This window comes from Pseudoalteromonas sp. MEBiC 03607, assembly GCF_004792295.1.
In the GTDB taxonomy this organism is placed as follows: Bacteria; Pseudomonadota; Gammaproteobacteria; order Enterobacterales; family Alteromonadaceae; genus Pseudoalteromonas; species Pseudoalteromonas lipolytica_C.
In genome coordinates this window covers 173015-225000 of record NZ_SRRY01000001.1, presented here as the reverse complement: position 1 = coordinate 225000, position 51986 = coordinate 173015, and the positions used below count along the sequence as shown (strand labels likewise).

Below are 51986 nucleotides of genomic sequence, written 5' to 3'. Positions count from 1 at the left end.
CAAGCATGGCGTTGGTTGTCCATGTGAAAGTGAGTAGGTTGGTGACTTAGGAAAATCCGGGTTGCTAAGACTGAGACACGAGACGAGCACCTAAGGGTGTGAAGTTGTTGATGCCATACTTCCAGGAAAAGCCTCTAAGCTTCAGATTATACCGAATCGTACCCCAAACCGACACAGGTGGTCAGGTAGAGAATACTAAGGCGCTTGAGAGAACTCGGGTGAAGGAACTAGGCAAAATCGTACCGTAACTTCGGGAGAAGGTACGCTCCTATCTGTGATGAGACTTGCTCTCTAAGCGGACGGGAGCCGCAGTGACCAGGTGGCTGGGACTGTTTATTAAAAACACAGCACTGTGCAAAATCGCAAGATGACGTATACGGTGTGACACCTGCCCGGTGCCGGAAGGTTAATTGATGGGGTTAGTTTTCGGACGAAGCTCTTGATCGAAGCCCCGGTAAACGGCGGCCGTAACTATAACGGTCCTAAGGTAGCGAAATTCCTTGTCGGGTAAGTTCCGACCTGCACGAATGGTGTAACCATGGCCACGCTGTCTCCACCCGAGACTCAGTGAAATTGAAATCGCAGTGAAGATGCTGTGTACCCGCGGCTAGACGGAAAGACCCCGTGAACCTTTACTACAGCTTGGCACTGAACATTGACCCTACATGTGTAGGATAGGTGGGAGGCTTTGAAGCAGAGACGCTAGTCTTTGTGGAGCCGTCCTTGAAATACCACCCTTGTAGTGTTGATGTTCTAACGTTGGTCCCTTATCGGGATTACGGACAGTGCCTGGTGGGTAGTTTGACTGGGGCGGTCTCCTCCCAAAGAGTAACGGAGGAGCACGAAGGTTGGCTAAGTACGGTCGGACATCGTACGGTTAGTGTAATGGTAGAAGCCAGCTTAACTGCGAGACAGACACGTCGAGCAGGTACGAAAGTAGGTCATAGTGATCCGGTGGTTCTGAATGGAAGGGCCATCGCTCAACGGATAAAAGGTACTCCGGGGATAACAGGCTGATACCGCCCAAGAGTTCATATCGACGGCGGTGTTTGGCACCTCGATGTCGGCTCATCACATCCTGGGGCTGAAGTCGGTCCCAAGGGTATGGCTGTTCGCCATTTAAAGTGGTACGCGAGCTGGGTTTAGAACGTCGTGAGACAGTTCGGTCCCTATCTGCCGTGGGCGTTTGAGAATTGAGAGGGGTTGCTCCTAGTACGAGAGGACCGGAGTGAACGAACCGCTGGTGTTCGGGTTGTCATGCCAATGGCACTGCCCGGTAGCTACGTTCGGAACTGATAAGCGCTGAAAGCATCTAAGCGCGAAGCAGGCCTCGAGATGAGTTCTCACTAGACTTTTAAAGTCTCTGAAGGGCCGTTGAAGACTACAACGTTGATAGGCAGGGTGTGGAAGTGGTGCGAGCCATTAAGCTAACCTGTACTAATTACCCGTGAGGCTTAACCATACAACGCCAAACGCGTTTTATGACAGCGTAACGAACAGAAGTTAAGAAACTAAAGTAGACATTTACTTGATATCAGAATTCCGAATTTTAGTTAATTGCAAAAGCGATTAACGCCCCAAATTTGCTTGGTGACAATAGCGTTTTGGACCCACCTGACCCCATGCCGAACTCAGTAGTGAAACGAAACAGCGCCGATGATAGTGTGGCATTTGCCATGTGAAAGTAGGACATCGCCAGGCTCCAAATTAAAGAAAGCCCGATTCGAAAGAGTCGGGCTTTTTTGCGTCTGGAGCTGTCAGCCGTCAGACGTCAGACGTCAGTTGAAATGTGGGGTTGTCCTGTACAGAGTCATCCTCAGCAACAAAACCCCGTAGGAGGCACTTCAGTGCCGAATTCAGACCTTAACAAACACATTCACGGCTAAAGCCATTCCTACAAGTACAATTTGCTAGAACCTAGAACCTAGAACCTAGAACCTAGAACCTAGAACCTAGAACCTAGAACCTAGAACCTAGAACCTAGAACCTAGAGCCTAATTGCATAGGAAGACGCAGCACCAAACACCCACACCGAGCGGCTGATCGCTGACGGCTGAAAGCTGATAGCTCTGTGATGTGTTGGGTTTCGCTTCGCTCTACCCAACCTACGGCAGACTTCAAACGTAACTCATGATCCAAAAACAAAAACGCCAGCATATAGCTGGCGTTTTTAAATCTGAAGGTAAGCTTGATATTAAGCTTTTGGACCTGCTGATTTGATTGCTTCTGAAACATCGTATTTAGCGAAGTTTTCAGTGAAGTCTGAAGCTAGTTTGTTTGCGTATTCTGCGTACTTCTCTTTATCTTCCCATGTGTTGATTGGGTTAAGAAGTTGGCTGTCTACACCAGGTACTGCCACTGGCACATCTAGGTTAAGTACGTCGATGTGTTGAGTTTCTACGTCAGCTAGTTTACCAGATACAATTGCATCAACTACAGCACGTGTCGTTGGGATATCGAAACGTTGACCAGTACCATACGGGCCGCCTGTCCAGCCTGTGTTAACTAGGTATACTTTAGCGCCGAATTCACGTACACGCTTCATTAGAAGCTCTGCGTAAATGCCTGCAGGGCGTGGGAAGAACGGAGCACCGAAACATGTTGAGAATGTCGACTCGATGTCGCTAGTTGAACCGATTTCAGTTGAACCAACTTTCGCAGTGTAACCGCTAAGGAAGTGGTACGCTGCAGCTTCTTCAGTTAGTACTGAAACTGGAGGTAACACACCGCTCACGTCACATGTTAAGAATACAACGGCTTTTGGCTCGCCAGCTCGGTTTTCTACTTTACGTTTTTCAACGTGCTCTAGAGGGTAAGCTGCACGGCTGTTCTGTGTAAGGCTGGTATCATGGAAATCTGGTACACGGTTTTCGTCAAGTACCACGTTTTCTAAGATTGTACCGAAGCGAATTGCATTCCAAATAACTGGTTCGTTCTTTTGTGATAGGTCGATACATTTCGCGTAACAACCACCTTCGATATTAAATACGCTACCAGGTGCCCAACCGTGCTCGTCATCACCAATAAGGAAACGAGTAGGATCCGCTGATAATGTTGTTTTACCTGTACCAGATAAACCGAAGAATAAGGCTGTGTCGCCTGCTTCACCTACGTTTGCAGAACAGTGCATTGGTAATACACCTTTTGCAGGAAGTAGGAAGTTTTGAACAGAGAACATTGATTTCTTCATTTCGCCTGCGTAGCGCATACCAGCCAGTAACACTTTACGTTGTGCGAAGTTGATGATTACAGTGCCATCACTGTTAGTGCCATCGCGCTCTGGGTCACATACAAATGAAGGTACGTTCATGACCTGCCACTCTGGGAAGTCAGCAGTATTGTATGTTTGTGGTTCGATAAACATGTTTTTGGCAAAAATGTGATGCCATGCAGTTTCTGTTGTTACTACAACTGGTAAATAATGCTCAGGATCAGCGCCAACTTCTAGGTGAGAGATGAAGTGGTCGTTGCTTTTCACGTGTTGTTCTACACGTGCCCATAACGCGTCAAACTTGTCTGCATCGAATGGGCGGTTTACGTTGCCCCATTGGATTTCGTTTTCAGTGCTTGGCTCTTGAACAATAAAACGATCTTTTGGAGAGCGGCCAGTGCGTTCACCGGTTTTTGCAACAAAAGCACCATTAGCGGCTAGAGTCCCTTCGCCACGACGAATAGCGTGTTCGACAAGTTCAGCTGCAGTAAGATCAACAAAACTAGTAGCGTTTGCAGTCATGTTTATACCTAAATTGTGAGAGATTGAACGGGATAGCTCTGGGGTTCTTAGTTTTCCCTTTTGCTAAAAGAATAGTAACAGAAGGATTAGGGATATTCGAGTGTCTGAAGGGCTTAAAAAGGCATATATTTGGCAAAAAACATGAATAATTTCAATGATACCGGTGTCATAAAATGTCACTTTTTCATGACACCGGTATCATTAGTTTTTAAACTTTTTTTAATAAAAAAGCCGCACTCAGTGCGGCTTTTAATATAATAATATTATAGTTGCAGTTTTAATTGAAAATAGACTTTATTTCTTGTTCATCGAAAATGTAGTCTTTTAAGCAATAGTGGCAGCTAATTTTCACTTCACCATTTGCTTCTACATCTGCAAGTAATTCGTCTTGGCCCACATTAACGAGTGCTGCAATAGTTTTGTCTCTGCTGCAACCACAACGGAAATTGATTGCTTGTGGCTCGAATAACTGCGGGTTGTCTTCATGATATAGACGAGTCAGTACTGTGTTTGCATCTAAGTGTAATAATTCATCATCTTTGATGGTATTACTGATAGCTTCAAGGTGCGTAAAGTCTTCAACTGACTTTTCTTTATTTACAGGCAATACTTGTAAAAATAAGCCAGCAGCTTTTGCTGATTCTGCTGTAACCTCAGTTGCAAACCAAAGGCGTGTTTTTAACTGCTCTGATTGTTCAAAGTAGTTTTCAAGACATTTATCTAAGCTATCGTGCTCTAGTGGCACAATACCTTGGTAACGTTCGCCTTTTGTAGGTGTAATAGTAATAACCATGTAGCCATTACCAATTAGTTCTTTAATAGTGCTGCCTGTTACTTCACCCTGCAGGCGAGCGACACCACGCATATTTTGTTTATCGTCACCATTAATTACAGCGTATTTTACAGGGCCATCACCTTGTAGTTGTACGGCGATTTCACCTTCAAACTTTAATGTGGCAGTTAATAAGCATGTCGCAACGAGCAATTCACCTAACAGTGTTTGCACTGCAACAGGGTAATTATGGTTCGCGATCATTTCTTGATAAGTTTTGTCAATTTGTACGAGTTCACCACGTACATCAAGCTGATCAAATATATAACGATGAAGTAAATCTTGTTGCATGAGTTGCATTACCTAACTTGATTTCAGTTTTAACAGTTCACGTCTTTGCTTTTTATCTGGTTTACGCTCAGGATGTGGAGCAAAGAAGCTGTTGTTCTTACGGGCGATAGCATTTGCTTCGCGTTTCTCAATACTTGCTTGAGTTTCTTGGTATAAGGTTTGTGCAATGGGGGCGCCTTGACGTTTTTCAAGGATCTTTTCTATTATCACAACCTTTTCGTCGACTCCTTGCAGCAGTTTTACGACTGCACCCACTTCGACGATTTTGCTGGGTTTTGTTCGTTGTCCATTATAATGTACTTTGCCACCTTGCACCATGTCTCGTGCGACTGAACGAGTTTTGTAAAAGCGGGCAGCCCATAACCACTTATCAAGGCGCACGCTTAACTCATCTTTAGTATCTTTCGACTGCTGAGTGTTACCTTTTGACACAATTGTGCTCTTTTAAAGCTGCTAATATATAGACAAAATCTACCATGAAACTTAATAACAAAGAAATAGTCATAGCTATTCCTTACCTGCTTTGTTCTGCAAAATAACCTCGTTTACAAAGTTTAATATCGGTGTGCTTGTTGAATGAAAAATGAAAAGGTACTATAGGCCAGCTATCAAGCTGTAAATTAAAAAAAGAAATAGAGTATATGGAACAACACTTACAACAAGTTAGACAGTTTTTAAACGGCTTACCACACGCCAAGCTAAGTGCACTTGTAGTGCTGTTAGTTGTTGTTTATATTGCATTTTTATCTTCAAAGTTGTTTTGGCTAGTTTGGCCGGAGCCTGATACCAAAGCATTGCCAATCAATAGCGCCTATACCACTTCAAAACGAGTTGAAACCGTAAACTCGAGACAAATCATTGAGCAAAATTTATTCGGTAAAGCAGTAGCCGAAAGTAAAAATGATACAAAAAAACAGAATAAAGTTATTAACAATGCCCCTGAAACTCGCCTCAGTATAAATCTGACTGGCATTGTTGCGGTAAGTCAAAATGATCAAGCTGGTCTTGCAATAATTGAATCACAGGGTAAACAAGAAACTTATGTGGTTGATGATGCTGTTCAAGGCACTCGCGCAAAGCTAGCTCAGGTATTACCTGACCGTGTCATTTTAGATGTTAATGGCCGTTTCGAGACTCTAATGCTAGATGGACTCGACTTCACTAAAACAGTATCTATGCCAGTATTGGCAGAGCGTGAAGAGCCAGCTTTAATGGATGGTCCTCAGCTTGATGAAATTGAACAAATTAACGCGACAGAAGATGAAGAGGTAAAAGACGCTCTTATCGAGACCCGCGAAGAAGTATTAGACGATCCAGGGAAATTATTTGACTACATTCGTGTTTCTCAAGCGATGGTAGACGGTGAATTGGTGGGCTACCGCTTAAGCCCAGGAAAAGACCCTGCGCTATTTAAGCAAATGGGATTAATGAATAATGATTTAGCTATTGCAATAAATGGCTATCAATTAAACGATTTAAAACAGGCAATGTCAGCAATTAACGAATTACGAAATAGTACTGACGCCAGCATCACTATCGAACGCGATGGTGAGCAAATTGATGTGCAATTTAGCCTGCAATAACTAGCTTTGGAGTTTTTATAGAATGGTTCACGCGCTACACCTCAGAAAAATTAAGAAAGGGTTAGCAAAATATGCAGCGCTTTTTTTATTAACAGGATTATCGCTTTCAGTTTCTGCTGTTGAATATGCAGCAAACTTTAAGGGAACAGATATTAATGAATTCATTAATATCGTGGGTAAAAACCTAAATAAAACGGTGATTATTGACCCTAGTGTGCGCGGTAAAGTGAATGTGCGCAGCTACGAATTAATGGATGAAAAACTCTATTATCAGTTCTTCTTAAATGTACTCGAAGTATACGGTTATTCAGTTGTAGAAATGGATAACGGTATTATCAAGATTGAGAAAAGCTCAGACGCAAAAAAATCAAACGTCCCTTTGATCACTGAAGATAATCAAGCCAGTGGCGATATGATGGTGACGCGTGTTGTTAGAGTGAAGAATGTTAGTGTACAAGAATTAGGCCCACTCATTCGTCAGTTTAATGACCAAAAAGATGGTGGCCATGTTGCTAACTTTAATGCTGCAAACGTGATGATGTTGACAGGCCATGCTGCATCGGTGAACCGCTTAGTGGAAATTATACGCTCAGTTGACCAAGCGGGTGATAAACGCGTTGATATCGTAAAACTTAAATTTGCTACCGCAGACGATGTAGTGTCTGTCGTTGATAATATTTACAAAGATGGTGGCAAAGGCAGCATTCCAGAGTTTTTGATCCCTAAAGTTGTTGCTGATGGACGTACTAACAGTGTGATTGTCAGTGGTGAAGCACAAGCACGAACTCGTGCTGTTGATCTTATCAGTCGCTTAGATGGAGAGCTTGAAAACCAAGGTAATACCAAGGTTATCTATTTAAACTACGCAAAAGCTGAAGATCTTGTAAAAGTATTACAGGGTGTGAGTAAAACGCTAGCAGAAGATGCGCAAGGTGGTGCAACTAAGACTCGTACGCGCAACCAAAACGAAACAAGTATTGAAGCGCACCCAGATTCTAACTCGCTGGTTATTACTGCCCAGCCAGATACCATGCGCTCACTTGAACAAGTAATAGACCGTCTTGATGTACGCCGAGCGCAGGTACTTGTCGAGGCTATTATCGTTGAAGTGTTAGAAGCTGATGGTATCAATTTAGGCTTGCAGTGGATTTCAGAGCAAGGCGGGATGATGCAGTTCAACAATGGCACAACAGTGCCTGTTGGTTCGTTAGCTGTTGCAGCAGAGCAAGCACGTGATAAAACGGTACAAAAAACGATTACAGGCAGTGAGACAGGTAATACAACGCCATATGAAGAAACTGTAGAAGGTGATTTAGGTCCTTTAGGGCAATTGCTTGGTGGTATTAACGGACTCGCAATGGGTATCGTGAAAAATGACTGGGGTGCAATTATTCAAGCAGTATCTACAGATACTAACTCAAACATTCTTGCCACACCGTCTGTTACGACCATGGATAACGAAGAAGCGTCGATGATTGTTGGTCAAGAAGTACCTATTATCACAGGTTCACAAACAGGCTCAAATAACGCAAATCCATTCCAAACAGTTGAACGTCAAGAAGTGGGTGTAAAACTTAAAGTAACACCGCAAATTAATGACGGCTCTGCAGTACAGCTAACAATTGAACAAGAAGTATCAAGTGTTAGTGGCGCTACAGCAGTTGATATTTCAGTTAATAAGCGTGCTATTAAAACCACGGTTATGGCTGACGATGGTGGCATGGTTGTGCTAGGTGGCTTGATTGATGAAGATGTGCAGGAAAGTGTATCTAAAGTGCCGTTATTAGGAGATATTCCTGTACTTGGTCATTTATTCCGTTCAACAAGTACAAATAAACGCAAGCGTAACTTGATTGTATTTATTCGTCCTACCATTGTGCGCGATGGCATTAGCATGAATAAACTGAGCCACTCGAAATATAACTTTATCCGTGGCGAACAACATAAACAAAAAGAAGATGGTATTGATTTAATGCCGTTGACGGATGCACCAATCCTTCCTGAATGGAATGACGCTTTGGTATTACCGCCAACTTACGAAGAGTACCTAAAACAACAAAACGCGAATGAGCGCAACGATGACTAATGCAATTACCGAGATTAATGACGAGTTAGTCCATGACACGACAACTACTCATGATGAGCTTTTAACAAGTGATGATCTTGTTAGCTTGCCAACGAAGCGGTTGCCGTTCTCGTATGCACGTCGCACAGGCGTATTGCTAAGCAAAAATCAAGATAACTGGACTGTGTTTTATCGCGGTGAGTTAAACCTAGATGCCCTGCTTGAAGTACGTCGTATTGCCGGTCATGGTTTTTCGTTAGAGCAATTACCAGATGATAAATTTGAGCTATTGCTAGAGGCTTCGTACCAGCGTGATAGTTCTGAAACACAACAGATGATGGAAGATATTGGTAACGAGGTTGATTTATTCTCGTTGGCCGATGAATTGCCGCAAACTGAAGATCTCCTTGCTGGTGATGATGATGCACCAATCATCAAGCTAATCAACGCGATGCTGAGCGAAGCAATTAAAGAAGGTGCCTCGGATATTCATATCGAAACATTCGAGCAAGAACTTGTTATTCGCTTTAGGGTTGATGGCGTTTTAAAAGAAGTATTAAAACCTAATCGTAAACTCGCTTCATTGTTAGTGTCGCGAATTAAGGTTATGGCAAAACTCGATATCGCAGAGAAACGTATCCCGCAGGATGGGCGTATTAGTTTACGTATTGCTGGTCGTGCTGTTGATGTGCGTGTATCAACGATGCCATCAAGCTTTGGTGAGCGTGTCGTGCTGCGTCTACTTGATAAAAATAATGCTCGCTTGAATCTTGAAGATTTAGGGATGACTGAGCGTAATCGAGAGCTATTTGCTGATTTAATTAGTAAGCCGCACGGTATTATCTTAGTAACCGGTCCAACGGGTTCTGGTAAAAGTACCACCTTGTATGCGGGTATGAGTCAAATTAACTCACGCGATCGCAACATTCTTACGGTTGAAGATCCAATCGAGTACGAGATCCCAGGTATTGGTCAAACTCAGGTAAATACTAAAGTAGATATGACCTTTGCACGCGGTTTGCGTGCCATCCTTCGTCAAGACCCTGACGTAGTAATGGTTGGTGAGATCCGTGACCTTGAAACAGCACAAATAGGTGTTCAAGCGTCATTAACTGGTCACTTAGTAATGTCGACTCTGCACACTAATACGGCAGCCGGTGCAATCACACGTATGGAAGACATGGGTGTTGAGCCTTTCTTACTTTCTTCGTCCCTGCTTGGTGTATTGTCGCAACGCCTAGTGCGTACTTTATGTAATACTTGTAAAGAAGGTCACATTGCCGATGAACGTGAGTGCCAGCTATTGGGTGTAAACCCTGCTGAGCCACCAACAATTTACCGAGCTGTGGGTTGTGAAGAGTGTAACTTTAACGGTTATCGCGGTCGTACAGGTATTCATGAATTATTAGTTGTTGATGAAACTATTCGTGAAATGATCCACAGTGGTAAAGGTGAGCAAAGCGTTGAGAAATACATCCGCAAGCATAGCCCAAGTATTCGTCAGGATGGCTGTAGCCGTGTATTAGCTGGCCGTACAACCTTAGAAGAAGTCTTACGTGTAACACGTGAGGAAGGTTAACTATGGCAGCGTTTGAGTACCGAGCCTTAGATGGTAAAGGTAAAGAGAAAAAAGGCATTCTTGAGGCCGATACGGTAAAACAAATTCGCCAAACTTTGCGTGAACAAGGCCTAATGCCTTTAGAGGTTGTTGCTGCGGCAGAAGGCGAAAAACAAGTGAAAGGGGCTAAAAAGTCTCTCTTTAGTGGTTTTTTTAAGCCAAAGATCTCCACCTCAGATTTAGCTTTAATTACCCGTCAGCTTGCCACCTTGATTCAATCGGCTTTACCTGTGGAAGGGGCTGTAATGGCGGTCGCAGAGCAATGTGAGAAGCCACGCTTAAAGCGCATGTTGATGGCCGTACGCTCAAAAGTAGTTGAAGGCTATACGCTTGCCGATGGCATGAGTGAGTTTCCGCATGTGTTTGATGATTTATATCGCGCAATGGTGGCAGCGGGTGAAAAGTCAGGTCACTTAGATCAAGTTCTTAATCGTTTAGCTGATTACACGGAACAACGACAGCATATGCGTAGTCAAATAACACAAGCGATGGTGTATCCGACTATCCTTGTTGTATTTGCAATTGCTATCGTATCTGTGTTGCTCGGTACTGTAGTGCCTAAGATTTTAAAGACATTTGAAAAGTCTAAGCAAGTTTTACCTTGGACTACAGAATGGGTTATGGCGGCCAGTAACTTTGTACAAAATTACTGGTTTATTAGCTTGGTGGTCATAACTGCCATAGCGGTAGGCATAAAGCAGGCGCTGAAACGACCGCATATTCGCTATTGGTTTGATGAAAAAGTGTTGTATTTACCGGGTATTGGTAAAGTAGCCAGAGGTGTTAATACTGCCCGCTTTGCACGAACATTAAGTATTTTATCATCTAGTTCGGTGCCCTTACTTGAAGGAATGCGTATTTCAGGTGGGGTATTAGTGAACGAAAAAATGAAAAAATCGGTGCAAGATGCAGCAACGCGTGTCAGTGAGGGTGCTAGCCTTCGTGCTGCACTTCAGCAAACGAAGCTGTTTCCACCGATGATGCTACATATGATTGCCAGTGGTGAAAAATCAGGTGAATTGGAACAAATGCTAGAACGCGCGGCAAACAACCAAGATCGCGAGTTTGAAAGCATGGTTAATGTATCGTTAAAGCTCTTAGAGCCAGCGATGATAGCTTCAATGGCTGTTATTGTTTTGTTTATTGTAATGGCGATACTGCAACCAATTATGGCAATGAATAAAGCTGTAGGTCTTTAAATCAGGGAACGGTAGAGTAGCAGTTATTACTGTCGCTCTATAATAATTTATTGAAGTAAGTTAGAGGTATTTTTTGTGAACAAACAGTCAGGTTTCTCATTATTAGAAGTCATGGTGGTACTGGTTATCATCGGTATGATTATGTCAATTGTGGCGCCAAATATTATGGGGCAGCAAGAAGAAGCAGCAATCGACAAAGCACATCTAGATATTCAACAAATCGAAGATGCGTTAAGTCTCTATAAGCTTAAGAACAAAACGTATCCTACGACAGAGCAGGGGCTTGAAGCACTTGTTACTAAAACGAGTATTGAGCCTATTCCTAAGCGTTTTCCTGATGGTGGGTTTCTTGAAAAGCTACCAGAGGATCCATGGGGTAATCCATACCAGCTAATCAGCCCAGGAGAAATCGGTAAAGTTGATATTTTCTCGATGGGTCCGGATGGTGAAGCCGGCACTGATGATGATATCGGTAACTGGGATGAAGAAAAACAATAATGTATATGCTTAGCCATTTGCTCAATGTTATTACTGAACAAGGCTTACTGTTATGGTAAGCCTTGGTCGTTTGCATTTGGCTTCTCGGGCAGGCAGTGCCAAAGGGTTTAGCCTCATCGAAATTTTAATGGTGCTTGTGGTAATTGGCTTTGTTACCAAAATGGTCGCTTATAGTTTCGATGGGGGGGCAGAGGAAGAACTCGAAAAACAAGCGCTCAAAATACATACCGCGATTAATATGGCATCTGAGTTCGCCATTTTGAACCAAGTTGAGCTCGGTTTTCATATTGATAAAGAAACACTTGAATTTTTGGTTTTTGATGGTGAAAAATGGATAACTTTTGACCGTGAAAAACTATTTGCACCAATTAAAGTCGATGAACGGTTTAAGCTAACACTAAATCTTGATGATTTAGCATGGGCTGAACAAAACTTACTTGAGCAGTCTAACTGGCGCGAGTTAATGAGTGGCGGTGATGAAGATAGTTTACTTGAGTTACAAAAGCTGAAAATACCGCAAGTGCTTATACTCTCTTCAGGCGAAGTGAGTGCGTTTCAATTGGTTTATGAGCTTAAAGATGAGCGTGAGCCGCAATACTTTATTGAAGGCGAATTCATGGCCCCTGTTAAGCTTCGTAGGGAACCAGAATAATGATTAAATCAACAGGTTTCACGTTATTAGAAGTAATGGTTGCACTCGCTATTTGCGCAATGGCGGGCATTGCCGCTATGCAGGCGACTGGTGAGCACATTAATCATCTTTCGTCGATAGAAGAGCAAACATATGCATCATGGGTTGCTGAAAATGTCATGGTTGAGCAACGTGCCAAAGGTGAAAAGTGGGCAGGGAAGAACGGCACAAAAGGGACGCAGACACTCGCAGGTTTTGACTGGTATTGGCGACAAGATGTCGTGCCAACTGCTGACAAAAGTTTTGTTAAAGTGACTATTAATGTATTTGCAGATGAAAAGTTAGAATACCCAGTTTATGAGCTTTCTACTTATTTAAATAAAGGTGATAAGTAGTGAAGCAACGCGGTTTTACTTTGCTTGAAGTGATTATTGCCATGGGCATTTTAGCTTTCGTGGTGCTCTCAACACATCAAATTTTAGACTCGACGACCAAAGCCAAAGATGCCTCAGATGAAACCATTGCTGAACTTAACGGTTTACAAACATTGTTTCGGCTGATGGACCAAGATTTTAGTCAGATGACTAAGCGCCAAGTGCGCAATGAAGCCGGTGATTTTCAAGATACGTACATTTTAGCAGGGCGCTACGTATTGGACAGCCAATACGATGGCATTGGCTTTGTACGAGATGGCTGGGTTAACCCAATAAACTTACTGCCACGCTCTGAATTACAAGCTGTTGGTTATCGCGTTATTGATGATAACTTAGAACGTGTTTACCGCGTTTATGTTGATCAATTAGATAATATTGAACCACGCTCTCAAGTGATTCTAGAAGATATTGAAGAACTTAAGTTTGAGTTTTTAGATGATAAAGATGAGTGGCAAGAGCAATGGCAAATAAAAGCACTTCCTAAAGCGGTTGCCGTCACCATTAAAAAAATTGAGCAAGAGCCAATTCGTCGCGTATTTTTAGTGCCAGGTGAAGGTAAAGTTACGACCTCAACACAAGGAGCGAATAGTCAGCCATGATTAGTTTTAAACGCTCTCAAGGTGCTGCACTCGTGATTGTGTTATTTATTGTAGCGCTTGCTGCTATGTTAGCTGTCGAAATGAGTGCTAATTTAATGGTGCAGGTACAGCGCAGCAGCAATATTCAAAATCATCAGCAAGCAAAGTGGTATGCGTTTGCCGCTGAAGAATTAGCAATTAAAGCACTAAAACAAGCTAAAGAAGATGATCCAGATAAAACACATTTAGGACAAGTGTGGGCACAACAAGGAGGGGTTCCTTATCCAGTTGATCATGGCATGTTAACTGGGACAATCACAGATTTACAGGCGTGCCTAAATTTGAATGCATTGCATGCTGAACCTGACCTAGAAAAAGATCCTAATAACAAAACAAATCCAGCACATAAAGCGCTTTTAGCACTATTAGAGAATATAGAGGACTTACCCTCTGATGAGTCAGAAGAAGCCATGGCTGATAGCGTTTATGATTGGCTAGATGCTGATAGCATTACCTATCGCTCAGGTGCCGAAGAAGACGAATACTTATCGCGAGATTATCCTTATATGACAGCTAACAGTTATTTCGCTTCTCCATCTGAACTGCGTTTAATAAAAGGTTTTAACCCACTAGTGATGGAAAAAATACTACCATTCGTGTGTGTGATCCCAGGTAGTGAACTCATGGCTATTAATGTAAATACGCTACCGACAGAAAGTGCGATTATTTTAAGCTCACTCATTGAGGGGCTTAGTCTTTCTGGCGCAGAAACCGTTTTATCATCACGCCCTGAAAAAGGCTTTGATGATTTAGAAGCATTTTTTGAAGAGGTAAATCAACAGGGCGCACAGAATGTGAAAGCAGTTGAAGGCCTGTTCACCATCAACAGTGAATACTTTAAACTACAAACGCAGGCTGAATTTGCAGAGCTGCGTTTTTCGATGACCACCTTACTCCATGCCAATAATGGTAAAGTAACGATACTGGCGCGAAAATTTGGAGGCGTACAGTGACAGAAATATTGTTGATCCGTACGGGTCATACATTAACAGACAGCCTTAACTGGCTTATTTACTCACCAACAGAAGAAGAAATAATTGCTAGTGGCGATATTGCCAACGCGGCACATCTTGGTGAACTAACAGAAAAAGCACAATCACGTGAGGTCGTTGTTCTATTGCCAAGCGACCAAGTGCAATTAAAAACAGTAGCACTGCCAACTAAGTGGAGTCGTAAGCTAGAGCAAGCACTTCCTTACATGCTAGAAGAAGAAATAGCTTGCGATGTCGACGATTTATTTATCGCAATCGCTGAGCCAACAACTATCGAAGAAAAGCATGCAATTAATATTGCGATGACTGACCGAGAGTGGTTTGAGCAATGGTTAGCTCAATTTAGTGAGCACGCTATTGAAGTATTTAAAGTACTTCCTGACGCATTATTGTTGCCACGCGTTGAGGATCATACTCAGCTTCGCGCTGTAGAGTTAAATGGTCAGTGGTTATGTAAGCTTGGTGATTGGCATATAGCAGCTGTAGAAAAGAGTTGGTTGCACGGTTATTTAACCGCTATAGGTAATCCTAGTGTTGCTCATTTTAGCCCGGCAACTGACTTTCCAGACACGGTCACACTGACAGCCAAAACAGAGCAGTATGATTTGCCTTTAGCCTTGTTTGCAAAGCAATTACCTGAAGTAAGTTTTAACTTACGTCAAGGTATTTACCAGCTAAAGAAAAAATCTGCTATTTGGTGGGGCTATTGGAAAAAAGCGGCGATTGCTGCTGGCATCGCTTTAGTGTGTAGTGTAGGTGTTAAGTCTCTCGAACTTTATAAACTTAACAGCCAACTAGAAGCAACCAAAGCAGAAGTCGTCTCAAATTATCAACGTGCTTTTCCCAATAAAAAGGTACGTCCGCAATTAATTCGAAGCCAAATTCGTAACGAGCTGGCACTTATTGAGGTCGGAAACAGTGCAGGTTTCTTAGACTTAACTAATGATCTGGTTGCAATCTTTGCAGAAGTGAAAGATTTTACCCCAGAGACACTCCGTTATGATCATGGCCGCAATGAATTACGTATTCGTGCGCGAGGCAAAGATTTCCAATCATTTGGCAAGGTGAAAGCTATCTTAGAACAACGTGGTTTAACGGTTGATCAAGGTTCCTTGAATAATGATGGCGATTATGTCGTTGGTGAAATTAAGTTGCGAGGTGCTGCATGAAAGACCAATTAATTAATTATTGGCGTTCATTAAAAGAACAAGAGCAGCAACTTGTCATGGTTGCTGGCGTTGTGTTTGTGATTTTTGTGCTAGTAATGGGTGTGTTCAGGCCTCTCAATACAGCAATAGAAAAAGCTGAACAAGACAATATTAAGCAGCAAGAACTACTTGCTTGGGTAGATGACAGTATCGTCAAGCTTAAAGCCAGTGGTAGCGCGCGAGTCACCAATAACCGTAATTTAAGTCAAATTGTCAACAGTACTCGTAACCGTTATCAGATCACGATTAGCAAAATGCAACCAAATGATAATTCATTACGCTTAACAATTGATTCTGTTGAATTTAATAAACTTGTTGAGTGGCTTGATGAGCTGGTCAATTCGCAAGGGGTTCTCATCGAAAATTTAGATTTAAGTAAAGATGACAAGCCGGGCTTTGTGCGTGTAAGTCGTTTGGTACTAGAGAAGTAAGCGATGAAAAAAATTATTTTATTAATCACTGTGTTTGTGATGTGTTTTTTGGTGTTTACGCTTATTAAAACACCCGCCAGTGTTGCACTCGATTTAGCGGCACCTCATTTACCAAAACAATTGCAGTTGGGTAAAGCCAGTGGCTCACTGTGGGACGGCCGTGTAATGCAAGTGCGTTTTGATGGTGAACAATTAAATAATGTTCGTTGGCAATTATCGGGCTGGTCACTATTTACAGGTAAGTTAGTAGGTACTGTTCGCTTTGGAGACCCACGTGATAAGGCTGATATTTCTGGTCGCGCAGACTTTTCATATGGGCTATTTAATCAGTCAGTCACCGTTAAAAATACCACCTTACGTTTAACTGTTGAGCGTGCAATGGAGCGCCTAAAGCTGCCATTGCCTATTAATGCTCAAGGACGTGTGATTGTTGACCTAGATGAATACAGTTCTGGTCAGCCTTACTGTGACAGCTTAGCAGGTGAAATTGCCAGTCCTAATATTGATGTGCAAGGGATGAATGGCTGGTTCAGTATTGGTCCGTTAAGTGGTCGCTTAAGTTGTAAATCAGGTGATATTGCAGTACTGGTTGATCCTGATAATCGTTTAGGGCTTGAAGCTGATGCAACATTAAAAGCGAATTTAGATTTTAAAGTTGCAGGTTATATTAAACCAGAGGCAAGCTTACCAAAAGAAGTGCATGATGCTGCAAAGTTTCTTGGTCGTGCAGATAATGAAGGTCGATATCCGCTTAACTTTTAAACTGGACTAATAGAACAATATGCAATTACCTGAGTTTTCAAAGCAGCAAAGTGATTTACTGAGCCAATTTTTGGCACAGCAACAAAATGCTCTTTCATTAGCACAAACCCAAGGCTATTTGTTTGCAGTAATTTGCGCACCAGAGCCGCTTGATGTTCATCAGTGGTTAGAAGAAATTGCGCCAGGCTGTGATGGGCAAATGGATGAGCAAGTATTGTTTGCTTTTATGGCCTTGTATCAAAAAATTAGTGAACAAGTATTTGAAACCGGCTTTTCATTACCTGTGAACTTGCAATTTAGCTCACAAGGACAGGACTATTTAGATATTCAAGAATGCCAGCATTGGAGCCAAGGCTTCATACACGGAGCACAAGGCTACCTGAATAAGCTATTGGGAGCGCCGCACTTAGCCGATGAGCTCAAAGAAGCATTAACAACCGCCTTACAGAGCTTAGGTTTTTTTACCATTGAAAGTACTGAAATCGCCGCTATTGCAACCGAAAATGGTTTATCTGAAGGACAGCTTTGCCAGCAGCAATATGAAGTAATGAATGAGTTTGCCACTGGTTTTGCTGAACTAATAGAGGTGGCTGCGGTAAATAGCCAGCTTTATAATGATGAGGGCTGGAATTAACCCAGCTCTAATAGAATATCTGTGCAACCTTTTGCACAGCGCACAACGCCTTTACCTGGTTGATCTGTTTTTAAATCTAAGGTGAGGGCACCTTTACAAGTTTCACAGTACAAGGTTTGTCCTTTGCTCAGCTTTTTTAGCATATTGCGTTGCTTTGCAAATGAGTCACTCGTTCTTTTATTAAGCGCTGAAAAATCCACTACTTGTTTAACCTTTCTTCCAATGCATTTGCGACAATACTACATACGCGGTTTAGGCGCTCGCCGTAAAAGTATAAATTAATATCTTTTTCTCGGCAGTAATGCAAATGGAATACTTGCAGCTTTTCATCGGTTGTAAATGTGTCTTCAACATACTCTAGCTCAGAGTTTGATAAATTAAGTTGGGTCTTAATATTACTTTTAGCTAGATTAGCCGCTGGGCTTCGATTTACTTTACTAGCATCAGAAAGCAAGCTTATGCCATCGCCTAATAAGCGCTCTCTAGGCTCTTTGATCAAAGGGTGGTCAATCGTGAACAATGCTAAAACAATAAGCACTAAAATAAGAAATTTTTTCATAACACAATCATCTTTGATCTAAGTAAAGGAGGTTTAGTGACAAGTTTAATAAAATGGTTGTTTTAAAAGCAAGCAGATAAGATTAAATAGTTAAAAATAATAGGTGAGATCAAAACCTGAAATTTTTTATAGATTGAGTATAATAGCAACGATAGGTTAGAAGTTTCAGAAATCTTTGAATGTAATGAGATGTATTCTGATTTGCTTAGTTGATTTTGCAAGCCTATAAATGAAAAACATATTTCCTAGTGGCGTTGAGGAATTTTGATGGATAAACAAATTAAAGTTAAAAATATCCCAACGGAAGTAAAAATCCAAAAACCGGAAAATGCTTCCCTTGATGATAGGTTTAATCCACGTAACCGAATTTATGTAAGAGCTGTAAAAGGTTTACATCAATTACTAAGGCAGCGAATTGGCTTTGTAGGCATGCTTGCGTTTATGCTTCTTCCTTGGATTAATTTTCACGGCCAACAAGCTGTATTGTTTGATTTAGTAGGTCAGAAATTTAATATTTTTGGGTTGACGCTTTGGCCGCAAGATTTGACTATCCTTGCTTTCATTTTAATGCTGGCAGCGTTTGCATTATTCTTAGTGACTACTTTTTATGGACGTGTCTGGTGTGGTTATACCTGTCCACAAACTGTTTGGACTTTTATTTTTATTTGGTTTGAAGAAAAGTTTGAAGGTAGTGCCAACCAACGTAAAAAGCTTGATCAGCGTCCTATGGACTTTGATAAATTTTGGCGTAAAACTGCGAAGCACACCAGCTGGTGGTTATTTTCACTTTATACCGCCTTTACCTTTGTCGGTTACTTCACACCTATTCGCCAGCTACTACCTGATCTGTTTACGCTTGATGCAACAGCGTATTCGTATATTTGTTTAGCGGTATTTGCGGTGTGTACTTATGGTAACGCGGGTTGGATGCGTGAAATTATGTGTTTACATATTTGTCCTTATTCACGCTTTCAATCAGCGATGTTCGATAAAGATACCTTCACGGTAAGTTATGATGAAGCGCGCGGTGAAAGCCGTGGCCCACGTTCACGTAAACAAGATCCAAAAGAACTTGGCTTAGGTGATTGTATTGACTGTAACTTGTGTGTGCAGGTGTGCCCAACCGGTATCGACATTCGTAATGGTTTACAATATGAGTGTATTAACTGTGGTGCGTGTATAGATGCATGTGATGGAGTAATGGATAAAATGAATTATCCACGCGGGCTTATTTCGTACACCACAGAGCGCAATTTAGAAACGCCTGATAATAAAACTCATGCGTTGCGTCCTAAATTAATTGGTTATCTCGTTATTTTAGTAATCTTAACCGGTGCTTTGATCACTAATATTGCGATGCGAAAACCAATGGATTTTGACATTATTCGCGACCGCAATCAGTTATACCGAGTTGACTTTAACGGCTTGGTCGAAAACACCTACACACTAAAAGTGATCAATAAAGCTCAGTACGACCAGACGTTTAATATTAGTGTTGAAGGGTTAGATAACTTTGAATACATAGGTAAGCAAAGTTTTACCGTTTCATCTGGCGAATCGTATAACGTACCTTTATCACTAGTTGTTGATCCCTATGATTTGAAGAAACCGATGACTAAGTTCGAATTTATACTTTCTGTTGATGGTCAGCCTGATGTGCAGATTTCGCAGTCGAGTAACTTCTTTAAAGGACAATAATTCAGTACACTGAGCAGATGAATAAAAAGCGGGGTTTTCCCGCTTTTTTTATATGATGAGACATTATGAGTAAATTTAGTTTTGTTGACCTGACGCCTGATTCAATTTTAGATGCAGTCGAGAGTATAGGTATTTATGCTGAATCAGGTTTATTGGCTTTAAATAGCTACGAAAATCGTGTTTATCAATTTAAAGCAGAAGATGGTCATCGTTATGTCGTTAAGTTCTACCGACCTGAGCGTTGGAGTAAAGAGCAAATTTTAGAAGAGCATGCATTTGCCTTTGAGTTGGCCGATGCAGAGGTGCCTGTTGTTGCACCAGTGCTAAAAGATGGGCAAAGCTTATTTGAACATAATGGTTATTTATTTGCTTTGTTTCCAAGTGTTGGTGGTCGAATTTTTGAAGTTGATAATTTAGATCAACTCGATGTGCTTGGCCGTTTAATCGGACGAATGCACCAAGTAGCAAAAGCCGCTCCTTTTAAACATCGTCCGGTGATCAGTTGCGAAGAATACCTACAGACAGCTAAAGTTCAGTTACAAGCAAGTAACTTGGTGCCCATGTCACTTGAAAACCCTTTTTATACAATTTTAGATTTAGTTATCAAAGAAACCACCGAGCAGTATAAAAATGTTGAAACTATCCGCCTGCACGGCGACTGTCATGCTGGAAATATATTGTGGTCAGGTGATGCATTGATGTTTGTTGATTTAGATGACAGTCGTCAAGGTCCTGCAATTCAAGACTTATGGATGATGCTCAGTGGCGATCGTAACAATCAACTGTTACAGTTAGACACCTTAGTGGCTGCTTATGAAGAATTTTGTGACTTTGATCACAGCCAATTAAAGTTAATTGAGCCACTCAGAGCGATGCGCATGGTTCATTATATGGGCTGGCTTGCAAAAAGATGGGATGATCCGGCATTTCCTCGGAACTTTTCTTGGTTTGCTGAAGACAAATACTGGGAACAGCAAATATTAGCCCTAAAAGAACAACTTGCAGCGTTACAAGAAGCGCCGTTAAAATTATTACCATAAATTTTAAATTTAATTAGAGACGAGAAAACAATGTTCAAAAAATTAAAGTTAAGTCTACTTATTTTATGTTTACCATTCGCAGCATTAGCAGCGAATTTTGAAGCGGGAAATCAATACGAAGTATTAAACGTTGAAAAAAGTAAAGCGCCGCAAGTTACAGAGTTTTTCTCATTCTATTGTCCACATTGTTTTCAATTTGAGCCAGTTGCAAAAGCGCTTGCGTCTAAATTGCCAGAAGGCACAGAGTTTGTAAAAAGCCATGTTAACTTTTTAGGTGGTGTTTCAAAGCAAACACAAAGTAACCTAAGTTATGCTTACCTAATTGCTAAACAGCATGGTAAAGGTGAACAAGTTGCTGACCAAATTTTTAATAGCATCCACAAGCAACGTGTACTGCTTCAAGACCTAAAAGATGTTAAAGCATTACTCGCCACTAACGGTATTACAAGTGACGTGTTTGATGCTGATATTGCGAGTATGCCAGTTATCAGCGCAGAGAAGGCAATGCGTGACAAGCAACAGCAGTATTCAGATATGGGCGCATTAACAGGTGTACCTACTTTTATCGTTAATGATAAATATAAAATTAATTTAAATACCATCAAGAGCCAACAGATGCTTGATGAGTTAGTCGCATTTTTATTAAAACAATAATGTTGGAGTGATGAAGTAATGATCAAGTTAGTAAAGGCTGCATTAATGGCTATGACGCTAGGTTTAGCGGCTAATGCAACGGCAGCGCAATACGAAGAAGGGAAGCATTATGAAACAATTGATGCACGCGCTTCTAAAAAGCCAGAAGTAAAAGAGTTCTTTTCATTTTATTGCCCCGCGTGTAATAACTTTGAACCGGTTGTAAAAGAACTAAAGCCGTTATTAGACAAAAAAATCACTTTTAAGAAAAGTTCAGTGAATTTTGTTGGTCCTCGTGACCCAGAAATTCAAACTATTTTAGCGCAATCTATGGCTGCTGCTGCCGTCCTTCCACAAAAAGAGGCGATTATAGCTGCTATCTTTAACCATATTCATACTAAGCGTGCACGCATTAATGAATTAGCTGATATGAAAGACATCTTCGTTTCACAAGGTGTAACAGCAGAAGACTTTGATAAGTACTACAACAGTTTTTCTGTACGCACGATGGCGTCTAAAATGGCACGTGATCAAGAGTACTATCAACAAAAAGGTGCTTTAAAAGGCGTTCCAACCTTTATTGTTAACGGTAAATACCGTTTAATCTTAGGTGCAGACTCAGGTATTAGCGATGCTAAAAGCATGGCTGGTTTAATTAATTACCTAGCAGATAAGTAAGCTTAGCTTAATTAAAATAAAAGCTCCGTTCGCGGAGCTTTTTTGTTGGTACAGCACATGCAAAAATTATTAGTTTCAAGTTGTTTATTAGGAAACCCTGTTCGTTATGATGGGCAATCGCAAAATTTACTTCATCCAGGCTTAGAAACACTCAAACAGCAGGGAAGGCTCATCGCATTCTGTCCTGAAGTAGCTGGTGGGCTGCCCACGCCAAGACCGCCTGCAGAAATAAAAGCAGGAAGAGTACTTACCAAAGATTCGCAGGATGTAACTGTACAATTTGCTTACGGCGCAGAACAAGCACTTAAACTTTGTCAAAAGCAGGGCATTCGTTATGCATTATTAAAAGAATCAAGTCCTTCATGCGGTCGCAATACTATTTACGATGGTAGTCATTCTGGAAAGAAAATTTCAGGCATGGGATTAACTGCAAAGCTGTTAACCGACAATAATATAGCAGTATACAGCGAGCAGCAGTTGCCAGCGCTATTTACTGCGCTGGCAGAGAAATGATTTTATTTGCGTTGCAAAAACACACCTGATTCGATGTGGTGGGTATAAGGGAATTGATCGAAGATCGCAAAACGTTTTACTTCATGGGTTTTACATAGGTGATCAAGGTCACGCTCAAGGGTGTCTGGATTACACGAGATATAAATAATATTGTCGTAGTTAGCAACTAAGTCACACGTTAGCGTGTCCATGCCTGCGCGTGGTGGATCTACTAAGATTGTTTGGCAGTTATAGCTTGTCAGGTCAATGCCATCTAAACGAGAGAAAGTACGCTCGCCTTTCATCGCTTGAGTAAACTCTTCACTCGACATACGAATGATATCTAAGTTCTCAACTTTATTCTGCGCGATATTGTATTGCGCTGAGTAAACCGATGATTTTGAAATCTCTGTGGCTAATACACGGTCGAATGAACCCGCAAGGGCAATTGAGAAATTACCATTCCCGCAGTATAGCTCCAGTAAGTCATTGCTAAGTGGCTGGCATAGTGCTTGTGCCCACTCTAGCATCTTGATATTCACTTTCGCATTCGGTTGCGTAAAGCTATTTTCGACTTGTTGATAAATTAATTCTTTACCGTTTACATTAAGACGCTCAATGACGTAATCGTTACCAATCACTTCTTTTTGCTTACGCGCACGGCCAATAAAATCAATTTTAAACTGTGCGCTTAATTTTGTTTTCAGCTCTTTAATTGCTTGTAACCACTGCTCATCTAATTGTTTGTGATATAACAAGCTAACGAGGATTTCACCACTTAGGCTAGAAAGGTAATCAATTTGAAATAACTTACGGCGCAGAATTTCGCTGCCCTTTAAGTTTTCGATCATGGCTTGCATCACTTCACCGACTAAAGGTGCTGCAGGGTCAAACTCATCAACACGAATTTTCTCTTTGGTTTGCTGATCAAACATGATGTGAAATAAGTCTTCACCCTCATGCCATACACGAAATTCTGCACGTTGGCGGTAATGAATAGGATCAGAGCCAAACACCTCTAATTTTTCAACTCCAAAACGTCGAAACTGGTTAGTGATGCGCTGCTCTTTCTCACTCAATTGTGCATCGTATTGAGTTGTATCAATTTTTATAACCGCCATGGCTGATTACCTTTTATCTCTTAGCTTTATAACGGCGCTATTGTAGGGAGCGCTGAGGATTTGTCTAGTTTTGTTATTTATTTTGGTGTCGTTTTTTTATACAAAAAACTTAAGTTATGTGGTTTTTGGCCGATAATGAGATAACCATAACATGGAGTCGGATCATGAAAATTGGCAATCTAGGCTATATACCTAATACAAATGTGAATAAATACAATGGCAAACAGGCACTGCAGCAGCCTGCCATTCAAAATCGTCAAGACAGTTATCAGCAACGCGGGCGAGAGCTGGCAGCAAAAGTTCTTGATGATAAACTAGCTGCAGCTCTTGGCTTACCTAAAGCTGAAGAGAAAAAAGATAAACCGCTATTTGATTTTGAAGAGATCGTTAAAAACGTACTCGACTTTGTTGGCGGCGCACTTCGCAAAGCAAAAGCCGATGGTGCTGATGATGAAAAACTCAAAGGCATGCTAGGTGATGCACGCAAAGGTGTGCAAATGGGTATCGACGATGCGTATGATGAGCTCAAAGAGTCAGGCATTCTTAATGATGATATAAAAGAAGGCATCGAAAAATCTAAAGAAGGCATCTATAAAGGTATAGATGAGCTAGAAGATGATTTATTCAACCCTAAACCTAACGCAGTTTCAGTAAGCCAAGCCCAATACCTTAGTTTAAGTAATAACGCAGAATACACTTTTACAACGGCTGAAGGTGATGAAGTAAGTATTAGCTTTGCAGATGCCTATGAAAGTAAATCGGCAAGTAGCTATAGTAAAAATGGCGATAACGAAGCGTTTGTTAGTGAATCTTCGCAATCACGCGACTTGTCATTTTCGATGACAGTCAATGGTGATTTAAATGAGCAAGAGCAACAAGCTATCAATGAATTGATGGAAGACTTGCAAAGTGTCAGTGAGACATTCTTCTCTGGTTCATTAGAAGAAGCCTTTGAACAAGCGAAAGAGTTGAACTTAGGTAATGAACAACTCGTTGGCTTTACGATGGATCTGAAACAAACCAAAACAGTGGCTGCGATAAAAGGCTATGAAGAATATAAACCAGCTCCTGAAAAAGAAGTCGCCGAGAAAATAGCGCCGTTTAATGACGACCTAAAACAGGCATTTAATAAAGCCGGCGACATAGGTTTGCAAAATGAACTAGCTGGTATCTTACAATGGTTGAATCAAGACAAAGAGGAAGTCAGTAAGTTAGTTGATTATACCAAAGCAATGTTCGAGCAAATGAACAAGTTGCGTTCAGCTTCTGAGCAAGACTCATAACCGCAACTTTCTTTTTCTAAAACTGCATGGCAAACTGCTGGCCTTTGATGATCCGAGGTAAGCAGTTTGTCAGTCCATATTATGGTGTTTGATTCAGGTATAGGTGGAACCACTGTACTTGAACAGATCCAAGCATTGATCCCAAATGCTGATTATAGCTATTTCATGGATAATGCATTATTACCTTATGGTTCTCAAAGCCAACAAACCATTATTGACCGCTTACTTGCTTTACTTTGCTTTATAGAAAGTAGAGCGCTGCAGGTAGATATACTAGTAATAGCCTGTAACACCGCTTCAACATCAGCCTTAGAGGCAATTCGACCTTATACTAATATAGAAGTTGTTGGTGTAGTGCCAGCGATCAAGCCTGCGTGCGCTATAAGTAAAAGTAAACATATCGGGTTATTGGCAACACCATCAACAACCAAGAGCCGCTATACTGCAAACTTAATTAGTACTCATAGCCAAGGCACTCGAGTCAGCTTATATGGTTCAACGACGCTTGTGGAAATTGCAGAAGCACTATTTCATACGCAGATACTTAATGAAGCAAAGCTTGCAAAAGTATTGAGTGATTTAGCGATAGCAGAAGAGATAGATGTGTTGGTACTTGGCTGTACGCACTTTCCATTACTTGCCAGCGCGATTAGTAATTACTACAAACAACAGATTATACTTATTGATTCAGGCAAAGCGATTGCTAAGCGGGTTGAGAGTTTAATCTCTTTACGTGGCCTTACCTTTACAACAGGTAAAAAAAAGCCGCTGCACTATTATGCAACGGCTCCTATTTGTCATTCGCAATTAAGTGTAGAACTCATTACGCTGACTGATCAGATCCCTCGCGGAAACCATTAGCCTCGTTCTCTTGTTTTTGTTTTGCTTCACGTACTTTTAAAGTACGTTGCTGGAACTCACTATCATTTAATTGATTAATTGCATTATCTGCATCCACTTCAGCCATTTCAACAAAACCAAAGCCACGGCGTTTACCTGTGTTTTTATCTTTTAATAAACGAACGTTGAACACTTTGCCTTGTTCTTCAAATAAAGCACGAACAACACCTTCATTTGCACGATAAGGTAGGTTGCCAACATAAAGTGTTTTTGTTTTTACTTCGGCCTCCTCACTTGACGTTGATGAAAGAGCTGCAATAACTAAAGCACCAATTAATAAGCCTGCACCAAATAGCAATGCTGGGTCTAACGCTAAGCTCGCGAATGCAAACTTAACAACAACAAACCCTAATACAGCAAGAATAACGGAGAAAAGAAAAGATTTTTGATCGGGTAATTTCATTTTGATCTACCAATAAACAAGAAATAAACATTAATTTAACATTGTGAACTTGCTATCTTAACGAGTTAAATGAACATAGCAATGAAATTTGCATTAAATTATGAATATTGGCTTAAAAAACAGCCATAATCGCAACCTGTTTTGCTATTTTCGGTAAATTTAGTTCGCTTTTTGAGCGAACAGTAAAAAGATCAAAAAAAAGTGTTGATCTGTTTTTAGATCTCCCTATAATGCGACCCCACTGACACGGCGGGCAGCAACGAAAGACGCTGAACAACAACGTAGCAGAGAGTTAAGTGAAACTTCGGTTTCAAATTATCGAAAGAAAGTTTGAAATTAAGTATTGACTCGAAAAATTAAGGATGTATTATACGCATCCCTAGCGACAACGTCGCAACGTTCTTTAACAATATAAAGCAATCATCTGTGTGGGCACTCGTACAGATTGAGTTCTAACAGCGAAGCTTAGTTTACTAAGTGACGCAAACAAATTTAGAGTCTCAATTTCTTATGAGTGACTATATAGTCAATTTATACAGAATTCATTGAGCAGGAAACTTCGGTTTCAAAAAAACTTTTAATTGAAGAGTTTGATCATGGCTCAGATTGAACGCTGGCGGCAGGCCTAACACATGCAAGTCGAGCGGTAACAGAGAGTAGCTTGCTACTTTGCTGACGAGCGGCGGACGGGTGAGTAATGCTTGGGAATATGCCTTATGGTGGGGGACAACAGTTGGAAACGACTGCTAATACCGCATGATGTCTTTGGACCAAAGTGGGGGACCTTCGGGCCTCACGCCATAAGATTAGCCCAAGTGGGATTAGCTAGTTGGTGAGGTAATGGCTCACCAAGGCGACGATCCCTAGCTGGTTTGAGAGGATGATCAGCCACACTGGGACTGAGACACGGCCCAGACTCCTACGGGAGGCAGCAGTGGGGAATATTGCACAATGGGCGCAAGCCTGATGCAGCCATGCCGCGTGTGTGAAGAAGGCCTTCGGGTTGTAAAGCACTTTCAGTAAGGAGGAAAGGTTAAGTGTTAATAGCACTTAGCTGTGACGTTACTTACAGAAGAAGCACCGGCTAACTCCGTGCCAGCAGCCGCGGTAATACGGAGGGTGCGAGCGTTAATCGGAATTACTGGGCGTAAAGCGTACGCAGGCGGTTTGTTAAGCGAGATGTGAAAGCCCCGGGCTCAACCTGGGAACTGCATTTCGAACTGGCAAACTAGAGTGTGATAGAGGGTGGTAGAATTTCAGGTGTAGCGGTGAAATGCGTAGAGATCTGAAGGAATACCGATGGCGAAGGCAGCCACCTGGGTCAACACTGACGCTCATGTACGAAAGCGTGGGGAGCAAACAGGATTAGATACCCTGGTAGTCCACGCCGTAAACGATGTCTACTAGAAGCTCGACTCTTCGGAGTTGTTTTTCAAAGCTAACGCATTAAGTAGACCGCCTGGGGAGTACGGCCGCAAGGTTAAAACTCAAATGAATTGACGGGGGCCCGCACAAGCGGTGGAGCATGTGGTTTAATTCGATGCAACGCGAAGAACCTTACCTACACTTGACATACAGAGAACTTACCAGAGATGGTTTGGTGCCTTCGGGAACTCTGATACAGGTGCTGCATGGCTGTCGTCAGCTCGTGTTGTGAGATGTTGGGTTAAGTCCCGCAACGAGCGCAACCCCTATCCTTAGTTGCCAGCGATTCGGTCGGGAACTCTAAGGAGACTGCCGGTGATAAACCGGAGGAAGGTGGGGACGACGTCAAGTCATCATGGCCCTTACGTGTAGGGCTACACACGTGCTACAATGGCGCATACAGAGTGCTGCGAACCTGCGAGGGTAAGCGAATCACTTAAAGTGCGTCGTAGTCCGGATTGGAGTCTGCAACTCGACTCCATGAAGTCGGAATCGCTAGTAATCGCATATCAGAATGATGCGGTGAATACGTTCCCGGGCCTTGTACACACCGCCCGTCACACCATGGGAGTGGGTTGCTCCAGAAGTGGATAGTCTAACCTTCGGGAGGACGTTCACCACGGAGTGATTCATGACTGGGGTGAAGTCGTAACAAGGTAGCCCTAGGGGAACCTGGGGCTGGATCACCTCCTTATACGATTTAGAACTTATTTGTTCGTAGTGTCCACACAGATGATTGTTAATTGTAAAGAGAACAACACTTATTGTTTGGGTCTGTAGCTCAGTTGGTTAGAGCGCACCCCTGATAAGGGTGAGGTCGGTAGTTCAAATCTACTCAGACCCACCACTTTGCTCCCATACTTCGTTATGGCACGCCTCGTTTAATGAACTAAACGTCGTTGTACCATGCCTTGTCTGGAAACAAAGTCGGTTACAAACAATAAGTACCAGCATATGTGGGGCTATAGCTCAGCTGGGAGAGCGCCTGCCTTGCACGCAGGAGGTCAGCAGTTCGATCCTGCTTAGCTCCACCACTTTTACTCCTTAAAAATAAACATTCTTAATCAGGTAATAAACTGCTTGAGAATAGAGTGTGTTTAATTTTGAGAAGTTTATTCTCTTGCTCTTTAAAAATTTGGAAAGCTGATATTAAAATTCTTATAGATACTTGTATCTATAAAGAGTTTTCAAAAGTAAAAAATATGCCAGTTAATCAGCAATGATTAATCGGTATCTACTTTAGTATTCTCATCATTATTTGATGAATTAACTTCTGGCGAAGTTAACAGCTGTCACTAACAAAGACCCGTTTGGGTTGTATGGTTAAGTGACTAAGCGTACACGGTGGATGCCTTGGCAGTTGGAGGCGATGAAGGACGTATTAACTTGCGATAAGCCTAGTCAAGCTAGTAAAAAGCGCTTGAGACTAGGATTTCCGAATGGGGAAACCCACCTGCTTGCAGGTATCTTGCACTGAATACATAGGTGTAAGAGGCGAACGCGGAGAACTGAAACATCTAAGTACCCGTAGGAACAGAAATCAACCGAGATTCCGGAAGTAGCGGCGAGCGAAACCGGACCAGCCCTTAAGCTTATTATGTGTTAGTGGAACATTCTGGAAAGTTTGACGATACAGGGTGATAGTCCCGTACACGAAAATGCATCTTAAGTGAAATCGAGTAGGTCGGAGCACGTGAAACTTTGACTGAATATAGGTGGACCATCATCTAAGGCTAAATACTCCCAACTGACCGATAGTGAACCAGTACCGTGAGGGAAAGGCGAAAAGAACCCCTGTGAGGGGAGTGAAATAGAACCTGAAACCGTGTACGTACAAGCAGTAGGAGCCCACTTGTTGGGTGACTGCGTACCTTTTGTATAATGGGTCAGCGACTTATATTTTGTAGCGAGGTTAACCGATTAGGGTAGCCGTAGGGAAACCGAGTCTTAACTGGGCGTATAGTTGCAAGGTATAGACCCGAAACCCGGTGATCTAGCCATGGGCAGGTTGAAGGTTGAGTAACATCAACTGGAGGACCGAACCCACTAACGTTGAAAAGTTAGGGGATGACCTGTGGCTAGGAGTGAAAGGCTAATCAAACCGGGAGATAGCTGGTTCTCCCCGAAATCTATTTAGGTAGAGCCTCGGACGAATACTTACGGGGGTAGAGCACTGTTAAGGCTAGGGGGTCATCCCGACTTACCAACCCTTTGCAAACTCCGAATACCGTAAAGTACTATCCGGGAGACACACGGCGGGTGCTAACGTCCGTCGTGAAGAGGGAAACAACCCAGACCGCCAGCTAAGGTCCCAAAGTCATAGTTAAGTGGGAAACGATGTGGAAAGGCCCAGACAGCCAGGAGGTTGGCTTAGAAGCAGCCACCCTTTAAAGAAAGCGTAATAGCTCACTGGTCGAGTCGGTCTGCGCGGAAGATGTAACGGGGCTAAACTATGCACCGAAGCTGCGGATTCATACTATGTATGAGTGGTAGGGGAGCGTTCTGTAAGCCGTTGAAGGTGACCCGGGAGGGTTGCTGGAGGTATCAGAAGTGCGAATGCTGACATGAGTAACGATAATGCGGGTGAAAAACCCGCACGCCGGAAGACCAAGGGTTCCTATCCCATGTTAATCAGGGTAGGGTAAGTCGACCCCTAAGGCGAGGCCGAAAGGCGTAGTCGATGGGAAACGGGTTAATATTCCCGTACTTGGTATAATTGCGATGGGGGGACGGAGCAGGCTAAACAAGCATGGCGTTGGTTGTCCATGTGAAAGTGAGTAGGTTGGTGACTTAGGAAAATCCGGGTTGCTAAGACTGAGACACGAGACGAGCCACTAAGGTGGTGAAGTTGTTGATGCCATACTTCCAGGAAAAGCCTCTAAGCTTCAGATTATACCGAATCGTACCCCAAACCGACACAGGTGGTCAGGTAGAGAATACTAAGGCGCTTGAGAGAACTCGGGTGAAGGAACTAGGCAAAATCGTACCGTAACTTCGGGAGAAGGTACGCTCCTATCTGTGATGAGACTTGCTCTCTAAGCGGACGGGAGCCGCAGTGACCAGGTGGCTGGGACTGTTTATTAAAAACACAGCACTGTGCAAAATCGCAAGATGACGTATACGGTGTGACACCTGCCCGGTGCCGGAAGGTTAATTGATGGGGTTAGTTTTCGGACGAAGCTCTTGATCGAAGCCCCGGTAAACGGCGGCCGTAACTATAACGGTCCTAAGGTAGCGAAATTCCTTGTCGGGTAAGTTCCGACCTGCACGAATGGTGTAACCATGGCCACGCTGTCTCCACCCGAGACTCAGTGAAATTGAAATCGCAGTGAAGATGCTGTGTACCCGCGGCTAGACGGAAAGACCCCGTGAACCTTTACTACAGCTTGGCACTGAACATTGACCCTACATGTGTAGGATAGGTGGGAGGCTTTGAAGCAGAGACGCTAGTCTTTGTGGAGCCGTCCTTGAAATACCACCCTTGTAGTGTTGATGTTCTAACGTTGGCCCCTAATCGGGGTTACGGACAGTGCCTGGTGGGTAGTTTGACTGGGGCGGTCTCCTCCCAAAGAGTAACGGAGGAGCACGAAGGTTGGCTAAGTACGGTCGGACATCGTACGGTTAGTGTAATGGTAGAAGCCAGCTTAACTGCGAGACAGACACGTCGAGCAGGTACGAAAGTAGGTCATAGTGATCCGGTGGTTCTGAATGGAAGGGCCATCGCTCAACGGATAAAAGGTACTCCGGGGATAACAGGCTGATACCGCCCAAGAGTTCATATCGACGGCGGTGTTTGGCACCTCGATGTCGGCTCATCACATCCTGGGGCTGAAGTCGGTCCCAAGGGTATGGCTGTTCGCCATTTAAAGTGGTACGCGAGCTGGGTTTAGAACGTCGTGAGACAGTTCGGTCCCTATCTGCCGTGGGCGTTTGAGAATTGAGAGGGGTTGCTCCTAGTACGAGAGGACCGGAGTGAACGAACCGCTGGTGTTCGGGTTGTCATGCCAATGGCACTGCCCGGTAGCTACGTTCGGAACTGATAAGCGCTGAAAGCATCTAAGCGCGAAGCAGGCCTCGAGATGAGTTCTCACTAGACTTTTAAAGTCTCTGAAGGGCCGTTGAAGACTACAACGTTGATAGGCAGGGTGTGGAAGTGGTGCGAGCCATTAAGCTAACCTGTACTAATTACCCGTGAGGCTTAACCATACAACGCCAAACGCGTTTTATGACAGCGTAACGAACAGAAGTTAAGAAACTAAAGTAGACATTTACTTGATATCAGAATTCCGAATTTTAGTTAATTGCAAAAGCGATTAACGCCCCAAATTTGCTTGGTGACAATAGCGTTTTGGACCCACCTGACCCCATGCCGAACTCAGTAGTGAAACGAAACAGCGCCGATGATAGTGTGGCATTTGCCATGTGAAAGTAGGACATCGCCAGGCTCCAAATTAAAGAAAGCCCGATTCGAAAGAGTCGGGCTTTTTTGCGTTTAAGCTGTCAGCTTTCAGCCATCAGACATCAGCTGAATGATCTGACTCCATAAAAGTAGACACCTTTTTGGAGTCAGTAATCATGAAAGTAAAGTCACAGCGTAGATATTCCCTCGAATTTAAAATAAAAGTCGTTCAAGAGTCGTTAGACACCACAGATACAGTTAAGATGGTCGCTAATAAGTACGGTATTCATCCTGACATGCTATCAAGTTGGAGAAGTCACATGACCTCGAAAAAGAAAACGGCAAAGCCACTAAAGAACCAAGGCCCTGACAAATCATACACAGATTTAGAACGCCAAATTCGCAAGCTTGAGAAGCAACTCGAAGATGCTCAGTTGGAGAATGACGTTTTAAAAAAGGCGAAGGTCTACTTCGACAGCCTAAAAGAATAAGGTTCGAATATATCCACAAGGTCACAGACGCCAAACGCACAGTGAAGAAGTTGTGCAGCTGGTTATCTGTGTCGCCGGCTGGATACTATAAATGGTTAAAGCAATTACCTAGCACACGCCAGAAAGAAAACAGTTCGTTACTGAAATTTCTAAAGTATGTCAGCGACCAAGAGCACTGTATTCCTGGTTATAGGAAGCTCTGGGAGGCAGCGGTAGCACATGGTTTTGATTGCAGTAAAGGGCGTGTGCAGAGACTATTACAAAGCGTTGGCTATCGTTCAAAGTCAGGTAAAAGACGCTATACAAGCCGCTCGAAGAAAGAAGGTACAATCAAAGCGAGTAATTTATTACGGCGCCAGTTTAATGTTGATGCAGTAAATACCGTGTGGGTATCAGATATCACACAAGTACGCTGTAAAGATGGTTGGCAGTATTTATGCGTCATCCTTGACTTGTACTCTCGTAAGGTTGTTGGCTGGGTAACAAGCCGTATAAACAACGCCGAGTTAGTTATTAAAACACTGAGGAAAGCATGGTCAGCACGTAAACCTGATGGTTCGAACTTGCTCTTTCATTCAGACCAAGGAGCTCAGTATGTCGCAAAGGAAACAGTGAAGTGGTTAACTAATAGAGGTGTCACAGTGAGTATGTCTAGAAAAGGCAACTGCTGGGATAACGCATGCTCAGAAAGCTTCTTTGCGCAGTATAAAAAGGAGTGGATAAAGAATTTAAATGAACTGAGTCGTAGTGAAATGACAACACAAACGTATTTTTATATTGAAAAATACTACAACTCAGTAAGAAGGCATGGCACCCTAGGGTATAAAAGTCCCATGCAGTACGAACAAGTTAATTAAACCTTGTGTCTACTTTATCGGAGTCAGATCAAGCGGCTGATCGCTGACGGCTGAAAGCTGATAGCTGATAGCTCTGTGTTGGGTTTCGCTGCGCTCTACCCAACCTACGCCACGCCTTCCAACTTTCTAGTTACTAACAAAAAAGCCCAGCCGGTTTCCCGGCTGGGCTTCTATATCTAGCAATGATGAGATTACTTAATCATGCTGTAGATAAGCGCAAATACGGCTAGAGAGCCAACTGTTAATACGAACAGTGTGCTTAAGCGGTTTCTGTATTTGTGTAAGCTAGGGACCTTATATACGGCAATCATTGGCATGATGAAAAGGATCATGGCGATGATTGGGCCTGATAGCTGATCCATCATGTCTAAAATACTTGGGTTGATCACTGAGCAATACCAAATAGCGAAGAACATGATGACAGTGCCAATCTTATCAACAAGCTTAGGGTTCATATGCGCTTGTTTACTGACTAAGCCGTTGAAGCTTTCACGAGCACCTAAAAAGTGGCCTAAGAATGAAGACGTAATTGCGATAAAGGCAACTAATGGCCCTAAGGTCGCAATAAACGAGTTATCAGTAATATTGGCAAGGAATGACAAGATAGATACGTTATCTGCTTTTGCTTGTACCATTTGCTCACTAGAAAGCGACAGCACGCACGAAAAAACAAATAATAAAACAAATACAATTAACAATAAGCTGGTGCGCTTCAGAATTGCCTCTGACTTCATTTTGGCATTGTCGCCATAGTGAGCGCGCTGTACATGTACAAAGCTTGATATTGCAGCGGCATGGCTAAATGAGAATACAATGATAGGTATTGATAACCAAAGTGTTTTCATGAAACCTGAAAACTCAGGGATTGATACATCAGGCATTTGCCAGCTTGGGATCAAGTAAATCGATAAGAAGAACAAGATAGCGACGAGAGGATAAACAAGAATTGCAAAGGCACGTAACATGAGTGCTTCGCCACCTAACATTAGGCTGATCATACCGCCAACGAGCAGGCCAGATAACAGCACGCGTGGTGGTGACTCCATACCTAATTGATTAATGATAAAGCTGTCTACAGTATTGGTTAAGCCAACACCATAAATAAGTAAGATAGGGAAGATAGACAGAAAATACAGTAAAGAAATCAGGCGTCCTGCATTAATGCCAAAGTGTTCTTCTACTACATCGGTAAAGTCTGCTTCAGGCTTTTTTGATGATAAAACAAAGCGGGCTAAGCCTCTGTGAGCTAAGTAGGTCATCGGAAAAGCAAGGCATGCCATGATAATTAAAGGCCAAAATCCGCCGATGCCGATATTAATTGGTAAGAATAAAATCCCTGCACCGACTGCGGTGCCAAATAAACTTAACACCCACTGGGTGTCATGAAGATTCCATTTTGAGTTACTACTTGTTGTCGATGCATCATACTGCATAGCATCTTGATGTGTGTTCATTAGCACTCCACTATTAGAATAATAATTGTCGCGCAGCATATAGAAAAGCGACTAAGAATGCATGTTTTAGCGTTGTATTTAAATAACTATGCTGTAAGGAGAGACTTACAAAGGAAAAAGTTGGGCTTATTGAGATAAGCCCAATTAAGCTATTTATTCTGCAGCTGCAAGTGCGCGAGCTTTAATGTCTGCAGCAAATGCTAAACCTTTCTTAAAACGTGCCTCAGCTGCAGTGATTTCACTTTCATCGCCATTGGCGGCAAGCACTCCTTGTGAAAGGGCTTTATAAAGTGCGGTAATTTGTGCCTCGTAACCGGCTTCAATTGCTTTTTCAACAGTCGTCATGGTTATTCCTTTAATAGATTAAGAGAGCAAAATATTATAGGAACAAGGACTTATTATCTAGGTGGGCTTCACTATTAAGTGGTAGGCGTTAAATCTATAGACTTACTTTGAGATGATAATAACGTAGGCTAGGGTTTCGCTACGCTCTACCCAGCCTACGATATTAAACGGAACGCTTTTAGTTCTGTAATGCCGATACGACAAAATACGGATTCAGATACTCTTCTTTACTGTTATACAGTAGTGGGCTGCCATCGAGTTTGCTAACCGTTGCGCCTGCTATTTCAGCAATCGCATGACCTGCTCCGGTATCCCACTCACAGGTTGGGCCAAGGCGCGGGTATATATCTGCACTCCCTTCGGCAACAAGGCAAAGTTTTAGTGAGCTGCCCTTTGAAACCATTTCTACATCTTCAAACTGTTTTACGAATTCAGCTAAATCAGGAGAGGGGTGTGAACGGCTTCCGACAACACGGATAAGCCCTTTATTGGGCTTACGGGTTACCTTTAGTTCGATACGCTCATCACCTTTATCTTTAAAGGCACCTATTGCTTCTGCAGCAATATACGACACACCTAATGCCGGTGCATCGACAACGGCCAATACCGGTTTACCTTTTTCAATCAAGGCAATGTTTACAGTGAATTCGCCATTCTTTTTAATGAACTCTTTGGTGCCATCAATTGGGTCTACTAACCAGTAGCGTTGCCAAGTTTGACGGATATCCCAGCTAATATCAGCGCTTTCTTCGCTTAGAATTGGTACATCAGGGGTGAGATGTTGTAAGCCATTCACAATCACTTTGTGAGCTGCTAGGTCGGCGTCGGTCACTGGGCTTTCATCAGCTTTGTACTCAACATTAAAGTCCTTTTCGTAAATCCCCATTATTGCACTGCCGGCTTGGCGTGCGAGGAGTAAGATTTCTTCTAGCAGTTCCGTTTGATTCATGACTTAACCTATAATTTGCTGTTGTTTTAAATACGCTACCAGTTCTTGCACCGATTGGTCTAGGCTGTTTTTACTGGTATCGATTTTAATTTCTGGCGATGTAGGGATTTGATAGTCTGAGTCGATACCTGTGAAGTGCTTAATTTCACCTGCACGCGCTTTTTTATAAAGCCCTTTAGGGTCGCGTGTTTCACACACGTCGAGCGGGGTATCTAAAAATACCTCAATAAACTCACCATCCTCTACTAAGTTTCTTACCATATCGCGTTCGCTTTGGAATGGCGAAATAAATGCGGTTAATACCACAAGACCGGCATCGACCATCAGCTTTGCAGTTTCACCGACGCGACGAATGTTTTCCACACGGTCTTCATCAGTAAAGCCAAGATCTTTACATAAGCCATGACGTACATTGTCGCCATCAAGCAGGTAGGTGTGAACACCTAGCTGGTTTAATGCGCTTTCTAGTGCGTTTGCAACAGTGCTTTTGCCTGAACCTGAAAAACCAGTGAACCATAAAATGGTTGGCTTATGCTTTTTTTGCTCACTACGCTGTGATTTGCTAATGGCGTAATTATGCCAAACGATATTTTCATCCATTGTCTTTACTCTCGTTATTGAAATGGGAATACCAGTGGTATGAGTGTTAAAACCGTAATCGAGTAAATAATCGATAAAGGTAAGCCCATGGCAATGTAATCTTTAAGGCGGTAATTTCCCGCGCTGTAAACCATCAAGTTAGTTTGATAACCAAATGGCGAAATGAAGCTCGCTGATGCACCAAATGCGACAGCCATAATAAAAGGCAACGGTGATACATCAAAACCAACGGCGAGTGCATACGCTACCGGAAACGAAAGCGCTGCAGCGGCATTGTTGGTAATGAGTTCGGTAAATAAAACCGTCATTAAGAATATGGCGATAAATGCGCCGTAAGGCCCAAAGTCACCTAATACGTATAACATGGCCGACGAAATTTCACCGGCAAGGCCTGTGCCTATCATGAGTTTGGCAAGGCCAATGGCACTACCGACTACTGCGAGCAACTCTATTGGGAAGCGACGTTTTACTTCACTTAGCTTGATTGTGCCCGTTAGCATTAAACCGATAAGAAGAACGAGTAGGCCTTTTACTAATGGCACTAGGCCAACAATACTTAACCCTAATACGGTTGCAAAACTTGCCAGCACAATATTTGATTGCTTAGGTTTTAAATGGGTTTGTAAATCAAGGCCTGATATATAAACAAACTCGCGTTTTAAATTGGGCAGCGAGTAAAATGCTTTGCCAGGAGCAAGGATCAAGGAATCACCCGCTTGCAGTTGAACTTTACCTAAGCCACCTTGTAAACGGTCATGGCCGCGGCGAATGGCAATAACGGCTGCATGAAATTGTTCACGAAAGCGAATTTCTTTAATTGTTTTACCAATGTATTTTGATGAATGACTAACAACAACTTCAACTAGGTGCTCAACGTCTTTCTCATGTTTGTCGTGCACAACTTTTAAGCCGTCAAATTGGGTGAGCAGAGGTACTGACTTTATATCACCTACAAACAGCAGTACGTCACCTTCTTTAATAACTTGTTTTGGGGTAACCGCACAAATACGTTTATCACCACGGATTATTTCGGCTAAGAACAAGTCTTTTAATTCACGAAGGCCATTTTCCTCAACACTTTTACCAATTAGTTTAGAGCCTGTTTCGACTTTACCTTCAAGGTAAAAGGGCACCACTTCTTGGTCATTTTTACCGTTATCTGGTAAATACTTGAGCATCACTAAAATAGTGATAAGTCCGACGCTCAATGCGCCTAAACCAATCAAGGTAAAATCAAAAAAACCAAGTGGCTCCATGCCCGCTTCAACGGCAAAGCCATTAACAATTAAATTGGTTGAGGTACCTATCAGGGTGATCGTGCCACCTAAAATGGCAGTGTACGATAAAGGTAACAAAAGCTTAGACGGTGAATGTGTCGGGCTTTCTTTTATTGCACTGATAAGCGATGCTACTACTGCTGTATTATTAGTAAATGATGATAAAAAGGCAGTTGATAAACCCAGTTTTGTCACCGAACTTGTCAGGCTACCTTTCGAAAGAGACTGAGCAAGCTTTTGCACTAACGTGGTTTTTTCTACAGCTATCGAAACGAGTACAAGTAGAATAAGAGTAATTAAAGAAGGATTTGCATAGTTAATTAGCATATCTTCAAGGCTGATCAGCCCAGCTAAATAACTAATACCAATGGCGCCGACAAATAACCATGCAGGTTTTAGTCGTGTGCCAAAAAGGCACCCGACTAATACCAGCATAATGCCTGTTAATACCAGCTGTTGATACATGCTTTTTACTTCCTATAACAGGCGAATGGTGATTATTTAAGCTTAGTTATATCAAGCGCTTGCCAATGAGGGAAGTGCTTGCGTACTAATGCGTTAAATTCAACTTCAAAATCGCTAAAGTTACTTTGTTGCTCTTCGGTGCTAAGTAATTGTTCAATCATACCTGCAGCAACGGTCAGGTTAGATAAGCGATCAATTAGGATAAATGCACCTGTTTCATGGTTGTTATGGTACTCATCAGCCAAAATTGTTTCTGTAAGCTCTAGGGTTACAATGGCAATTTCGTTAAGCTGTAATGAGTCAGCTTGACCATGCTCTAGGGTATTAACATCAATCGTGTGATCGATCTTTCTTACCACTGCCGAGGTATTTTTGCTGCCTAACTTAAAGTTGTAGCTTTTACCTAATACTAACGGTGCTTCATGCATCCATACTAATTTAGCTTGAATACGGTTTGTTACAGCAGCATTTGAGGCTGCTGGTACAATCACATCGCCACGACTGATATCAATTTCGTCGTTTAACGTTAAGGTAATTGCTTGGCCTGCTTCAGCGGTATCTAGGTTACCATCGAAAGTGACAATCTCTTTAATGCTCGAGCTTTTACCCGATGGTAATACTTTCACTGCATCACCCACGCTAAGTTTGCCAGACGTTAAAGTGCCTTGGAAACCACGGAAGTCTAAGTTCGGGCGTACTACATATTGCACTGGTAAGCGGGCTTCAAACCCGTTATCAATTTCAGCTGCTGGTGAGTCTTCAAGTAACTCCAGCAGTGGCTTTTCTGTGTAATAAGGTGTGTGCTCTGAGCGTGTTACTACGTTGTCACCTTTTAGCGCTGACATCGGCACAAATTTGATATTAGTGGCGTTTAGCTGCTCTGCAAACTTAAGGTAGTCGGCTTTGATTTTCTCGTATACCGTTTCATCGAAATCGACGATATCCATCTTATTGATAGCAACAACAAACTGCTTAATACCTAATGAGTCACAGATAAAGCTATGACGCTTAGTTTGTACTTGTACGCCGTAACGAGCGTCAACTAGGATAATCGCCACGTCACTAGTTGATGCGCCGGTCACCATGTTGCGTGTGTATTGCTCATGTCCTGGCGTATCAGCAATAATGAATTTACGTTTTGCTGTAGAGAAGTAACGATAAGCAACGTCAATGGTAATACCTTGCTCACGCTCAGCTTGAAGACCATCTACAAGGAGTGCTAAATCAAGCTCTTCACCGGCATTACCGACTTTTTCATTGTCTTTATGCAGGGCTGCAAGTTGGTCTTCATAAATTTGGTGGCTGTCGTGTAAAAGGCGGCCAATCAGCGTTGATTTACCGTCATCTACACTACCACAAGTCAGCATGCGTAAAAGGCTTTTGTCTTGTTGACGCGCAAGGTAGGCGTCGATGCCTAGCTCTCTTACTTCATTAATCGTGTCGTTTGTTTTAGACATTAGAAATAGCCCTCACGTTTTTTCTTTTCCATTGAACCAGCAGAGTCGTGATCAATCACGCGGCCTTCACGCTCAGAAGAGGTAGAAAGCAGCATCTCTTCAATAATTTCAGTTAAGGTTCCTGCTGTTGATTCCACAGCACCCGTTAGCGGGTAACAACCAAGAGTACGGAAACGGACCGATTTCATTTGCGGTACTTCACCTTCTTCTAAAGGCATACGTTCGTCATCAACCATAATAAGCGTGCCGTTACGCTCAACTACAGGGCGCTCTTTGGCAAGATAAAGTGGAACCATTTCAATGTTTTCTTGGTAGATGTACTGCCAAATATCAAGCTCAGTCCAGTTAGAAAGCGGGAATACACGAATACTTTCGCCCGGGTTAACTTGGCTGTTATACGTATTCCAAAGCTCTGGACGTTGGTTTTTTGGATCCCATCTGTGGTGTTTGTCACGGAATGAGTAAACACGCTCTTTAGCACGTGATTTCTCTTCGTCACGACGTGCACCACCAAACGCAGCATCAAAGCCGTATTTGTCTAACGCTTGCTTTAAGCCTTGCGTTTTCATGATGTCGGTGTGTTTAGCTGAGCCATGCACAAATGGATTGATATCAATCGCTAAACCTTCTGGGTTTTTATGGACGATTAAATCAAAACCATACTCTTTAGCAAGGCGGTCACGAAACTCAATCATTTCCTTAAACTTCCAGTTGGTATCAACGTGCAAAAGTGGAAATGGAATTTTTGCTGGGTAAAACGCTTTACGCGCTAAGTGTAATAACACTGATGAATCTTTACCGATAGAATAAAGCATCACCGGGTTTTCAAACTCAGCAGCAACTTCGCGCATGATTTTGATACTTTCAGCTTCTAATTGCTGAAGGTGTGTTAAAGCCATTGTTAGTCGTCCTACTAAAATGATTAAAAGTTAAATTAAGCTACGCCAGTTAAAGGCTGGGCAAAGCTGCTGGTTTGCTCGGTTTGACCAAACCATGCAAGTTGATGATGCAATGATGCAACTTCGCCAATAATTAATAAGGCGGGTGAAATAATGCTATGGCGCGAAATCAAATCGGCCAGCTCACCTAATTGCCCTGTAACCACACGTTGTTCTTTACGTGTGCCGTTTTCGATAATGGCTACGGGTGTGTCTGCACCGCGGCCATGTTTTAATAATTGTGCTTGAATATGTGGTGATTTAATCACCCCCATGTAAATCGCTAAGGTCTGATTTGGTTTGGCAAGTGACTGCCAATCTAATTCTTGACCATCTTTTTTACAGTGACCCGTTACAAACTGAATGGCTTGGGCATGATCTCTGTGAGTAAGTGGAATGCCAGCATAAGCACTACAACCTGCAGCAGCAGTAATACCCGGTACGATTTGGTAACGTACTTGATTAGCTGCGAGAACTTGCACCTCTTCACCACCACGGCCATAAATAAATGGATCGCCACCTTTAATACGGCATACTTTTTTGCCTTGCTTGGCAAAATCGACCAGCATCTGATTAGTATCTTCTTGCGCTACACTGTGATCGCCTAAACGTTTACCTACGCAAACCAAATCGGCATCACGGCGTACTAAATCCATAATTTCATCAGAAACCAAGTAGTCATATACAACTACGTCGGCTTGTTGCATTAATTGTAGTGCTTTTAGCGTTAATAGCTCTGGGTCGCCCGGGCCTGCACCAACAACATACACTTCGCCTTCAGGCTCAGGCTTGGCATCTAACATCTGCTCTAGCTGCGCTGTGGCAGCTTCGGTATTACCCGCTTGAACTTTGCTCACGACTGATGAATCAAATACGCCTTCCCAAAACTGGCGACGATCGGCAAAGTGTTTAAAGCGTTGTTTTACTTTGTCACGAAAGCTGCCCACTAAACTTGCTAGCGGCCCAATATGCTGTGGAATAAGCGTTTCGAGTTTTTCACGTAAACGACGTGCTAAAACTGGCGCTGTACCGGCGCTTGAAATTGCAATTGTGATCGGGTCACGGTCAACAATTGATGGAAAAATAAAGCTGCACTTAGGTTGGTCATCTACCACGTTTACGAAGATATTGCGTGCATTGGCAAGCTTAAACACCTCCTCATTTACGCTGTCGATATCAGTAGCAGCAATCACTAGCATCTGTTGCTCTAAATACTGCTCTTTGAAAAAGTCGTTAATAAGCGTTACATCACCTTGCTTTGCAAGCTCTTGTAGTTCATCACAAAATGCAGGGGCGACTAAGGTCACGTTGGCGCGGGCTTTTAAAAATGCTCGGCACTTGCGTAACGCAACATCCCCACCGCCGACTACCAGAACAGGCTTGTCGTCTAATTTGGTAAAGATTGGTAAATATTGCACTTTGTCTACACCCCTAAAACACATTGAATAAACTGCTTATTGCAGGTAAGCAGAATATAGTGCTCCATATAAAGTAAAAAATAATTAAAACCAAGTTTATATAGCTAAAAGTTATATATGGTGGTTGTGTTTGGCTTAAGGCTTAGTTAACAAGGGATTGCGGCGAGTTACAAGTAAATTAGTTGCCTTATGGTGATTAGTTATGATTTATAGCCGAATGATAAAAATTTGCTACTATAGGTCACTAAGATAGCAACAAAAAAGTAAACGTAATGAATAAAACACAAACAATCGCTGCTCAAGCGGTGGCGCTGATGGACTTAACAACTCTGAATGACACCGACAACACAGAATCAATTAATAACTTGGTTGCTAGTATTGAGCCAAAACTGGGCATCCCTGCGGCGGTTTGTGTGTACAGCCAGTTTGTTAGTGACGCTAAACTGGCACTCGCTGAGCGTGAACTTCAGCACGTAAAAGTGGCGACAGTTACAAACTTTCCTGATGGTGAGCAGCCTCTAGAACAAGTGATAAATGAAACACTGTTTGCCATTGAGCGCGGAGCCGACGAAATTGATTTAGTGATCCCCTATAAAGCACTGATTGCCGGTGATGAGCGCAAAGTTTTAGAGTATGTCAAAGCGTCAAAAGAGGCATGTGGCAGCCAAGCGCAACTTAAAGTCATTATCGAAAGTGGCGAATTAACCGATGATCTTATTGCAACGGCAACTAAGCTGGCAATTAATGGCGGTGCTGACTTCGTTAAAACCAGTACCGGTAAAGTGGCTGTTAATGCAACGCTAGCTGCAACAGCCATCATGTTAAATACCATTAAAGCGACTGGTAAAAAGGTTGGTTTTAAGGCAGCAGGCGGGGTCAGAACAGTCACTGATGCTGCTGAGTATTTAGCCTTAGCCGAATCAATCATGGGTGAAGCGTACTTACAGCCAGAGCTATTTCGTTTCGGCGCTTCTGGGTTATTAAGTGATGTATATGCGACATTAAATGAATCGTGAGAGTGAACAAGAAAAAATAGCACTCGAGCATAGTGCGGCAAAGCTATTTTTACGCTGCTACGAAAAGCAGTTTGGTGTAACCATGCGTAATATCTGGCATAACACACCAAGTAAACCAGATGTGAGTTGTTATAAAGGTGATGAACGGCTCGATATTGAAATAGCGCATTTATATGCCAGTGAAACAGAAGCGATGGCGGTGCTAGGTCGCCCGCTGTCTATCTCAATGCAACGCGATCTCGCTGAAATGGCTTTAGCACCGAGTAACGAACGTTTGCACTGTGCTTTGCATCGATTGCTGGCACAAAAAGCTAAGAAACATTACGAGTCTTCGCAGCCTTGGTTATTAATTCGAAATGCCAGTACTATATGGCATTTCGATGATTTTAAGTCAGTACTTACTCACCTTGATGTGCCTAAGCAGCATCCCTTTCAACAAATTTGGTTGTTATGTGATTTTTATCGTGGTGAGTTGTTGCAAGTAGTGTGATATGTAGCAGGTTAGTGTAGTGAAGGCGCCAATAAAAACGGTGATACAGCCAGTACTAACACTGGCTGTAAGTTTACTCAGTCAAATTTAAACATGCTACCTAAGCTTTCTAAGTGTGACTTGTTGGTTTTGGCAATACACTGTGTATCATCAAGAGATTTTTTAGTTGCTTCATCTGCAAGCCCCGTCACTTTTAGCTTATTTTCTTGCTGATATTCAGTGAGCGCAATCACAGTGGCTTGATCATACTTTACGTCTTCAACGTCAAATTCTTCATAGTGTGGTTGCTGCTTCAAGTAACCTAAACACACTAAATTGAGTCGTGACATCGCCAGGTCTGTTTTTTCATAGTAAGGCATTCTGTGACTCGGAACAGTAACCGATGCTATTGGCGCTTTAGCCGGTGCTGCAGCTGTGGTTACTTTTAGTGGTGCAGGGGCCTTGTAGCCAGCTGCTATGGTGTTGTCGCTATTATAACGATAATAAGTTGTGGGCACTTTTGACTCTAAGAATTCAACGGCTTTTACGATTACTTCGCGCAATGCTTTTTCTTTTGGCGTGTTTGACCAGCCACTTAAATTTCCACCGACAAGTGCACCGCCAAAGTTAGTCGCTGCTGATGTGAAATCGAAGTCTTTACTGCCACCTTCAACGCTGGTTGCGGCTAGAATTCGCGAGGTGCGGGTATCAATTAGGCGTAAATCAATGGCCATGTGTGAGCCTGAGAAACCAGCCGATACTGAACTAAATACATCACCAATAAAACCACCGCTGCCTACACTGGCACCTGAACTATCATCATCGAACTCAGTAACCGCTGCAACTACCACGATTTCGGCACCTTCGATTTCACCATAAGCTGCTCCTGATGCTGCACTTACGCGCCCTGAAACAGCGAGATCTTGCTCAGATAACACCGCATCGAGTGCTTGTCTTTCTAAAACAATAAATCGATTGGTACTGACTAATGCGGTTGTTAATTGATCTGCCATACCTTCACCGATTTCTTTTCGCCACCAACGCGAATCATTTGATTTATCGGTAAAGCGGGCTACAGCGATGCGAGCTTTTGGGCCGTTATATTGTTGCTGTGCGACTTCATTTACATTTGGACTATTTTTATTACTTGTTGATGTCGACGTGCTTTGACATGCACTCAGTGCTGCTGCAAATAACGTTAGCGAGATCGCCTTGTGTGTTTTTGTGAGCATATGATTTTCCTTAACTGATATCTCATGCAGAAAACTGGCTAACAACAATGTGTGAGCTGTTTGAATTTTTATGGATATAAAGTAGGTAAATCAGTGGCTTGTTAATAGTACTCATACGAAAACTTTATTCACTGACGCGAAAATCTGCTTGTTTTGTATATTTTTCTCGGTATTGCTTTGGTGAGATCCCATATTGCACTTTGAAGCTTCTTGCGAAGTAGCTTTGTGAACTAAAACCGTTATTTTGGGCAACTTGACCTATTGAGTATGAGCTATTAATAAGCTGCTTTGCTGCTAGTTCAATGCGTGTATTACGTAAATAATCTGAAGGAGTGAGGGAGTAGAGTGATTTCATCTTCAGCTGTAATGCGCGAGCACTCATACACATTGCTGCGGCAAGCTGTTCAACTGAAAATCCTTCATCTTGATAGTGGGCTAACACCACTTGCTTGAGTTTTTCAGTAAAGCAGTAGTCTTTGTTTTGCACTACCATGGTCTCTGTGGGGCTCGTTGCTATGGGGGCGGCTAGTTGTGCAGTTAAGTGTTGATTTAATAGCTGGCGTAAACTTATCAGACTTTTAACGCGGCTGATCAAAAGAGTCGGTTCGAAAGGCTTACTCAAATAGTCATCAGCTAACAAGTCAAGCCCTTTTAAGCGGCTTTGCGTATCTGCTTTTGCAGATAAAAGTAACACTGGGACATGACTGGTGGCAGGATTTTCACGTAGTTTAGCCAGTAGCTGATAACCATCCATAACTGGCATCATCACATCACTAATAATGAGATCTGGTAATTCATCTTGGCAAAGGGAAATCGCGTGTTGGCCATCAGCAGCACAAAGACAGTTAAATTCTTGATTAAATAAGCTGAGCAGTAGCTGTGTCATATCATGATTGTCTTCAACAATGAGAAGGGTTTGTTTAGCATTGCGATGTTCTAAGGTCGTTTTGCTCTGGTTGGTGTTCATAACAACCGGCAATGAAACACTAAAGCAGCTACCTTTACCTATCTCGCTGTGAAGTGTTATTTCTCCTCCATATGCTTCCACAAGTTGTTTTACTAATGTTAGGCCGATACCACTGCCTGATTCGATGGACGCTACACGTGTAAAGCGCTTAAAAACCTGATGCTGATCCTCAACAGCAATACCTATTCCGGTGTCGGTTATATTTATTATGGCTTGTTGCTGATTAACCGTTAGGCTTACGCTGACACTGCCACCTTCAGGAGTGTACTTTAAGGCGTTATTGATTAAGTTACTAAAAATAGAATGGGCGTGATTAGGTGCAATATTAGTCGCACATAATAAATGATCATTATCTTGAAAACTAAACTGTAAGTTTTTTTGCGCAAATAGCGGGGCGAAGTCTTGCGTAAGCTCGGTTAAAAAACGTGCTAATGAATATGGAGAAACAGTGTACACAGCAGTACTTGGTCGTTTGCTTAATTGCAGTAATTGATTAATAAGTTCAAGTAACCGTTGGCTGTTGCGTTTAATACTCGCAAGGTGTGTTTGTGATTGCGTGTCCTGATGTTGCTGTTGCAACTGACTGACAGGGGCAAGAATTAAACTCAGGGGCGTTTTTAGCTCATGACTAATGTTATCTAAGAACTGATCTTTTAATTTGTTTAACGCCACTTCTTTTTGTTTGTCTTGCTCAGCTAGTTTGCGTTTGTAAATTGCATTTAATAGTGACCAAGCCACGCTCAATACGGCAAGAAAATAAACCACGTATGCAATGGGGCTTTGCCACCAAGGCGGCACAACGGTCAGTGCTAATAAAGATTTGGTTTGACTCCATTGCCCATACTGATCTTTTGCTTTAATTAGTAGTTCATATTGCCCAGCAGGGAGTTGTGGGTAATTGACTTGGCGAAGACTTGCGTCTGTATAGAGAAACTGCTCATCAAAACCTGCTAATTTATAGCCATATTGATAATGGTTTGGGCTTGCTGGATTTTGTAGAGCGCTAAACTTAAACCCGATAACTCCAGATGATTGCGGCAGAGAAAGCGTGTTAGTGGCATTTATAAGCAAATCAGATTGCTGATCAAAGTAACGCGTCTCAATCGCTTGGTTGTTGAGCAGCAACTCAGTTAAAACTGGGGTAGGTGGCGTATGAGTTAAATCTAACTGCTCAGGATAAAAGTGGTTAAAGCCATTGATGCCACCAAAATAGAGTTCGCCATCAGCAGCTTGAAAGCTCGCGCCGAGGATAAAAGATTGATGCTGAATACCTTGTTCGGGTAAAAATTGCTGTATTTTGCTGGTATGCGGTTGATAGCGGGATAAGCCACCATTTGTAGCAAGCCAAAGGTAACCCTGTTTGTCAGCTAAAATATCAAAAATATTGTCATTTGCCAGACCATGTTGCTCTGTTATGTGCTTAACGGCAAAGGTCTGTTTGTCGACTTTATTTAGCCCTTGCATAGTGCCAACCCAAATAGTGTTTTTATTATCCAGTAATAAAGAGGTGACCATATTATGGCTGAGCGCATTTTGTTCTACTGAAGAAGAACGATCATTAAGGAGTGTAAAGTGCTCTGTGTCTATATCTAACTTGTTGAGTCCAGCACGCGTGCCTATCCAAAGCGCATTGTCATCATGATCATAAGCGAGTGTAAAAACAGTGTTGTTAGCTAGGCTGTTACGAGTAGGGTCATGTTGGAAGTGGCGGACACTTCCTGTGCTCGGGTCAAAGCGGGTAAGGCCTTGGTTGCTGCCAAGCCAAAGTATATCGTTACCGTCACTCGCAATTGCGTAGACACGATTACTGCTTAACTGATGACTTTGCATCGAGAAGACCGCAAAGTCATCGCTGTCTTGTTGGTATTTAAGTAACCCGCCACCATAGGTTCCTACCCATAATTGCTGTTTATTATCTTCGTGTAGAGCAAAAATATTACTATTAGGGAGTTGAGACTTATAGTTTTTATAGCCATTTTCAGTTCGTAGATTAAGCCCGTCGCGAGTACCTACCCACAATTGGCCATTGCTGCGCTTGATAATAGCGCGAATAAAGTTGTGGCTTAGAGAATCAGCGTTGAGAGTTTTTGTTTGATGAGAAAATTGCTGTTGAGAAGGATTGTAGCGCTGCACCCCAAAGCCATCACTACCAATCCATATAACGCCTTGAGGATCTTGATAAACTGACAATAAATAATCACTTTTCAACGAGTTTGTCAGTTGTGCGTCATGTCGATATTGCACTATATCCTGATGAATATTTTTGTCTGCTTCAATAAAATAAATGCCTTTTCCATAACTTGTGATCCAAAGATTATTACTGCTATCAATTAAACTATCAGTGATCCAGACACCATTAAATCGTGCAATCTCATTGGTCGTGTCGTTTTTTGGGTCGAGCAGGTATAAGCCGTGTTTAGCGCCTACCAAAAGTTGCTGGTTTGCTAAAAGGTTGATGTGCCATAGTGCCGAGGTGATAGTGGCATGCTGCTCAAACTGTTTTGTAACACTATTGAACTTTATTAAGCCATGGCTGGTGGCAAGCCACAACTGGTTATTGCTTGTAACTATATCGCGAATAACAATATTTGGATTACCTGAGAGCTTGATTTGGAAATGTTCAACCTGCTGTTTAGGTAAATTAAACATCGTTAATTTACCTTGTTCATGGCCAAGCCACAGGTTGTCGAACTTATCAAACGCCATTGACCAGATTTTATCATCGCTAAGCGGCAGCAGTGAGCTGGACGAAGTATATGTGCTGAATTGCCCTGTTGTTGTATCTAAGCGGTTTAATCCTTTACTTGCAGTGGCAAACCAAAGCTGATTATTTTTATCTTGTAGACATGCGGTGACCCAATTACCTGAAATACTGCCTTTTAAGCCCGTTGCTTTAAAACGTTTAAATTCGTAACCATCAAATCGATTTAAACCACCTTGGGTTGCAAACCACGTGAACCCTTGTGCATCGTTGATACTACAATTGATGGAGTTTTGGCTTAGCCCTTGTTGACTATCGAAGCTACTTAAATGCAGAGGACGAGCGCTGACTGAGTAACAAATCAGTAGCGTAATAGAGCAAAAAAAACGAAATAATAGGCTATGTTGAGCAGTCAAATTGAACGTCCATTTATTGTAATTGTTCCTATATCGGGTTGATGATAAACTGCTTTTTAATCAATGTTAATATTGATTTTTAATTCAGCAGGTGAGAATTTAACTTATGGGTATCTTTTACACTTGTGTTAATGAATTGCGTAAGTATAATAGGCATCCACTTTGCAGGGGCGTAGTTCCAATTGGTAGAACAGCGGTCTCCAAAACCGACGGTTGGGAGTTCGAATCTCTCCGCCCCTGCCACTTTTACACAATGTGTGAAGTCTGAAATTAAAAATCGGTTTAAACAAGTCTGTTTTTAAGTTTAGATTTTAATGGATTAACCCTGCCAGTGCGCAGGGTTGTTGTGTCTGTAGTTAAGGTAAAAATATTATGAGCACGAATGTAGAAACTCCATCGAATGCGATGGATTCAGTAAAGTGGATTGTAGCTATTGCGCTACTAGCAGGCGCAGTCGTTGGTAACCACATGTATGCAGACCAATCTGTATTATTACGTGCTATTGGTGTAGTGGTTGCTGTTGCAGCGGGTTTAGGCATTGCCTCACTAACTGAAAAAGGTCGTACTTTTATTGCATTTGCAAAAGAAGCACGTATCGAAGTACGTAAAGTTGTGTGGCCAACACGCCAAGAAACAACACATACGACATTAATTGTAATGGTTGCAACTGTGATTATGGCACTTATCCTTTGGGGATTAGATGGCATTTTATTCCGCGCAGTAGGCTTTTTAACTGGATTGGAGATCTAATCCCATGTCGGATGAGAAGAACGAAAAGAAACTACGTTGGTACGTAGTACAAGCTTTCTCTGGTTATGAGAAGCGTGTAGCACAAACCATTCTTGAGCATATCAAGATCGAAGGTTTGGAAGATAGTTTTGGTGAAGTATTAGTACCAACTGAAGAAGTTGTTGAGATGCGTGCAGGTCAAAAGCGCAAATCTGAGCGTAAATTCTTCCCAGGTTACGTACTAGTTCAAATGGACATGAACGATGCAAGCTGGCACTTAGTAAATAGCACAGCACGTGTTATGGGCTTCATTGGTGGTACGTCTGATCGTCCTGCGCCAATTAGCCAAAAAGAAGCTGACCGCATCTTAAACCGTCTTCAAGAAAACTCAGAAGCACCTAAGCCGGCTACATTATTTGAGCCTGGTGAAGTTGTTCGTGTTATCGATGGTCCGTTTGCAGACTTCAGCGGTGTTGTTGAAGAAGTGGATTACGAAAAGAGCCGCGTAAAAGTGTCTGTGCTTATCTTCGGTCGTTCGACACCTGTTGAGCTTGAGTTTGGTCAAGTTGAACAAGACAAGTAAGTAAAAAATTAAAGCTGCCAAAATCGTTTAATATTTTGGCAATAAGCTTGAAAAAGGCCGCTGATTAACTTATAATCAGCGGCCTTTTTGTGTTACGGCAAGTTGCGACTTGTTTTTATCACAAAAAGTGAGAACCAATTTTTAAACTGGGAAGCCGTTAGAGTACGCGTCCTCGCGCGCACAAGGCTATGACCCACCAAATGAGGTATTTATTATGGCTAAAAAAGTTGAAGCTATTATCAAGCTACAAGTTGCCGCTGGTATGGCTAACCCTAGTCCTCCAGTAGGTCCAGCACTAGGTCAACACGGTGTAAACATCATGGAATTCTGTAAAGCGTTCAACGCACGTACAGAGTCTATCGAAAAAGGCGCTCCAGTTCCTGTAGTGATCTCTGTTTACGGTGACCGTTCTTTCACGTTCGAAATGAAAACTCCACCGGCTGCTTACTTACTTAAGAAAGCTGCAGGCATCAAATCAGGCTCAGGCCGTCCTAACACTGAAAAAGTGGGTACAGTTACACGTGCTCAACTTGAAGAAATCGTTGAGACAAAACGACCTGACCTTACAGCGGCTGATATGGACGCTGCGGTTCGCACTATCGCAGGTTCTGCGCGTGCGATGGGCTTGAACGTAGAGGACTAAGATAATGGCAAAATTAACTAAACGTATGCGTACAATCCGCGAAAAAGTGGATGCGACTAAAGATTACGAAATCAATGAAGCAGTTGCTCTTTTAAAAGAGTTAGCGACAGCTAAATTCGTAGAAAGTGTTGACGTTGCTGTTAACCTTGGTATCGATGCTCGTAAATCTGACCAAAACGTTCGTGGTGCTACTGTACTACCTAACGGTACTGGTCGTGAAGTTCGTGTTGCTGTATTCACACAAGGCGCTAACGCAGACGCTGCGAAAGAAGCTGGTGCTGAATTAGTGGGCATGGAAGATCTTGCTGATCTAGTTAAGAAAGGCGAGATGAACTTTGACGTTGTTGTTGCATCTCCAGACGCTATGCGTGTTGTTGGTCAACTAGGTCAAATCTTAGGTCCACGTGGTCTAATGCCAAACCCTAAAACTGGTACTGTAACGCCTAACGTTGCAGAAGCAGTTAAAAACGCGAAAGCAGGTCAAGTTCGTTACCGTAACGACAAGAACGGTATCATCCATACTACTATCGGTAAGGTTGATTTCACTGCTGAGCAACTTCAACAAAACCTTGAAGCTCTTATTGTTGCGCTTAAGAAGGCTAAACCTTCTCAAGCAAAAGGTACTTACGTGAAGAAAGTAACTATCTCTACAACAATGGGTGCAGGTGTTGCTGTTGACCAAAACTCACTAAGCACGACTGTTGCTTAATTAAGAGTTTACATGGCGTGAAATTTGAACTATAATTTTGCGCCATTTTGTTGAGAAAGTTAATTTCAAAACAAGTAAAGAATTCGGGTT

Annotated in this window: 44 protein-coding genes, 3 tRNA genes and 5 rRNA genes (1 of these 52 cut by a window edge); 35 read left to right on the top strand and 17 right to left on the bottom strand. The window is 42.5% G+C overall.

Annotation, left to right across the window (positions count from 1 at the left end):
• Both E5N72_RS00945 and rrf (E5N72_RS00940) read left to right on the top strand, forming a co-directional pair.
• Positions 1-1462: ribosomal RNA gene (locus E5N72_RS00945) — 23S ribosomal RNA — on the top strand (it extends 1423 nt beyond the left edge of the window).
• Between the two features lie 124 nt (positions 1463-1586).
• A 5S ribosomal RNA gene (rrf, locus tag E5N72_RS00940) occupies positions 1587-1701 on the top strand.
• A gap of 493 nt (positions 1702-2194) precedes the next feature.
• Here the strand turns inward: rrf (E5N72_RS00940) and E5N72_RS00935 are convergent.
• From E5N72_RS00935 to hslR, 3 genes are all read right to left on the bottom strand, one after another.
• Positions 2195-3733, bottom strand: coding sequence for a phosphoenolpyruvate carboxykinase (locus E5N72_RS00935; RefSeq protein ID WP_135922847.1), 1539 nt, complete (start codon positions 3731-3733; stop codon positions 2195-2197).
• A 277-nt stretch (positions 3734-4010) separates the two neighbouring features.
• Positions 4011-4856 carry an Hsp33 family molecular chaperone HslO gene (hslO, locus tag E5N72_RS00930; RefSeq protein WP_135922846.1) on the bottom strand — a complete coding sequence of 282 codons (846 nt, stop codon included), beginning with the start codon at positions 4854-4856 and terminating at the stop codon, positions 4011-4013.
• A 12-nt stretch (positions 4857-4868) separates the two neighbouring features.
• Positions 4869-5288, bottom strand: a complete 420-nt coding sequence (gene hslR / locus E5N72_RS00925; RefSeq protein WP_135922845.1) for a ribosome-associated heat shock protein Hsp15 — start codon at positions 5286-5288, stop codon at positions 4869-4871.
• 209 nt (positions 5289-5497) lie between these two features.
• On the opposite strand from hslR, the gene gspC reads away from it, so the two are divergent.
• The 13 genes from gspC (at position 5498) to E5N72_RS00860 (ending at position 17549) form a co-directional block, all read left to right on the top strand.
• Positions 5498-6439: a type II secretion system protein GspC gene (gspC, locus tag E5N72_RS00920; RefSeq protein WP_135922844.1), complete on the top strand. Its 942-nt coding sequence runs from the start codon at positions 5498-5500 to the stop codon at positions 6437-6439.
• A gap of 22 nt (positions 6440-6461) precedes the next feature.
• Positions 6462-8525, top strand: a complete 2064-nt coding sequence (gene gspD, locus E5N72_RS00915) for a type II secretion system secretin GspD (protein WP_135922843.1) — start codon at positions 6462-6464, stop codon at positions 8523-8525.
• Positions 8518-10083, top strand: a complete 1566-nt coding sequence (gene gspE / locus E5N72_RS00910; RefSeq protein WP_135922842.1) for a type II secretion system ATPase GspE — start codon at positions 8518-8520, stop codon at positions 10081-10083. Before gspD ends, gspE begins: the two co-directional genes overlap by 8 nt.
• A gap of 2 nt (positions 10084-10085) precedes the next feature.
• On the top strand, positions 10086-11321 hold the full coding sequence (gene gspF / locus E5N72_RS00905) for a type II secretion system inner membrane protein GspF (RefSeq protein ID WP_135922841.1): 1236 nt from the start codon (positions 10086-10088) through the stop codon (positions 11319-11321).
• 75 nt (positions 11322-11396) lie between these two features.
• Positions 11397-11819, top strand: coding sequence for a type II secretion system major pseudopilin GspG (gene gspG / locus E5N72_RS00900; RefSeq protein ID WP_135922840.1), 423 nt, complete (start codon positions 11397-11399; stop codon positions 11817-11819).
• A gap of 52 nt (positions 11820-11871) precedes the next feature.
• Positions 11872-12471, top strand: a complete 600-nt coding sequence (locus tag E5N72_RS00895) for a prepilin-type N-terminal cleavage/methylation domain-containing protein (RefSeq protein ID WP_135922839.1) — start codon at positions 11872-11874, stop codon at positions 12469-12471.
• Positions 12471-12845, top strand: coding sequence for a type II secretion system minor pseudopilin GspI (gspI, locus tag E5N72_RS00890; protein ID WP_135922838.1), 375 nt, complete (start codon positions 12471-12473; stop codon positions 12843-12845). The genes E5N72_RS00895 and gspI overlap by 1 nt, the downstream gene beginning before the upstream one ends.
• Positions 12845-13483 (top strand): type II secretion system minor pseudopilin GspJ, encoded by a 639-nt coding sequence (gene gspJ, locus E5N72_RS00885; RefSeq protein WP_135922837.1) that lies wholly within the window; start codon positions 12845-12847, stop codon positions 13481-13483. Before gspI ends, gspJ begins: the two co-directional genes overlap by 1 nt.
• Positions 13480-14475, top strand: coding sequence for a type II secretion system minor pseudopilin GspK (gene gspK / locus E5N72_RS00880; RefSeq protein WP_171040472.1), 996 nt, complete (start codon positions 13480-13482; stop codon positions 14473-14475). Before gspJ ends, gspK begins: the two co-directional genes overlap by 4 nt.
• Positions 14472-15683 carry a type II secretion system protein GspL gene (gene gspL / locus E5N72_RS00875; protein WP_135922836.1) on the top strand — a complete coding sequence of 404 codons (1212 nt, stop codon included), beginning with the start codon at positions 14472-14474 and terminating at the stop codon, positions 15681-15683. Before gspK ends, gspL begins: the two co-directional genes overlap by 4 nt.
• A complete protein-coding gene (locus E5N72_RS00870; RefSeq protein ID WP_135922835.1) occupies positions 15680-16153 on the top strand; it encodes a type II secretion system protein M in 474 nt (157 codons plus the stop codon). Before gspL ends, E5N72_RS00870 begins: the two co-directional genes overlap by 4 nt.
• A gap of 3 nt (positions 16154-16156) precedes the next feature.
• The gene (locus E5N72_RS00865; RefSeq protein WP_135922834.1) at positions 16157-16915 is read left to right on the top strand and encodes a type II secretion system protein N; all 759 of its coding nucleotides are present in this window, start codon (positions 16157-16159) and stop codon (positions 16913-16915) included.
• A gap of 19 nt (positions 16916-16934) precedes the next feature.
• Positions 16935-17549, top strand: coding sequence for a UPF0149 family protein (locus tag E5N72_RS00860; protein ID WP_135922833.1), 615 nt, complete (start codon positions 16935-16937; stop codon positions 17547-17549).
• On the opposite strand, the gene E5N72_RS00855 is transcribed toward E5N72_RS00860, so the two are convergent.
• Both E5N72_RS00855 and E5N72_RS00850 read right to left on the bottom strand, forming a co-directional pair.
• Positions 17546-17749: a hypothetical protein gene (locus E5N72_RS00855; RefSeq protein ID WP_135922832.1), complete on the bottom strand. Its 204-nt coding sequence runs from the start codon at positions 17747-17749 to the stop codon at positions 17546-17548. The two genes, E5N72_RS00860 and E5N72_RS00855, sit on opposite strands and share 4 nt — an antisense overlap.
• Complete coding sequence (locus tag E5N72_RS00850; RefSeq protein ID WP_135922831.1) at positions 17749-18108, bottom strand: hypothetical protein; 360 nt, start codon at positions 18106-18108, stop codon at positions 17749-17751. The genes E5N72_RS00855 and E5N72_RS00850 overlap by 1 nt, the downstream gene beginning before the upstream one ends.
• 267 nt (positions 18109-18375) lie before the next feature.
• On the opposite strand from E5N72_RS00850, the gene ccoG reads away from it, so the two are divergent.
• The 5 genes from ccoG to E5N72_RS00825 all read left to right on the top strand — a co-directional run bounded on the left by ccoG (position 18376) and on the right by E5N72_RS00825 (position 22670).
• The gene (ccoG, locus tag E5N72_RS00845; RefSeq protein ID WP_135922830.1) at positions 18376-19806 is read left to right on the top strand and encodes a cytochrome c oxidase accessory protein CcoG; all 1431 of its coding nucleotides are present in this window, start codon (positions 18376-18378) and stop codon (positions 19804-19806) included.
• A gap of 65 nt (positions 19807-19871) precedes the next feature.
• The gene (locus E5N72_RS00840; RefSeq protein ID WP_135922829.1) at positions 19872-20846 is read left to right on the top strand and encodes a serine/threonine protein kinase; all 975 of its coding nucleotides are present in this window, start codon (positions 19872-19874) and stop codon (positions 20844-20846) included.
• 30 nt (positions 20847-20876) lie between these two features.
• Positions 20877-21500 (top strand): thiol:disulfide interchange protein DsbA/DsbL, encoded by a 624-nt coding sequence (locus E5N72_RS00835; RefSeq protein WP_135922828.1) that lies wholly within the window; start codon positions 20877-20879, stop codon positions 21498-21500.
• Positions 21501-21518: 18 nt separating this feature from the next.
• The gene (locus E5N72_RS00830) at positions 21519-22157 is read left to right on the top strand and encodes a thiol:disulfide interchange protein DsbA/DsbL (protein ID WP_135922827.1); all 639 of its coding nucleotides are present in this window, start codon (positions 21519-21521) and stop codon (positions 22155-22157) included.
• Positions 22158-22214: 57 nt separating this feature from the next.
• On the top strand, positions 22215-22670 hold the full coding sequence (locus tag E5N72_RS00825) for a DUF523 domain-containing protein (protein WP_135922826.1): 456 nt from the start codon (positions 22215-22217) through the stop codon (positions 22668-22670).
• A gap of 2 nt (positions 22671-22672) precedes the next feature.
• Here E5N72_RS00825 and trmA read toward each other — a convergent pair whose 3' ends face one another.
• Positions 22673-23770 (bottom strand): tRNA (uridine(54)-C5)-methyltransferase TrmA, encoded by a 1098-nt coding sequence (gene trmA / locus E5N72_RS00820; protein WP_135922825.1) that lies wholly within the window; start codon positions 23768-23770, stop codon positions 22673-22675.
• Positions 23771-23934: 164 nt separating this feature from the next.
• Between trmA and E5N72_RS00815 the strand changes: the two genes are divergently transcribed.
• Entirely contained in the window at positions 23935-25053 is a 1119-nt protein-coding gene (locus tag E5N72_RS00815; RefSeq protein ID WP_135922824.1) for a DUF5610 domain-containing protein, read from the top strand.
• Between the two features lie 66 nt (positions 25054-25119).
• Positions 25120-25914: a glutamate racemase gene (gene murI / locus E5N72_RS00810; protein ID WP_135922823.1), complete on the top strand. Its 795-nt coding sequence runs from the start codon at positions 25120-25122 to the stop codon at positions 25912-25914.
• Here the strand turns inward: murI and E5N72_RS00805 are convergent.
• Positions 25877-26356 carry an RNA-binding protein gene (locus E5N72_RS00805; protein ID WP_135922822.1) on the bottom strand — a complete coding sequence of 160 codons (480 nt, stop codon included), beginning with the start codon at positions 26354-26356 and terminating at the stop codon, positions 25877-25879. The two genes, murI and E5N72_RS00805, sit on opposite strands and share 38 nt — an antisense overlap.
• A gap of 578 nt (positions 26357-26934) precedes the next feature.
• Here E5N72_RS00805 and E5N72_RS00800 point away from each other — a divergent pair.
• From E5N72_RS00800 to E5N72_RS00775, 6 genes are all read left to right on the top strand, one after another.
• A 16S ribosomal RNA gene (locus E5N72_RS00800) occupies positions 26935-28475 on the top strand.
• 76 nt (positions 28476-28551) lie between these two features.
• Positions 28552-28628, top strand: a tRNA-Ile gene (locus E5N72_RS00795).
• Between the two features lie 111 nt (positions 28629-28739).
• Positions 28740-28815, top strand: a tRNA-Ala gene (locus tag E5N72_RS00790).
• A gap of 287 nt (positions 28816-29102) precedes the next feature.
• Positions 29103-31987 (top strand): 23S ribosomal RNA (locus tag E5N72_RS00785).
• A 124-nt stretch (positions 31988-32111) separates the two neighbouring features.
• A 5S ribosomal RNA gene (gene rrf / locus E5N72_RS00780) occupies positions 32112-32226 on the top strand.
• Together the 16S, 23S and 5S rRNA genes with 2 tRNA genes alongside form the textbook arrangement of a ribosomal RNA operon.
• Positions 32227-32356: 130 nt before the next feature.
• A protein-coding gene (locus E5N72_RS00775) for an IS3 family transposase (RefSeq protein ID WP_135922821.1) occupies positions 32357-33528 on the top strand; the annotation gives its coding sequence in 2 pieces (ribosomal slippage) (positions 32357-32630 and positions 32630-33528; 1173 coding nt in all).
• Between the two features lie 191 nt (positions 33529-33719).
• Here E5N72_RS00775 and E5N72_RS00770 read toward each other — a convergent pair.
• The 8 genes from E5N72_RS00770 to cysG all read right to left on the bottom strand — a co-directional run bounded on the left by E5N72_RS00770 (position 33720) and on the right by cysG (position 42431).
• Entirely contained in the window at positions 33720-34982 is a 1263-nt protein-coding gene (locus E5N72_RS00770; RefSeq protein WP_135922820.1) for an aromatic amino acid transport family protein, read from the bottom strand.
• Between the two features lie 153 nt (positions 34983-35135).
• The gene (locus tag E5N72_RS00765) at positions 35136-35327 is read right to left on the bottom strand and encodes a hypothetical protein (protein WP_063700758.1); all 192 of its coding nucleotides are present in this window, start codon (positions 35325-35327) and stop codon (positions 35136-35138) included.
• A gap of 178 nt (positions 35328-35505) precedes the next feature.
• Positions 35506-36276: a 3'(2'),5'-bisphosphate nucleotidase CysQ gene (gene cysQ / locus E5N72_RS00760; RefSeq protein ID WP_063700756.1), complete on the bottom strand. Its 771-nt coding sequence runs from the start codon at positions 36274-36276 to the stop codon at positions 35506-35508.
• 3 nt (positions 36277-36279) lie between these two features.
• Positions 36280-36876, bottom strand: coding sequence for an adenylyl-sulfate kinase (gene cysC, locus E5N72_RS00755; protein ID WP_063700754.1), 597 nt, complete (start codon positions 36874-36876; stop codon positions 36280-36282).
• A 14-nt stretch (positions 36877-36890) separates the two neighbouring features.
• Positions 36891-38618, bottom strand: a complete 1728-nt coding sequence (locus E5N72_RS00750; RefSeq protein WP_135922819.1) for an SLC13 family permease — start codon at positions 38616-38618, stop codon at positions 36891-36893.
• A 32-nt stretch (positions 38619-38650) separates the two neighbouring features.
• Positions 38651-40075: a sulfate adenylyltransferase subunit CysN gene (gene cysN / locus E5N72_RS00745; protein WP_135922818.1), complete on the bottom strand. Its 1425-nt coding sequence runs from the start codon at positions 40073-40075 to the stop codon at positions 38651-38653.
• Positions 40075-40974, bottom strand: coding sequence for a sulfate adenylyltransferase subunit CysD (gene cysD, locus E5N72_RS00740; protein ID WP_135922817.1), 900 nt, complete (start codon positions 40972-40974; stop codon positions 40075-40077). The genes cysN and cysD overlap by 1 nt, the downstream gene beginning before the upstream one ends.
• Before the next feature lie 35 nt (positions 40975-41009).
• Positions 41010-42431: a siroheme synthase CysG gene (gene cysG / locus E5N72_RS00735; protein ID WP_135922816.1), complete on the bottom strand. Its 1422-nt coding sequence runs from the start codon at positions 42429-42431 to the stop codon at positions 41010-41012.
• A gap of 272 nt (positions 42432-42703) precedes the next feature.
• Between cysG and deoC the strand changes: the two genes are divergently transcribed.
• On the top strand, positions 42704-43447 hold the full coding sequence (deoC, locus tag E5N72_RS00730; RefSeq protein WP_135922815.1) for a deoxyribose-phosphate aldolase: 744 nt from the start codon (positions 42704-42706) through the stop codon (positions 43445-43447).
• Complete coding sequence (locus E5N72_RS00725) at positions 43437-43937, top strand: hypothetical protein (protein ID WP_135922814.1); 501 nt, start codon at positions 43437-43439, stop codon at positions 43935-43937. Before deoC ends, E5N72_RS00725 begins: the two co-directional genes overlap by 11 nt.
• A 77-nt stretch (positions 43938-44014) precedes the next feature.
• Here the strand turns inward: E5N72_RS00725 and E5N72_RS00720 are convergent, their stop codons facing one another.
• Complete coding sequence (locus tag E5N72_RS00720; protein WP_135922813.1) at positions 44015-45148, bottom strand: CsgG/HfaB family protein; 1134 nt, start codon at positions 45146-45148, stop codon at positions 44015-44017.
• Between the two features lie 124 nt (positions 45149-45272).
• Positions 45273-49232, bottom strand: coding sequence for a hybrid sensor histidine kinase/response regulator transcription factor (locus E5N72_RS00715; RefSeq protein ID WP_135922812.1), 3960 nt, complete (start codon positions 49230-49232; stop codon positions 45273-45275).
• A gap of 166 nt (positions 49233-49398) precedes the next feature.
• Here E5N72_RS00715 and E5N72_RS00710 point away from each other — a divergent pair.
• From E5N72_RS00710 to rplA, 5 genes are all read left to right on the top strand, one after another.
• Positions 49399-49475 (top strand) — tRNA-Trp (locus tag E5N72_RS00710).
• Positions 49476-49604: 129 nt separating this feature from the next.
• Entirely contained in the window at positions 49605-49982 is a 378-nt protein-coding gene (secE, locus tag E5N72_RS00705) for a preprotein translocase subunit SecE (RefSeq protein WP_135922811.1), read from the top strand.
• Positions 49983-49986: 4 nt separating this feature from the next.
• A complete protein-coding gene (nusG, locus tag E5N72_RS00700; protein ID WP_036971577.1) occupies positions 49987-50544 on the top strand; it encodes a transcription termination/antitermination protein NusG in 558 nt (185 codons plus the stop codon).
• A gap of 214 nt (positions 50545-50758) precedes the next feature.
• Positions 50759-51187 (top strand): 50S ribosomal protein L11, encoded by a 429-nt coding sequence (rplK, locus tag E5N72_RS00695; protein ID WP_036971575.1) that lies wholly within the window; start codon positions 50759-50761, stop codon positions 51185-51187.
• Between the two features lie 4 nt (positions 51188-51191).
• Positions 51192-51896, top strand: a complete 705-nt coding sequence (rplA, locus tag E5N72_RS00690; RefSeq protein ID WP_135922810.1) for a 50S ribosomal protein L1 — start codon at positions 51192-51194, stop codon at positions 51894-51896.
• Positions 51897-51986 lie beyond the last annotated feature (90 nt).

Bases quoted from the DNA above. Each gene is read 5' to 3' on its own strand.
- gspC (WP_135922844.1), top strand. From the start codon at position 5,498: ATGGAACAACACTTACAACAAGTTAGACAGTTTTTAAACGGCTTACCA.
- E5N72_RS00830 (WP_135922827.1), top strand. From the start codon at position 21,519: ATGATCAAGTTAGTAAAGGCTGCATTAATGGCTATGACGCTAGGTTTA.
- gspF (WP_135922841.1), top strand. From the start codon at position 10,086: ATGGCAGCGTTTGAGTACCGAGCCTTAGATGGTAAAGGTAAAGAGAAA.
- cysD (WP_135922817.1), bottom strand. From the start codon at position 40,974: ATGGCTTTAACACACCTTCAGCAATTAGAAGCTGAAAGTATCAAAATC.
- E5N72_RS00805 (WP_135922822.1), bottom strand. From the start codon at position 26,356: ATGAAATTACCCGATCAAAAATCTTTTCTTTTCTCCGTTATTCTTGCT.
- E5N72_RS00770 (WP_135922820.1), bottom strand. From the start codon at position 34,982: ATGAACACACATCAAGATGCTATGCAGTATGATGCATCGACAACAAGT.
- E5N72_RS00850 (WP_135922831.1), bottom strand. From the start codon at position 18,108: ATGAAAAAATTTCTTATTTTAGTGCTTATTGTTTTAGCATTGTTCACG.
- E5N72_RS00765 (WP_063700758.1), bottom strand. From the start codon at position 35,327: ATGACGACTGTTGAAAAAGCAATTGAAGCCGGTTACGAGGCACAAATT.
- deoC (WP_135922815.1), top strand. From the start codon at position 42,704: ATGAATAAAACACAAACAATCGCTGCTCAAGCGGTGGCGCTGATGGAC.
- gspK (WP_171040472.1), top strand. From the start codon at position 13,480: ATGATTAGTTTTAAACGCTCTCAAGGTGCTGCACTCGTGATTGTGTTA.
- E5N72_RS00865 (WP_135922834.1), top strand. From the start codon at position 16,157: ATGAAAAAAATTATTTTATTAATCACTGTGTTTGTGATGTGTTTTTTG.
- E5N72_RS00895 (WP_135922839.1), top strand. From the start codon at position 11,872: ATGGTAAGCCTTGGTCGTTTGCATTTGGCTTCTCGGGCAGGCAGTGCC.
- hslO (WP_135922846.1), bottom strand. From the start codon at position 4,856: ATGCAACAAGATTTACTTCATCGTTATATATTTGATCAGCTTGATGTA.
- nusG (WP_036971577.1), top strand. From the start codon at position 49,987: ATGTCGGATGAGAAGAACGAAAAGAAACTACGTTGGTACGTAGTACAA.
- gspD (WP_135922843.1), top strand. From the start codon at position 6,462: ATGGTTCACGCGCTACACCTCAGAAAAATTAAGAAAGGGTTAGCAAAA.
- E5N72_RS00725 (WP_135922814.1), top strand. From the start codon at position 43,437: ATGAATCGTGAGAGTGAACAAGAAAAAATAGCACTCGAGCATAGTGCG.
- E5N72_RS00935 (WP_135922847.1), bottom strand. From the start codon at position 3,733: ATGACTGCAAACGCTACTAGTTTTGTTGATCTTACTGCAGCTGAACTT.
- rplA (WP_135922810.1), top strand. From the start codon at position 51,192: ATGGCAAAATTAACTAAACGTATGCGTACAATCCGCGAAAAAGTGGAT.
- E5N72_RS00815 (WP_135922824.1), top strand. From the start codon at position 23,935: ATGAAAATTGGCAATCTAGGCTATATACCTAATACAAATGTGAATAAA.
- E5N72_RS00860 (WP_135922833.1), top strand. From the start codon at position 16,935: ATGCAATTACCTGAGTTTTCAAAGCAGCAAAGTGATTTACTGAGCCAA.
- cysN (WP_135922818.1), bottom strand. From the start codon at position 40,075: ATGTCTAAAACAAACGACACGATTAATGAAGTAAGAGAGCTAGGCATC.
- gspI (WP_135922838.1), top strand. From the start codon at position 12,471: ATGATTAAATCAACAGGTTTCACGTTATTAGAAGTAATGGTTGCACTC.
- ccoG (WP_135922830.1), top strand. From the start codon at position 18,376: ATGGATAAACAAATTAAAGTTAAAAATATCCCAACGGAAGTAAAAATC.
- E5N72_RS00825 (WP_135922826.1), top strand. From the start codon at position 22,215: ATGCAAAAATTATTAGTTTCAAGTTGTTTATTAGGAAACCCTGTTCGT.
- cysQ (WP_063700756.1), bottom strand. From the start codon at position 36,276: ATGAATCAAACGGAACTGCTAGAAGAAATCTTACTCCTCGCACGCCAA.
- rplK (WP_036971575.1), top strand. From the start codon at position 50,759: ATGGCTAAAAAAGTTGAAGCTATTATCAAGCTACAAGTTGCCGCTGGT.
- E5N72_RS00870 (WP_135922835.1), top strand. From the start codon at position 15,680: ATGAAAGACCAATTAATTAATTATTGGCGTTCATTAAAAGAACAAGAG.
- E5N72_RS00835 (WP_135922828.1), top strand. From the start codon at position 20,877: ATGTTCAAAAAATTAAAGTTAAGTCTACTTATTTTATGTTTACCATTC.
- E5N72_RS00840 (WP_135922829.1), top strand. From the start codon at position 19,872: ATGAGTAAATTTAGTTTTGTTGACCTGACGCCTGATTCAATTTTAGAT.
- E5N72_RS00720 (WP_135922813.1), bottom strand. From the start codon at position 45,148: ATGCTCACAAAAACACACAAGGCGATCTCGCTAACGTTATTTGCAGCA.
- E5N72_RS00750 (WP_135922819.1), bottom strand. From the start codon at position 38,618: ATGTATCAACAGCTGGTATTAACAGGCATTATGCTGGTATTAGTCGGG.
- gspE (WP_135922842.1), top strand. From the start codon at position 8,518: ATGACTAATGCAATTACCGAGATTAATGACGAGTTAGTCCATGACACG.
- cysC (WP_063700754.1), bottom strand. From the start codon at position 36,876: ATGGATGAAAATATCGTTTGGCATAATTACGCCATTAGCAAATCACAG.
- trmA (WP_135922825.1), bottom strand. From the start codon at position 23,770: ATGGCGGTTATAAAAATTGATACAACTCAATACGATGCACAATTGAGT.
- secE (WP_135922811.1), top strand. From the start codon at position 49,605: ATGAGCACGAATGTAGAAACTCCATCGAATGCGATGGATTCAGTAAAG.